General features: G+C 40.6%; 60 protein-coding genes and 2 pseudogenes (1 of these 62 only partly in view). 10 read left to right on the top strand and 52 right to left on the bottom strand.

Going from position 1 to position 56,454, the window contains the following annotated elements; genetic code table 11:
- From FZ952_RS03875 to FZ952_RS03815, 13 genes and pseudogenes are all read right to left on the bottom strand, one after another.
- A protein-coding gene (locus FZ952_RS03875) for an AAA family ATPase (RefSeq protein ID WP_148880706.1) crosses the window boundary here: on the bottom strand, positions 1-1,501 show its 5' portion. 332 nt of this gene lie to the left of the window's left edge; 1,501 of the gene's 1,833 nt are visible here — the first part of the coding sequence; it begins with the start codon at positions 1,499-1,501; the stop codon falls past the left edge of the window.
- A 1-nt stretch (position 1,502) separates the two neighbouring features.
- A complete protein-coding gene (locus FZ952_RS03870) occupies positions 1,503-3,251 on the bottom strand; it encodes a type IA DNA topoisomerase (protein ID WP_148880677.1) in 1,749 nt (582 codons plus the stop codon).
- 172 nt (positions 3,252-3,423) lie between these two features.
- On the bottom strand, positions 3,424-9,837 hold the full coding sequence (locus FZ952_RS03865) for a PBECR4 domain-containing protein (protein WP_148880676.1): 6,414 nt from the start codon (positions 9,835-9,837) through the stop codon (positions 3,424-3,426).
- An 18-nt stretch (positions 9,838-9,855) separates the two neighbouring features.
- Positions 9,856-10,113 (bottom strand): hypothetical protein, encoded by a 258-nt coding sequence (locus FZ952_RS03860; RefSeq protein WP_106386581.1) that lies wholly within the window; start codon positions 10,111-10,113, stop codon positions 9,856-9,858.
- Positions 10,114-10,242: 129 nt separating this feature from the next.
- Positions 10,243-12,609: a MobP2 family relaxase gene (gene mobP2 / locus FZ952_RS03855; protein ID WP_106386619.1), complete on the bottom strand. Its 2,367-nt coding sequence runs from the start codon at positions 12,607-12,609 to the stop codon at positions 10,243-10,245.
- Positions 12,610-12,648: 39 nt separating this feature from the next.
- Positions 12,649-12,930: pseudogene (locus tag FZ952_RS03850) on the bottom strand (hypothetical protein); the annotation flags it as partial.
- 10 nt (positions 12,931-12,940) lie between these two features.
- Positions 12,941-13,396: a hypothetical protein gene (locus tag FZ952_RS03845; protein WP_148880675.1), complete on the bottom strand. Its 456-nt coding sequence runs from the start codon at positions 13,394-13,396 to the stop codon at positions 12,941-12,943.
- 10 nt (positions 13,397-13,406) lie between these two features.
- Positions 13,407-14,198 carry a DNA/RNA non-specific endonuclease gene (locus FZ952_RS03840; RefSeq protein WP_106386577.1) on the bottom strand — a complete coding sequence of 264 codons (792 nt, stop codon included), beginning with the start codon at positions 14,196-14,198 and terminating at the stop codon, positions 13,407-13,409.
- Positions 14,195-14,545 carry a hypothetical protein gene (locus FZ952_RS03835; protein WP_106386576.1) on the bottom strand — a complete coding sequence of 117 codons (351 nt, stop codon included), beginning with the start codon at positions 14,543-14,545 and terminating at the stop codon, positions 14,195-14,197. Before FZ952_RS03835 ends, FZ952_RS03840 begins: the two co-directional genes overlap by 4 nt.
- The gene (locus FZ952_RS03830; protein ID WP_106386574.1) at positions 14,538-14,870 is read right to left on the bottom strand and encodes a hypothetical protein; all 333 of its coding nucleotides are present in this window, start codon (positions 14,868-14,870) and stop codon (positions 14,538-14,540) included. Before FZ952_RS03830 ends, FZ952_RS03835 begins: the two co-directional genes overlap by 8 nt.
- A gap of 418 nt (positions 14,871-15,288) precedes the next feature.
- Positions 15,289-15,558: a hypothetical protein gene (locus FZ952_RS03825; RefSeq protein ID WP_148880674.1), complete on the bottom strand. Its 270-nt coding sequence runs from the start codon at positions 15,556-15,558 to the stop codon at positions 15,289-15,291.
- Between the two features lie 119 nt (positions 15,559-15,677).
- Positions 15,678-16,511 carry a hypothetical protein gene (locus FZ952_RS03820; RefSeq protein WP_148880673.1) on the bottom strand — a complete coding sequence of 278 codons (834 nt, stop codon included), beginning with the start codon at positions 16,509-16,511 and terminating at the stop codon, positions 15,678-15,680.
- 42 nt (positions 16,512-16,553) lie between these two features.
- Positions 16,554-17,558, bottom strand: coding sequence for a hypothetical protein (locus tag FZ952_RS03815; protein WP_148880672.1), 1,005 nt, complete (start codon positions 17,556-17,558; stop codon positions 16,554-16,556).
- Between the two features lie 78 nt (positions 17,559-17,636).
- On the opposite strand from FZ952_RS03815, the gene FZ952_RS03810 reads away from it, so the two are divergent.
- Entirely contained in the window at positions 17,637-18,593 is a 957-nt protein-coding gene (locus tag FZ952_RS03810) for a hypothetical protein (RefSeq protein ID WP_148880671.1), read from the top strand.
- Here the strand turns inward: FZ952_RS03810 and FZ952_RS03805 are convergent.
- The 11 genes from FZ952_RS03805 to FZ952_RS03760 form a co-directional block, all read right to left on the bottom strand.
- Entirely contained in the window at positions 18,579-18,830 is a 252-nt protein-coding gene (locus tag FZ952_RS03805) for a hypothetical protein (protein WP_148880670.1), read from the bottom strand. The genes FZ952_RS03810 and FZ952_RS03805 overlap by 15 nt on opposite strands.
- An 11-nt stretch (positions 18,831-18,841) precedes the next feature.
- Positions 18,842-19,072 carry a hypothetical protein gene (locus FZ952_RS03800; RefSeq protein WP_037616787.1) on the bottom strand — a complete coding sequence of 77 codons (231 nt, stop codon included), beginning with the start codon at positions 19,070-19,072 and terminating at the stop codon, positions 18,842-18,844.
- A complete protein-coding gene (locus FZ952_RS03795) occupies positions 19,047-19,511 on the bottom strand; it encodes a thioredoxin (RefSeq protein ID WP_148880669.1) in 465 nt (154 codons plus the stop codon). Before FZ952_RS03795 ends, FZ952_RS03800 begins: the two co-directional genes overlap by 26 nt.
- Positions 19,511-19,918 (bottom strand): hypothetical protein, encoded by a 408-nt coding sequence (locus FZ952_RS03790; RefSeq protein ID WP_187423863.1) that lies wholly within the window; start codon positions 19,916-19,918, stop codon positions 19,511-19,513. Before FZ952_RS03790 ends, FZ952_RS03795 begins: the two co-directional genes overlap by 1 nt.
- A 13-nt stretch (positions 19,919-19,931) precedes the next feature.
- Complete coding sequence (locus FZ952_RS11735) at positions 19,932-20,135, bottom strand: hypothetical protein (protein ID WP_148880668.1); 204 nt, start codon at positions 20,133-20,135, stop codon at positions 19,932-19,934.
- On the bottom strand, positions 20,132-20,308 hold the full coding sequence (locus FZ952_RS11560; RefSeq protein ID WP_187423864.1) for a hypothetical protein: 177 nt from the start codon (positions 20,306-20,308) through the stop codon (positions 20,132-20,134). The genes FZ952_RS11735 and FZ952_RS11560 overlap by 4 nt, the downstream gene beginning before the upstream one ends.
- A gap of 149 nt (positions 20,309-20,457) precedes the next feature.
- Positions 20,458-21,960, bottom strand: a complete 1,503-nt coding sequence (locus FZ952_RS03780; RefSeq protein WP_148880667.1) for a primase C-terminal domain-containing protein — start codon at positions 21,958-21,960, stop codon at positions 20,458-20,460.
- A gap of 59 nt (positions 21,961-22,019) precedes the next feature.
- Positions 22,020-22,700 carry a DUF2786 domain-containing protein gene (locus FZ952_RS03775; protein WP_148880666.1) on the bottom strand — a complete coding sequence of 227 codons (681 nt, stop codon included), beginning with the start codon at positions 22,698-22,700 and terminating at the stop codon, positions 22,020-22,022.
- 1 nt (position 22,701) lies between these two features.
- Positions 22,702-23,163 carry a hypothetical protein gene (locus FZ952_RS03770; protein WP_148880665.1) on the bottom strand — a complete coding sequence of 154 codons (462 nt, stop codon included), beginning with the start codon at positions 23,161-23,163 and terminating at the stop codon, positions 22,702-22,704.
- Positions 23,164-23,270: 107 nt separating this feature from the next.
- Complete coding sequence (locus FZ952_RS03765) at positions 23,271-23,765, bottom strand: modification methylase Sau96I (RefSeq protein WP_148880664.1); 495 nt, start codon at positions 23,763-23,765, stop codon at positions 23,271-23,273.
- Positions 23,766-23,801: 36 nt separating this feature from the next.
- Complete coding sequence (locus FZ952_RS03760) at positions 23,802-23,990, bottom strand: hypothetical protein (RefSeq protein WP_148880663.1); 189 nt, start codon at positions 23,988-23,990, stop codon at positions 23,802-23,804.
- A 200-nt stretch (positions 23,991-24,190) separates the two neighbouring features.
- On the opposite strand from FZ952_RS03760, the gene FZ952_RS03755 reads away from it, so the two are divergent.
- Positions 24,191-24,601 carry a hypothetical protein gene (locus FZ952_RS03755; protein WP_148880662.1) on the top strand — a complete coding sequence of 137 codons (411 nt, stop codon included), beginning with the start codon at positions 24,191-24,193 and terminating at the stop codon, positions 24,599-24,601.
- A 209-nt stretch (positions 24,602-24,810) separates the two neighbouring features.
- Positions 24,811-25,275, top strand: coding sequence for an IS200/IS605 family transposase (tnpA, locus tag FZ952_RS03745; protein WP_148880660.1), 465 nt, complete (start codon positions 24,811-24,813; stop codon positions 25,273-25,275).
- Positions 25,276-25,440: 165 nt separating this feature from the next.
- Here tnpA and rplA read toward each other — a convergent pair whose 3' ends face one another.
- Positions 25,441-26,130, bottom strand: coding sequence for a 50S ribosomal protein L1 (gene rplA, locus FZ952_RS03735; RefSeq protein WP_037616184.1), 690 nt, complete (start codon positions 26,128-26,130; stop codon positions 25,441-25,443).
- Positions 26,131-26,244: 114 nt separating this feature from the next.
- Positions 26,245-26,670, bottom strand: a complete 426-nt coding sequence (gene rplK, locus FZ952_RS03730) for a 50S ribosomal protein L11 (RefSeq protein ID WP_037616181.1) — start codon at positions 26,668-26,670, stop codon at positions 26,245-26,247.
- Positions 26,671-26,820: 150 nt separating this feature from the next.
- Between rplK and FZ952_RS03725 the strand changes: the two genes are divergently transcribed.
- Positions 26,821-27,174: a DUF3397 domain-containing protein gene (locus tag FZ952_RS03725; protein WP_148880659.1), complete on the top strand. Its 354-nt coding sequence runs from the start codon at positions 26,821-26,823 to the stop codon at positions 27,172-27,174.
- A 21-nt stretch (positions 27,175-27,195) separates the two neighbouring features.
- On the opposite strand, the gene FZ952_RS03720 is transcribed toward FZ952_RS03725, so the two are convergent.
- The 21 genes from FZ952_RS03720 to FZ952_RS03620 form a co-directional block, all read right to left on the bottom strand.
- Positions 27,196-27,582, bottom strand: coding sequence for a VOC family protein (locus FZ952_RS03720; RefSeq protein WP_148880705.1), 387 nt, complete (start codon positions 27,580-27,582; stop codon positions 27,196-27,198).
- A 108-nt stretch (positions 27,583-27,690) separates the two neighbouring features.
- The gene (locus tag FZ952_RS03715) at positions 27,691-29,988 is read right to left on the bottom strand and encodes a DNA translocase FtsK (protein WP_148880658.1); all 2,298 of its coding nucleotides are present in this window, start codon (positions 29,986-29,988) and stop codon (positions 27,691-27,693) included.
- Between the two features lie 191 nt (positions 29,989-30,179).
- Complete coding sequence (locus tag FZ952_RS03710; RefSeq protein ID WP_148880657.1) at positions 30,180-30,638, bottom strand: GNAT family N-acetyltransferase; 459 nt, start codon at positions 30,636-30,638, stop codon at positions 30,180-30,182.
- Between the two features lie 15 nt (positions 30,639-30,653).
- A complete protein-coding gene (locus FZ952_RS03705) occupies positions 30,654-31,079 on the bottom strand; it encodes a GNAT family N-acetyltransferase (protein ID WP_148880656.1) in 426 nt (141 codons plus the stop codon).
- 182 nt (positions 31,080-31,261) lie between these two features.
- The gene (locus tag FZ952_RS03700; protein WP_148880655.1) at positions 31,262-31,525 is read right to left on the bottom strand and encodes a hypothetical protein; all 264 of its coding nucleotides are present in this window, start codon (positions 31,523-31,525) and stop codon (positions 31,262-31,264) included.
- 42 nt (positions 31,526-31,567) lie between these two features.
- On the bottom strand, positions 31,568-32,968 hold the full coding sequence (locus FZ952_RS03695) for an amino acid permease (protein ID WP_148880654.1): 1,401 nt from the start codon (positions 32,966-32,968) through the stop codon (positions 31,568-31,570).
- Positions 32,969-33,100: 132 nt separating this feature from the next.
- Positions 33,101-35,089: an ABC transporter permease gene (locus FZ952_RS03690; protein ID WP_148880653.1), complete on the bottom strand. Its 1,989-nt coding sequence runs from the start codon at positions 35,087-35,089 to the stop codon at positions 33,101-33,103.
- The gene (locus tag FZ952_RS03685; protein WP_148880652.1) at positions 35,082-35,849 is read right to left on the bottom strand and encodes an ABC transporter ATP-binding protein; all 768 of its coding nucleotides are present in this window, start codon (positions 35,847-35,849) and stop codon (positions 35,082-35,084) included. The genes FZ952_RS03690 and FZ952_RS03685 overlap by 8 nt, the downstream gene beginning before the upstream one ends.
- A 444-nt stretch (positions 35,850-36,293) precedes the next feature.
- The gene (locus FZ952_RS11730; RefSeq protein ID WP_262366324.1) at positions 36,294-36,425 is read right to left on the bottom strand and encodes a hypothetical protein; all 132 of its coding nucleotides are present in this window, start codon (positions 36,423-36,425) and stop codon (positions 36,294-36,296) included.
- Between the two features lie 176 nt (positions 36,426-36,601).
- Complete coding sequence (locus FZ952_RS03675; protein ID WP_148880651.1) at positions 36,602-36,967, bottom strand: class Ib ribonucleoside-diphosphate reductase assembly flavoprotein NrdI; 366 nt, start codon at positions 36,965-36,967, stop codon at positions 36,602-36,604.
- Between the two features lie 9 nt (positions 36,968-36,976).
- A complete protein-coding gene (locus FZ952_RS03670) occupies positions 36,977-37,324 on the bottom strand; it encodes a hypothetical protein (RefSeq protein WP_187423862.1) in 348 nt (115 codons plus the stop codon).
- Positions 37,325-37,501: 177 nt separating this feature from the next.
- Entirely contained in the window at positions 37,502-38,068 is a 567-nt protein-coding gene (locus tag FZ952_RS03665; RefSeq protein ID WP_148880650.1) for a TetR/AcrR family transcriptional regulator, read from the bottom strand.
- Positions 38,069-38,254: 186 nt separating this feature from the next.
- Positions 38,255-38,656: a DUF3021 domain-containing protein gene (locus FZ952_RS03660; RefSeq protein WP_148880649.1), complete on the bottom strand. Its 402-nt coding sequence runs from the start codon at positions 38,654-38,656 to the stop codon at positions 38,255-38,257.
- 10 nt (positions 38,657-38,666) lie between these two features.
- Entirely contained in the window at positions 38,667-39,122 is a 456-nt protein-coding gene (locus FZ952_RS03655) for a LytTR family DNA-binding domain-containing protein (RefSeq protein WP_062200560.1), read from the bottom strand.
- A gap of 20 nt (positions 39,123-39,142) precedes the next feature.
- Positions 39,143-40,006 carry an ABC transporter permease gene (locus FZ952_RS03650; RefSeq protein WP_148880648.1) on the bottom strand — a complete coding sequence of 288 codons (864 nt, stop codon included), beginning with the start codon at positions 40,004-40,006 and terminating at the stop codon, positions 39,143-39,145.
- A complete protein-coding gene (locus FZ952_RS03645) occupies positions 40,007-40,873 on the bottom strand; it encodes an ATP-binding cassette domain-containing protein (protein WP_148880647.1) in 867 nt (288 codons plus the stop codon).
- A gap of 149 nt (positions 40,874-41,022) precedes the next feature.
- A complete protein-coding gene (locus tag FZ952_RS03640) occupies positions 41,023-43,023 on the bottom strand; it encodes an ABC transporter permease (protein WP_148880646.1) in 2,001 nt (666 codons plus the stop codon).
- Positions 43,004-43,783 (bottom strand): ABC transporter ATP-binding protein, encoded by a 780-nt coding sequence (locus tag FZ952_RS03635; RefSeq protein ID WP_148880703.1) that lies wholly within the window; start codon positions 43,781-43,783, stop codon positions 43,004-43,006. The genes FZ952_RS03640 and FZ952_RS03635 overlap by 20 nt, the downstream gene beginning before the upstream one ends.
- Positions 43,784-43,866: 83 nt before the next feature.
- Positions 43,867-44,625 (bottom strand): TraX family protein, encoded by a 759-nt coding sequence (locus FZ952_RS03630; protein WP_148880645.1) that lies wholly within the window; start codon positions 44,623-44,625, stop codon positions 43,867-43,869.
- Positions 44,626-44,736: 111 nt separating this feature from the next.
- Positions 44,737-45,717, bottom strand: a complete 981-nt coding sequence (locus tag FZ952_RS03625; RefSeq protein ID WP_148880644.1) for a sensor histidine kinase — start codon at positions 45,715-45,717, stop codon at positions 44,737-44,739.
- Complete coding sequence (locus tag FZ952_RS03620) at positions 45,701-46,387, bottom strand: response regulator transcription factor (RefSeq protein WP_037615348.1); 687 nt, start codon at positions 46,385-46,387, stop codon at positions 45,701-45,703. The genes FZ952_RS03625 and FZ952_RS03620 overlap by 17 nt, the downstream gene beginning before the upstream one ends.
- 205 nt (positions 46,388-46,592) lie before the next feature.
- On the opposite strand from FZ952_RS03620, the gene FZ952_RS03615 reads away from it, so the two are divergent.
- Together FZ952_RS03615 and FZ952_RS03610 are read left to right on the top strand one after the other, a co-directional pair.
- Positions 46,593-47,852 carry an NRAMP family divalent metal transporter gene (locus FZ952_RS03615; RefSeq protein ID WP_148880643.1) on the top strand — a complete coding sequence of 420 codons (1,260 nt, stop codon included), beginning with the start codon at positions 46,593-46,595 and terminating at the stop codon, positions 47,850-47,852.
- A gap of 118 nt (positions 47,853-47,970) precedes the next feature.
- Positions 47,971-49,176: a DUF2974 domain-containing protein gene (locus tag FZ952_RS03610; RefSeq protein WP_148880642.1), complete on the top strand. Its 1,206-nt coding sequence runs from the start codon at positions 47,971-47,973 to the stop codon at positions 49,174-49,176.
- Between the two features lie 112 nt (positions 49,177-49,288).
- Here the strand turns inward: FZ952_RS03610 and FZ952_RS03605 are convergent, their stop codons facing one another.
- The 4 genes and pseudogenes from FZ952_RS03605 to FZ952_RS03595 form a co-directional block, all read right to left on the bottom strand.
- A complete protein-coding gene (locus FZ952_RS03605) occupies positions 49,289-49,945 on the bottom strand; it encodes a DUF4230 domain-containing protein (RefSeq protein ID WP_148880641.1) in 657 nt (218 codons plus the stop codon).
- Positions 49,946-49,949: 4 nt separating this feature from the next.
- Entirely contained in the window at positions 49,950-50,084 is a 135-nt protein-coding gene (locus tag FZ952_RS11725; RefSeq protein ID WP_262366323.1) for a hypothetical protein, read from the bottom strand.
- Positions 50,085-50,253: 169 nt separating this feature from the next.
- Complete coding sequence (gene metG / locus FZ952_RS03600; RefSeq protein WP_148880640.1) at positions 50,254-52,251, bottom strand: methionine--tRNA ligase; 1,998 nt, start codon at positions 52,249-52,251, stop codon at positions 50,254-50,256.
- 90 nt (positions 52,252-52,341) lie between these two features.
- A pseudogene (locus tag FZ952_RS03595) lies at positions 52,342-52,428 on the bottom strand (DUF421 domain-containing protein); the annotation flags it as partial.
- A 259-nt stretch (positions 52,429-52,687) separates the two neighbouring features.
- On the opposite strand from FZ952_RS03595, the gene FZ952_RS03590 reads away from it, so the two are divergent.
- The 4 genes from FZ952_RS03590 to FZ952_RS03565 all read left to right on the top strand — a co-directional run bounded on the left by FZ952_RS03590 (position 52,688) and on the right by FZ952_RS03565 (position 55,433).
- Positions 52,688-53,359: a methyltransferase family protein gene (locus tag FZ952_RS03590; protein ID WP_148880639.1), complete on the top strand. Its 672-nt coding sequence runs from the start codon at positions 52,688-52,690 to the stop codon at positions 53,357-53,359.
- A gap of 84 nt (positions 53,360-53,443) precedes the next feature.
- Positions 53,444-54,271, top strand: a complete 828-nt coding sequence (locus FZ952_RS03585) for an exodeoxyribonuclease III (RefSeq protein ID WP_148880638.1) — start codon at positions 53,444-53,446, stop codon at positions 54,269-54,271.
- An 11-nt stretch (positions 54,272-54,282) separates the two neighbouring features.
- The gene (locus FZ952_RS03580) at positions 54,283-54,669 is read left to right on the top strand and encodes a bleomycin resistance protein (protein ID WP_148880637.1); all 387 of its coding nucleotides are present in this window, start codon (positions 54,283-54,285) and stop codon (positions 54,667-54,669) included.
- Between the two features lie 170 nt (positions 54,670-54,839).
- Positions 54,840-55,433 (top strand): helix-turn-helix domain-containing protein, encoded by a 594-nt coding sequence (locus FZ952_RS03565; RefSeq protein ID WP_148880635.1) that lies wholly within the window; start codon positions 54,840-54,842, stop codon positions 55,431-55,433.
- Positions 55,434-55,458: 25 nt separating this feature from the next.
- Here the strand turns inward: FZ952_RS03565 and nth are convergent, their stop codons facing one another.
- A complete protein-coding gene (gene nth, locus FZ952_RS03560; RefSeq protein WP_148880634.1) occupies positions 55,459-56,088 on the bottom strand; it encodes an endonuclease III in 630 nt (209 codons plus the stop codon).
- Between the last annotated feature and the right edge of the window lie 366 nt (positions 56,089-56,454).

Below are 56,454 nucleotides of genomic sequence, written 5' to 3'. Positions count from 1 at the left end.
TACGTTCTAAAAGATTAAAGATGATTTTATTTTCGATCCGATTGAGAAACTCTGGCCTGAACTCATTTTGAAGCTCACTTCCCATCGACTTCTCAAATTGTTGCCAATCACGATCAGTGAGATTGCGAAAATTACCTTTGAGTTCCCATTTATTAATGATTTTTTCAGCCCCAATGTTAGTGGTCATCATCACAATTGTATTTTTAAAACTAATCAAACGCCCAGAACTATCCGTTAAGCGACCATCATCCAGAACCTGCAAGAAGAGATCCATCACCTCATTGTGTGCCTTTTCAATTTCATCTAGCAACAAGACACAGTAAGGTTTCTGTTTCACACCTTCCGTCAATTGCCCTTTTGTTCTTGTCGCACGATTACCGATTAACTTGACCACATCTTCTTTCTGTTTGAACTCTGACATATCAAAACGAATCATGGCATTTTCGTCGTCAAAAAGTGCTTCTGCGACAGCCTTGGATAACTCAGTCTTTCCAACCCCAGTTGGGCCAAGAAAGAGAAAAGAAGAGATAGGCTTGTTTTCATCTTGCAAGCCAGCTTGAGCAATGGTGACCGCATCGACGATGGCCTCAATCGCATCTTCTTGACCTTTAACACGTGCCATTAGTTTTTCCTTGAAGCCTTCTAACCGTTCCTGATCGCCTTTTAGAATTGTTGTGACAGGAATTCCTGTTTTATTTTTTAAGACTTGAGCAATGTCTTCTTCTGTCACCTTGCTTTTTCCTCCAGCTGAAGCAATAGTTGCGGCTTCATCTATTAAGTCAAAGGCCTTATCTGGTAAGAAACGATCTGTCATATAGCGAACGGATAAACGAATCGCTTGTTGAATCGCTTCTGAAGAAATTTCGACTCCGTGAAAGGATTCATAAATTCTTTTAGCTTGTCCAATAATTGTGATGGCTTGTGGAATAGTTGGTTCCTCTACCATAACAGGCTGCATCCGACGCTCTAGAGCTCGATCAGTTTCGATGTAATCATGAAACTCATCTAGGGTAGTTGCCCCAATCAGCTGAATATCCCCACGAGCCAAAACGGGCTTTATCACATTTCCTGCATCAAGTGCTTGGCCGTCTTGACTACCTGCCCCAACGATGGTATGAAATTCATCGACAAAGAGAAGATTATGACCACGTGTGGCAACCATCTCTTCGATGATTTTTTTAAACTTAGCAATAAAGCCGCCATCATCTTCACTCATCAAGCTGGACAGCTCCAGGGAACGAACCGTTAAACCTTTTAAAGGTTCAGGAACTTGGCCACGCATAATAGCAAGCGTTAAACCTTCCACAATGGCTGTTTTACCAACTCCTGCTTCTCCTACTAAAATAGGATTATTTTTAGTTCGTCTGAGAAGAGAGATGATGACAGCTTGAACTTCCTTGTCTCGTCCATAGACTTGATAATCAGCTGCTTGCTTAGCAACCTTGGTTGATAAATTATCCGTGTATTTATCGAGATAAGGGGTCTTCAATTCATCTTCCACGTCAATCACTCCTTCCTTTAGCAGCTGCAATCTGTTCTGTTAGCTTTTCTTTGATAGCATCGACAAACTCCCGTGGATTAATTTCTCCCTCTCCAATCTGAGAAAGGAATAGCTCCCAACCACCCGTTGTTTCAGGACTGGCAAACTCATTGTCATAAAGGTAATGAGTTAAGAGATAAGCCTTATCAGTTGGAAATAGTTGACCAGACTTCTTATTCTTAGTGATATAGCCACGGTCTTGAATCGTTTTTAGCATCGCTGCCCTCGTTGCCTGTGTTCCCAAACCATACTTTGGTAAAATCTCACTGATCAATTGAGACTCAGTAATCCTCTTAGGTGGTTTTGTAACACCTTCAAGAATCAACGTTTTTGTTTCCAATTGATCTCCTACACGATAATGTGGTAGTGTAACATCACCTTTTAATTTTTGCTTACTGAAGGAGACCCAACCAAAATCGATCATCTGTCTACCTGCTGCCTTAAAAATCAAGCCTTTATTTTCTACTTCAACAGTTGTGGTATTATAGCGACAATCAGCCGCAAACATCAAAAGTGTTCTGCGAACAATAGCTTCATAAATTAGCCGTTCATCTGGTTTTAAAGTCTCTAGGTTAGGTATATTTTCTGTAGGAATAAGGGCGTAGTGACTTGTTTTAGCCACTTTTTCAGGATTAACGTATTTTTCCCTTGGCTCTAAATGAACTGGCTCAAAATGGCAACTAATAGCATCTTGATAACTTTTGATGTACGTCTTAAGATAATCAAATTCCTCTTCTGTAATAAATCGAGTATCTGTCCGAGGATAGGACAAGTATTTTTTCAAATAAAGGCTTTCTACTATCCTTTCTGTTTTGAAAGGTTCAAAGCCCCACCATTTAGCCGCAAGCCCTTGAATATCCGATAGATTAAATAACTCAGGTGCTGCCCTCTGATGCTCTGTCATTTCAACTGAAGAAACCATCGAGGTAGGACTTAATTGTCGTGAAGTGGCCAGAACCACATCACTATCTGAATACTTTTCCTTATTGGAAAATGTCACTCCTGTTTCTTTATCTTCTAGCTGTAATTTCCAGTACGTTTGAGGCCTAAAATTCTGGATAGCTAAATCATTTTCACAAATTAAACGAACCGCTGGAGTTTGCACACGACCAACAGATAAGCTATTACCTTTTCCTCTGGGAAGTCGTCCTTTATTTTGTAAGGCCAGAGTTGCTAGAGGAGATAAATTCATTCCTACTAACCAATCTGATTGTGCACGTGCTTCAGCTTCTAAATAGTAGTTATAGGTTTCCATCGGTTCCCTAAGTGTCTGAAATGCTTTTTGAAGTGATCGAGTAGTAACCGAATTAACCCAAAGACGCTTAGTTACCTTACTTTTTCCTTCAGGAATGTGGGATAAAATTGAGTAAGCAATACGCTCACCTTCTCTATCAGAATCCGTACCAATAATCACCTGATCAGCTGCCATCACTTCCTGATAAATCTGTTTAAAGGTATCTTTGGAAACTTTGTCTTGCTTTAGTGTTTGTTTAAACGATACATCGACCAAAGGCAATTTATCCAAATCCCAATTATCCTTTGGTAAGCCATACTCAAATAAATGCCCTTCAGCAGCAATCACATGAACCTCATCTGAAAAATATGGGGTATGTTTGATAATATGAACTTTTCCTTTTTTACTAGCTGTTCCCAAACTTTCCGCATAAGCAGCAGCTTGTGTTTCTTTTTCAGCTAGAATGACTGTTACCATATAGCTCTTCTCCTTTGTTATTAATAGTTTCAGTTTAAGAGATAATGAAGATTTCTGCATTAAGGGGACAAAGCCGTATAATTAAAACAGTCTTGATACTATTTGTTATATAACTTTTTATATCACTTTTTGCACACAAAAAAGGTACTCTCAATTGAGAATACCTTCTGTCTTAACGACTTGGCCCTTTTGTCGGGGCTTTAGGAAAATTTGGTGTCTGTCCTCGACTTTTTCCTAATTGATAAGGTTTTGTGTGATGATCAATTTGCTTGTGCATCTTAGAAACTGTTTTATGGATTCGTTTCAAAGAGTCAGCTAATTGTTTATCATCTAATCCTTGTAAATTATCTGTCCACTTAGCCATATAATCAATAGCCTTTTCAGATGTATCTAATCCAAAATGTTTTGACAGTAAATGACTAGTCATTTCAGATTCAAGCTCTTTTTGGACTTTTGGAAGCTCTTTATACTGATCTGATAGGCTAGGATTATGAAGGGTTGCGTGAGCTAGTTCATGAATAGTTGTAGCGATTTTTTCTCCAGGCGTATTATCTGGATTAATAAGGATTAACTGTTCTCCTGGGAAAAAGGCACCTTTGGCATTTCCTAGCACATGAGCTTCATCTTTCATAATAGAAACGCCAATGCTTTCAGCATAATCACAAAGACCTTCCAGCACCTCTTTCGTTTTTACCTTATCAACATCAAAGTTATAATGACGGTTTGGCATCGCTTTTGGATAGCTTTCTGGTTTTAAAGTGGTTTGTGACAACTCAAAAACCTTGTAAGTTGTAAACCTTGGTTGGCCAGTTTTAGGATTTCTCTCCTGGAATTGACGAACAGGGAGCTTGCCTGCTTTCACCAATTCCTTTTCCTGTGGCGTTGCATCTGAAAACTTTTTATATTTTGGATTCCCTTTATCATTTTTGACGTGATTTCCATTCTCATCTATGACAGGAATCATCCGAACCATCAACGGTCTAAACAATGTGATCTGAGACTTTTCGCCTGTTTTAACAGATAAACCTCGATGAACTACTTCCTTAGTTTCACCAGTTCTCTTGTTAACGTACGTTGCTTTTGTTTGGATAACGTCCTCTGGTTTAATTCCAAGTGCTTCTCCCATCGATTGCCACTGATCATAAGTAGCGACTGCATTTGCACCTCTCCATTGTTCCTGGATCAAAGCTACGTTACGAGGAGATAGTTGAGGGAACTTACTCATAAATTCCACGTACTCCATTAAGTCTTCAGGGGATTGTGTATACTCACGAATTTTCTGGAAGGCTCTTTCACTAATTTCATAAGCTGAGGCTGACTTATAATCAAATAGTTCCGCTGAAGAGATATTTTCCTGAATCCGCTGACTAGGTTCTTGTCCTCCATTGTTAGTTAAAAAGGCATCTATTTCTTCTTGCTTATAAAGCCCTTCAGGGGAGTTTCCAGTTCCAATTTGTGAAGCTAGTTTCTCTAGCTCCTTCTTAACTTGAAAATCATTTCCCCAATCTCCACCATAAGCTAAATAACCAAGTTTTTGTTCTCCCTGGATAAGTTCTAACGTCCAAGGGGCTTGAATATCCGATAATTGATCAATTTTTACTGGGCTATGCACAGCTAATTCTAATCGATAATCACGGCCAAAATTTTCTTGGTTGGTGTAAAGCATCTGGCCATCTGCTTGAGGGGTTCCAATTAAATCACCTTCCACTGATAAATTCTCTTGAACTTGAGGAATGGAAGCAACTAAAATCTTAGTAGCATCTTCAGCTATGATTTCTTCGACTCGTTGAGCTAATCCTGTTCTTATGCCTTGTTTAGGAGACTGAAAATCTTCACTTGAGATACTTTCTGGTATTTCTTGTGAAACTGCTGTCTGTTCATTGGCTTCAGTTGCAATATCTTGGTTAACTTCTTGATTTTCCAGCTGAGAAAGAACCATCTCATCGATGGCAGCCAATTCTGGTTGTCCTTCTAAACGACGGTAACCTAACCCAAGCAAACGTGAAATAGGTTCTATTTCATCACCAATATCATAGCGAACATCTGATTTAATTAGTGTTCCCCCAGGAGCATAGACATCAAATTTTACCTTAGTGAATGGAATGTAAGCTTCTTGATTCCCTGTTGCGTTTACCTCTGCCATACTGCCATGATGACGCTCATAGAAGGCCTTATTTTCCTTATACAGCGTTTCAGCAAATATTTGGTAGTCTACAAGCTCTGTTTCTTTAAACGGAATCTGAGGACCATCTGGCCACGTTTCTGACCACTGGAGACGTACATGGTAGGTTTCACTAAAAATTCGATCCTGATTCCATTCTTGATAGAAATTAGAATTTTTATCAACGAGACCCAACTGGTCAGCAGCATCTACCACAGCGCTAAAGTTTCCTTCATGACTATCAGAAAGTTCATAGTAACGTTCCCAAGCTCCCTTAGATTCTTCAGGAACTTGTAAACCTAACTTTCTAGGATCTCCTACATTATATGCAGAATCTAATACTTTAGTGAAAAGTTCAGCTGAAAAAGTATCTGTTGGGAGTGCTTTTTCTGGACTAAATTCTTGTTCAGTAATTTCGGATATGACGTTCTGATCAAGAAATAGTGCATCATCACTCAACGCTTCAGAATAACCTAAGCCAGCAACAATATCATACCCATTAACCTGAATGTTACCAAACTCACTCATCACCTCTAATTTTTGTTTAGGGGTGGCAGTTGCGGATTCAAAAATATCTAATAATTCTTGATGATACTCTGGATCTCTAGCCAGCCATTCTTGACCTTCTGTAGTTTGTACATAAGCAGAACCAGCTGCCAACAAACTATCAATATCTGAATAGTCTTGATGATTGAAGCTATAAGAGGAAACATTCATTGATCGATCATCTATATCACGAGATTCTTCATATTGTTTATTCTTTAAAATAGAAAGCATCTCCTCACCGTCGTCTTTTACATAGTTTTTATTTATGTCAATCTGTTCTATCAAGCCACCTCTCTCTCGAAAAATACCTAAAATTTCATTTTTTCTAGCTTCTTGTAGCTCTACCTTCAAAACTTGTCTTGCTTTAAATACCGACACAGGAACTGTTCCATCCTCGGTATTCATACGGAATAAAAGCATCAAATCACTATCGTCTGACTTGATTAGACTATCAAAACGTCTTTGATATCTAGGAATATCTTGTAGATCATCAAAATAAAATGAATCTGTCTGTAAAACAGTCTCTAAATCAGGAAGAACTTTAATTTTATCAAATGGAGATTCTGTATTTTTTAAACGAATATCATCATAACTAAGTTCCCCACCATTAGCAAAATCATGCAATACTTTCTCAGGTGTTGCAGCATCACCAATAATTTTTAGACCAGTTAGATGCAGAAAATTCTCTTCTAAAAAGTTTACCTGTACTAAACTACCATCTGATGTAAAGTAATGGACGGTACTATTTGCCAACTCGTTTAAATAGAATTGAGCCGCTTCTTGAATATCTACCCCTCTTCTATTTAATTTGCCCAAATTATAAGCGTCAATAGACTTTTCATACTTTGTTTTTCTTGACTTAAAGCCATCTTTTATGCTAAAATTTAGATACTGAGAGGATACAGTAGGACGACTGGTAACAGAGCGTTCAAAGGTACTTGTTTCAAGTACGGGTGAGGTGCTACCTTCAGCTTCGGGCTGTAAATAACCCTTGCGTTGATACATCCTCTCGTTTTTTTGTTGCTCTGAAACATCCTGCCCTTGATGAACCTCAAGAGGCTTTTCTGTTTCTTCATCTGAAGAAATGGTCTGTTCTGATGACACAGCGACTTCTTCAGCCGCTTCAGGAGTAATAATAACCTCTTCATTTCTCAACTGCTGGAGAATATGGTCATAGGTTTCTGGAGATATTTCGACCGTTCCAGTTTTACCGTTAAGATAGTCTAATAAGTGGTATGGGACTAGCTGGTAATAATAATCAACATTCCCAGTCACAATCTCATTAGCTGGATAACTGATAATATTCCATGTATCACGGCCCAAGGCTCCAAGTGGATCCACGATGCTCTTACCCCAGTTTTCAGCTGTCAAGCTATCTAACTGACGATTGAGATTATAGGCACTGACAGCGACTTCTGCTGAAAATACTGTAGAAGTATTTGAACGACCTAATTCTTTTTGAATACTCTTCAAAATATCGTACATCTGATTTTGTTCAGGTGTACCTTTTTCTTTAAAACGATCAATATTAGTATCATTGATAGACTCAAAGAAAGTCCGATATTCTTTCAAATTCTCAAGTGCTTTTGGTTTCAACTGCTGCATCGGATGACTCCATCCAGTATAGTTGACCAAGGTATAGAAATAGGCTTCATCTGAAAGTGTAATCCGCAAAGCTCCAGCTTGAATTTGACTTTGAACCGCTTCAGATAATCTTTCTTGATTAGCTTTAAAAGTATCATAAGATACTTGAGCACGATAGTCGTGATCTGCTTTTTGAGCTAACTCCAAATAAGGTGCAGGCAAATCCTGATTCAATTGTTCAGAAAGATCTTCACGTTCACTACCAATATCATAACGAATAGACGATATTAAAGAATTTCCTGACTCATCTTGCAAAGCAAAATAAGTCTTATCATACCCTGAATCTGGAATGATAAGCTGCCAGTCATTCTCTTCATAGAGTTTGGCTATGAAGTCATTATAAGGAATAACCTCTCCTGAAGAATACTGTTTAGATAATTTTGGATTCTCCGAGAAATCAAAAACAACTTGTAGTTCTGGTTCCATTGCATGATCTGAAGATGGAGTAACATCAGCAAGGTTTTCAAACAAAACCCCTTGTTCACCTTCTGTTTGTCCTGGGATTGATTCCTCTTTTTGTTCTGGTTCGACTGAAGAAATCCCTGGAAGATCCACATCATTTTGTTTATTTAACAAGTTATCAAGAACCGCTTTTTCTTCGTCGGTTCTAGGACGATACTTAGTAGATGGAACAAACGTTCCTTCTTCAGTGAGTTCCACCGCTACTCGTCTAAGACTTTTTACAAAGTAAAGATTAGGTTGTTTAGCCCACTGATTGACACTGCCATCATCAATTAAAGATTGGGTGCTCGGTTGGATTGTCACAGAAGACATCTGTTCAGATATACCTTCCAGACGCTTCAGTTCTTCTCGATAACGTTTAATGGTTTCCTTAGTATAATGACTTTCCCCTCGTTCAGCCTTCTCAAGTTCTTCATGGATTCTAGGAATGTTTTGAACACTCATATCTAAACCATTCCCTTTACGGTTTAATCCTTCTTCTTTAAAGCGCTGTTGTTGCTCTAATCTTTCAACTCGTTCTTCTTGTTTTTTAATCTCATCTAACTTATTAAAGACCTTATTTTCCAGTTGTTCTTGTCGTTTAAAGAAGGCAGCACCGTTGCGTTTATCATTCATCGGTTGGCCATTTGCCATTGCAGAATGGCTGTAAACCGCATCGGTAGCATCCATAAATTCATTATTGAGGCGTTCTAACTTACGCTTTGCTTGGCCAAGACGACTATTATCAACTGGAGGATTTTTTAAGGCATCGTTCCAGTCTGTTTTATCTTGTCCTGGTTGTAAATCAGGTAAATCCTCGTTAATAGTAGCCCCCTTTTCTCTCAAGGAGTCAATAAAAGTTCTACCTGCTTCATCATTGTCTACTGCAAGAGTAATCCAGTCTGCATGTTTTCCATCTGTAAAGAAATTATTATCAATAGCTGTCTGTAAGCCTTCAGCTAATTGATCATAACTCCATCGCAGAGGGCGACCAGAGAGTTCTGATTGTAGTTGTGCTAAATGCCTACCAATAACCGCTTCTTTCACCCCATCCATTGATATTAGGCGTACATCTTGAAGAGTGTCTTTATGTAATTCATAGTAAGACATTAAATCAATAGCACTTTCCGCAAAGATAAGACGATTAGGCTGGCCAATATCCACATGCAAACCAGTAATACCATCTGAATTTCGGACAATATTCTTAGCATAACCACGTTCTGGCCACTTTTCCCAGTTCTCCTCAATTCCTTGTAAAGTCGCCCCTACAATCTCACCTGAGAAATCAAAAGATTTAAAGACAACAACAGGTTCAATACTACCATTTACTTTAGCATTAGCCTGGGCAAGCACTCCTTTATCAATAAAGAAATCAATCGTTTCATCTGATAAACCACGTTGTTCTTTTAGATAGGTTCTAGCTGCCTCAAATGGCTGTTCATAAGGCTCAAGATAGTAGGAAAACGGCTCTTGTACTCTCTCAACAGCTGTATATTCCTTAAAACTGCCATCATTTAAGTAATCAATCGCCTGATTAAAATTCACCTCTTTCATCGTTTCAACAAGTGAGATGACATCGCCGCCTTGGTGTCGTGAAAACCAGTTCCACATATTTTTATCAGGTGAAATAACCATAGAATCATGTTCTTTCCAGCGGTAATCTCGTCCTGAACGTACCAATTCCATGTTCAGCTCACTAGCAACGTCTAAAATATCACGAGACCGAGCATATTCTACTCTCTCTCGACGTCCTTTTCCACGTGGCGTAGGCTGTTGTGTGTGTTCTTCTACCATAAAAACTCCTTTCATTCACTAGAAACACTCATATTTTGGCTGATACAGTGTCGTTTCAGGCACAATAAACAGTTCTCTTGGCAATGAAACTAGATCACCTACTGAAAAATGCTCAAATTCTTCTGGATTATTTTGGTAGTCCAATTCCAACTCCAAATCCCCATTTTTGCCTTGACCAGCAAAAAGAATTCGTTTTTGAGTATCATCAATTGCTTTAACCAACCAGTCAGCCTCAAAGTCAAATTCTTCTTCATAAACGCTTGGAAATTGTAGCATTATCACCACCTCCTTCCTGTATCTACAGTTACTTCTAGTCTAAGAGATAATGGCAATTCTTGCGTTAAGGGGACAAATCATAGGAGATTTTTAAACAAAAAAAGCCATTGATAATCCATCAATGACTTATTAACGCTGGGCTTGCCTGCGTTCTTCTTGTTCTTCACGTTCATCACTTCTAGCACGTTCCATAAGTGCTTTTTTATTTGCCAGCTGAGAACCATTCAGGGAGGAAGACAATTGACGCATAAAGTCCGTATTCAACTTTACAGGTCCTTGAGACTGTTGCAACTGTGCTTTTTTGATCACTTTACGCTCTTGTAATTGCTTAGAAACTGTTTGAGCAATCTGACTTTGACTATCATCTGTTGATTGCAGTTTCTTATATAAACGTTTCAACTCAGAGAATCCCTTAGCATTAGCCACTCTCATCTCTTTTATGGCGGCTTCATCCGATAACTGACTCATCTGCTGATTTCTATTGTTGATCTGGTATTTCAACTGAAAAATAGAAATATGGGTCTGAAGCTCTTCAACGTAGTCACGCTTTGTCGTTGGCCTACCTTTTAGAAGCGTTAAAATATTATCATCTTGAATCTGGGCAGCCAATCCCAACTCAGCCCTAAGCTGCCTAATAGGAAGTTGTATAGCTCTAGGAGTAGCCTTTGAAACAGGAAGCGCAACACTATCTTCAAATTGAGTTTTTAAGCGCTCTTTCAAGGCTTTATCATCTTCTGAAAGCTTAAAATTAGGAGTCAATTGTAGTTCAATCGATTTCAATTCTTGCGTTAAGGACTGCTTTTTAAAATCCACAAATGGCTGATCAGAGGCTAAAGGTTGTATCTGTTCCAGAAGCTTTTGACGTACTTGCAATTCTTTCTGACTAGCCTCTAGCATACTGAGTTTTAAAGCGTAGCGGAAAGTCCCTAATTCACGACGTTCTTTTTCAGAAAGTGTTGATTTTGACTTAGCAGCATCTACTAACTCTTTCAACTCACTAGAAGAAAATAGAGAGAGGTCTTTCAAGGTTAAACTTTTCAGCTGAATATTTTCTGTTAGCTGACTAATATCATAAACAGTATCTGGTACAAATTCTGGCCGTCCTATCCCTTTACCATGCTTATCATAAGCTTCATAAATAGGCTTGATAATACTAATTGGCTGTTTTCCAGTTTTAACAGAATAACCCAATTTTTGCCAAGCTTCTAAACTTTTTACAACACTTGCTTCAGGAAGTTGATCTAAAATTTTCTTCTGGTTCAAAACAGAAAAATTCTCCAAATTTTTTTCCAGCTGAACGTCCTGTATTTGTGGAGCAGCCTCTTTAAACGATCGTAAGATATTATTGGCCAATCGTTCTCTTAGATCCATAATACGACGTGCCAAATGATGCTCTAGATCATACCCTTTTGATTCTGCCAGCGTTCTGATGGTTTGGCCATCAACTTTGCGTAGTTTTTCATAGACCTGATTTTTTTCAGCTGAATAGACGCCTTCATAAGCCAATAGAAATTCTCTAGTCTCTTTGAGAAATTCTTGATAGGCAGCACTACCTTCATTGCTTAAGTAGGAATCCAAATAGCGATCAAGAAAAAACTTACTAACCGCAAAATCCCTAGCATTTGATCCATAGCGCCACTTTTTATTAAGGGGTAAGTGATTGTAGGCTTGTTCCAAAAAATTTTTTTCAGCTGAAGAAGTAATCTTTTCTTCTTGGTAAACAGAGGTCATTAAATCTGCTTTGAGATTAGCTAGAATCTGTTCTTTTCTAAGAAGGTTTGATCGTGTTTCCTCTTTTAGCAAACCATGATACACACCGCTTTTGAAGCGATTAATTGTTTTTTGAGAAAAGTTTCCCTTATACTCCATCCGTCCACGGGGCCGATAGAATATTTTTTCACGGTTAGATTCTACTTCGGATAAACCAAAGTGAATATGGACATTGTCTGTATTGAGATGGATATTTCCCCACCAAAACGCAGAATCTGAAAGACCTTCTTTCTGAATTAGGGTTGGCATCATGTCACGCATAGCAGCCTTAATTGCTTTTTGATCCACTTGACCAGTCGCAACATCATATAATCCCTGCTCAGCAAGGAAAGTATTATCAAACGAAATAACACCCTGCCAAAGAAGAGAACCATTTTGATAAGCTGATTCCAACTTATTTTTGAGATCGTTTAATCGACGTTTTTGGAGATAGTCTGCTTCCTGAGTAAAGACGGCGGTTAATTCTTCAGATTGTTTTTCGGTTGCATAGGAACGGTTCATATAATCAATGTATTCCCTAAAATCCAACTGAGTTTCAGGGACAGCTTTCTGAATACGAGTCATCTCGTCTTCAGTCAATCCTTCAATCATTTGCCTGTTCGTTTCCAAGGACAGTTCTTCGTCAATTTTGACAGCTTCATCACGATTTGTATAATCCACATATTGACTATTAGCCTCTGTGTATTGCAGCATAAATGTAATATTAGGACTAGACGATACATTCATCACTTATGCTCCTCTCCTAATCAAAATAGCCCATCTTTCCTTAACATCAATCGTCAAACCATCAAACCAAAAATCATAGACAGGATTATTTTTCTTGAAATATTTATTAGCATCTGTGGCTTCTGGAACATATTTTTGAAAGAGTTCTTCTGCCATTCCTCCCAGTTTAGCTGTCCGAGAACCGTACTGAATTTTATCTTGGATTTTCAAGCAGCCACTCTTTATTAATTTCAAGTGAGCAATATGAGTAGGTAACCCTGATTGCTTCACTGCTTCATGAAAGTCTCCTGTTTCTAAATATATATCAACAATATCAGTCATTTGAATATCCTCAATGCGAATTCTTAATCGTTTGACCACGTGCCACATCTTCCTTAATAATGTCATCAATTCTGGCCATCAATTCATGTTGATCTGGATCAAAACGAGAATGAACAGACTCTAAATCTTGAATATCAAAATCACTACCTTTTGTGATAGCATGAAAATTAGTTAACTCTAAATAGAGCAGCTGATCCATTTGACGACGAATAGATTTTAAAGTCCGTCCATCATCCGAGTTGGCCAAATTTTTTTCCAGCCGAGATAACCTCTCAGAAAAATTCTGTTTATCTTCAGTTGATAAAAAAAGTTTATAAAAAACATCAATCAACTTAACAACAGTCGCCGACTGTTTTTGACCTGGACGTTCCAAACTCTCCCCTACATCTTCTAACAAATAGGCTTTGATTTCAGAAAACTTTTGTAGGGTTTCTTCGTTAAAATAGATATTAATTCTAGTTGCCATTATTTCTCCTTTACTGTGATTTTTTTGAACTCCCTGTTAAATAATGAATCTCATATCCTGGTTGAATGTTAAAAATATAAACATCAAAAGATACAGTATCATCTTCTACACTTTGTGCTTCTAGACGAATACCACGAGCAACTAATTCTACGTTTTTAAAAATAGGTGTTACTCGATAACGGACGTGATGATTTGTTTTCTTAATATAACCTGCGACTAAATTTTCATAGTACACCATTGATGATTTTTCATCTTTAAAGTTAGCATTAAGTGCACGTGTACCTGTAAATAGATTTTTCACATTTGCATTCTCACCACTTAATTGAAAACCAATCAAGTGAGAACGATTATACAAAAAATCTTGTTTACCATTAAACATGATTTTTTTATTTTTCCAGCCAGTCGGTTTGACAGATGAAATATCTTCACGTTCACTTTTTGGCATTAAATCTTTACCCAACATTGCTTCAGCAACCCCAACACGATTCAAAAGATCAAGGTTACTATATTTTTCCCATGAACCATTTTTCAAGCTCAATTCATCTGTCGTAAATTGCGCTTTCTCATTAATGACTATGACTTGATGTTGGCCATCAAATACTTTTGATTTTAGTTCCTCATTTTGTGTCTGATGACTATTTCCTAAGTCACCATTTTTTTCTTCAGATGAATTCGAGATGTTCAACTGACTGGGCAAATCATTTTGAGTAAATGCACTTTTCAAGGTTTGAAAATTTTGTGGCTGCACTAAAAAAATTGCAAGAAATAAAATACTGACTAGGAGAAATTTATTCTTCTTCATGAACGACCTCCTGCTCTTCTTTCAGCAGCCAGCGCATCAACATCATCCATAAATTGTAACCAGTCTGTCGTTAACTCTTCCACAATATCTTGTTTTGCATGATAGGCTAATAACTTAATTTCATTTTTGAGAAGTTGATCCAAAATCTGAGCTTGTTGTTCTTTAATATCTGACAACGTCGCTGCAAATTTATTATCATATAAATCAAGACCATCATTTTCGACAATACGATACAACTGAGACATCAAAAAATCAGCAAGATTAGGATACTGAAATTTTTCAGACATCATCTCTAATTGCACAAATAGTTCATCAGGAACTTTGCGTAATCTAATTTCCTTAGTCATCCCTTTCTACCTCACCTTCGTATTCCAACCATCGTGAAATGTGATCAGCATACCGACCCATTTTCGTTTCAAAGTCCGATAAAATTTCTGTCTGTTTTTGCGTTAATCGTAAAACATGATCGGACGTTAATTTCATATTTTCTAAATGAGCAAGATAGTTCGCTTCAGCAAAATTAAATTGATCCTTTTCAATCTTTTCACGCAAGACACGAACTAAAAAATCATTAAATGATTTCGATTTCGTTCTCTTGGATTGAGCTTTTAAATAATCAATTTCTTTTTCAGTTAAGCCACGTATTTTCAACTCTGTTCTTTTCGTTGCCATAAAAAATGATTATCTCCTTTCAAAAAAACAGCGCCCTTCTTTTTTCTTTTGACGAGGCAAAAGCTAAAAGAAGCAAAAAAGAAAACCTCAACCTCGCAACGTTACGAAAATAAATTTTCTACTTTTGCGGTTTTTCAAGACCTAGCCCACTTAATGTGTTCTAGCCCATGAAAAGAGCATAAGGGAAACTGTCCCATCGTACCGCTGGGAGTTGATAGTATCAACGTTTCCTTTGTCCCCAATTCTCTCGGCTACGCCTACTAAACACACACATATATAGCATACTTAAACACACTAAGTGTCAGTGCATATACGCCGCTTCCCACATCTAAACACACAACTAAGCCACACAGACACACACCCTGTTGCGTGTCTCAATTAGGTGTTTATTCAGCTGAAAATTGAAGCCTATTTAACATCACTGTTCTACATTCTCACGTTCTTTTTTGACTGCCTCACGTTTTGATTTTTCCTCTTCCTTGATGATCGCTAGCTCTGTTTTGAGATCATCTAGAATCGTTTCATAAGACTGATTTTTATCTTTTTTCAATTGAAGCTGAACGTAAAATTTGCCAATTTGTTGTTGAAGATTTTCTTCTGCAAGCTTCCGTTCATTTTCCAAAGAAGCAACTTTTTTCTTTGCTTCTTCCAGTTCCAAATCAATTTTATTGAGATTTTTCTTAGCCATATAATAGCCTCCTTTATTTGATAAATTTAGTATAAGGGATAATCAAATTCTCTGCATTAAGAGGACAAGTCATGAGTAAAATAAAAACTCCCCAATCTAATATTAGGGAGCATCATATTTTAAAAATCTTTCTTCAGTAAACCTTCACCGTTTTTTGTAAAAGCATCTCTTCGACTAAGTTTGAATTCAATTAATGGATGATCAAAATCTCCTATTATTCCAAATGGATAAACCCTAAAAACAGGATAATAAATCGTGTCTACATCTATAAAAGCCCGTTCCTTTTCTTCAAATGGCACTGCTTTATAACTGATACCTGTAAATACTTCTTCTCTATTTAGAAAACTTAATTCGACAACTCCCTGATACGGTTTTTTGATCACATGCTGGTTCATCATTTTCATCCGTTTGTCCGTATCTTTTTCATCCGCATCTGTGTAAAAATTGCACTCTGGAGGTAGCTCATCTGTTGTTTTTCGGATTCCTAAATAAGTTTTATTGAGCACATTTTTGAAGAGATAGACCTTAAATAATCTCGGTTGGATGAGAATTACCAGAGTTGCCAAAACAAGACTAATGAGCCAAAACGTAAAGAGACGATTGACCAAAAATTCTGTCAAAGCATGTTTCTTAATATAGACATTACCAGCTAGAAAGAATAAGTACATCACTCCTAACAAAAGAGGTTTTTTCATCCGTTTAACTTCTTTTGAGAGAAGCGTATGGATAACATCTGTTGTTATTTTAAACATAACTATCAATTCTAAAACTTTCACCGTAAAAGATTGAATATCTTGTGGCATGTAATAGGTCAGCAATCCTAAAAAGACAGCTGAGAAAAGATAAAATTGTCCCTTAAACAAGAATTTTATAAGCCAATTCAAGACACAAATCAATGATAATTTGATTCCATTCTTATTTAGTTCTTTCCATTTTTGAGTGTAATTTTTCATGATTTTTTTCCTTTCAATTTAGCTCTTTACTTCCGCATTTTGTTATTTCATCTCTACAGTCTCTATCGGACTTGAAAATTCAAATGTACCATCTTTGACAGCTGCTTCTTTTTTCTCTAGACTAGCAATTTTAGCCTGAACTTTTTCAATATTTTGAGTCGCTGTGCCAATAGACCTATTCTTAGTTTCAATGTTGCTTTCAATCGTTGCAATGTCCTTTTGATTAGATTCCAAATCATCACCTGAGAGATATTCTGCTTCTTTAAGTAAACCAGCTTTTCGTGCTTCATCATCCTCAATAGATGTTTTTAATTGCTTAATAGAATTATTTAATTTTTTAATCTGACTCTCTTGGAAAGATCTCTCTTCTGTGATTTCTGATAAGGCAAATTCCTCACGAGAAACCGTCCTTATTTTTCCCTTCTTAAGCTGACTGTTTTGAGTCGTCACATAGAATTGAACAACATTATCATCTCCCTTATCTTTTGTTTTAGATGGCTTCTCTTGATCATCTGAAGGACTGGAAACATCAATATCAATTGAGCTAGTAGAAACCGTCTTGTTCGTAATATCAATCGCATAGGCACCAAAATCCTTAGGCACGTTGCGAATAATGACAGAGATTTTATTGTCTACGATAGGGACAATTTCCATTGTGGTTTGATCTGTTTTCTTTTTAGCATAAAGGTTCCATTTGAGACGTTTGGTATCAATCCCACGATCAACTGGGGAGGTGGAATCTTTCGTTTCAAACTGGAGAACAATAATCCCTGTTTCAGGAGAATATGTTTGACTAGAGAGCCTGATTTCACCTGTGCCGTTCTCAAATGTTCTCTTTGTTTTTAGTTGATCATCCGTATAAGTTTGTCTTTGTGGGGAGTAGATAGCTCCCAACAATAAACTGATCCAAGCCGTAAACAGTATGGAGAAAATAACTAACTTTCGTTTAATCACATTTTCTTGAAACCATTTCTTAGTTACTATAAATGGTTTAGCGATTGAACTAGACTTCACTCTTTCAATCCATCGTTTAATTGTATCTATCATAAGTGACACATCCTTTCTGATTTGAGGTAATAAGTGTTAAAATAAAGATAATGAATTATCATTGAGAGGTATAGATTTATGAGTTTTCCATCTGCTTATAGCCTTGAGTTAAAAACTGATTTAACCGCTAAGGAGGCCTATGATTTTTCTCGTACTCCAATTGGTTCATCTCATCATTTGACTGATGCCAAAAAGTTTCAATGTGGTGAAAAATGTCCCTTCAAATTGACGTTAGCGAACTTCAATAATCCAGACTTTAACAAAACACCTTATTTTACTCCTGGAGCAAGAAATCAAGAGCATGACCCTGATAATTGTCAACGCATGATTGAACATTATCAACAAAGAGAACAAGAGGTGACATCAGAAAACCATGGTTCTTTTTCTCGAGAGAAAAACAAACTCATCATTGATCTAGATCTTGTTAAAGGATCACTAGCTATTGTCACTGAACCTAGACAAAAGAATGAAAGCACTCCATCATCTGAAATTAGTAATACTCAGATGACACATCAACGCTCTCGTTCATCTTCTACCGAAGATAACAAAACTTTTCGGAGTCATATCAAGCAACTTACTGCCCTTATACGCTATTTTTTAGAATACCAATCAGGCGAAAAATACACGTTCTACTCTAAAAATAAACAAGAAATTCAACTGGAAAGGTACTTTGTCAATCTAGCAGAAGCTGACCAAAAAGGAATCAACTTAGAGGTCGTTCATATCTATTACGACACTGCTACAGTAAAGTATTTTGATAACAAACTTCAGCCTGAAAAGAGCTATTTTTTAGTTAGATTTAACAGTAAATGCACAATAGATGGTGTTACTAATTACCCATCTATTACGATTAACAAAAGCCTCGCTGACCATCATGGAGTCAAAGGAAAGCTCAAAACGTTAGAAAAAGCAGCAAAAGATAAACAACTACTAAAGCTGTTTTACTTTGGTAAGTTTCGTAAACACAGCTCCAAAAAGTACATCAATCCCGACGTGGGGTATGAAGATATTTTGGACTATTTAGTTATCAGTTAAAATTTCAAAATCCAACAGTTCTTGGTGAGTGAACTCAATGATTTTATACGAACCAATAAAGCCAAAATCTTCTAGGAAATGACTTTCAACAGTTTGCTTGGCCTCTTCATAACTAGAAAAAACTCTTGTCCCACTAATTTCATCTGACCAAGCTACTTTCCCACTTTTTTGCGGAACTAACCAGACACTTTTCCCGATATTGATTTGAATCAGCACAGCATAATATTTTTGTTCCATTTTGAAACCTCCTAAATACAATTCATCTTTTCTGGAGCGAGATCCAACGTTAACCATAAGGCTTCACTTTCTGAAATATGCGTAAGCTTTCCACCTTCATCATTAAATCGGTGCAAGGTAAAAGTTCCATCAGGAAGTTTCCCTAGGACAACCATTCCTTCAGTTGTTTTCGTACGCCACAATTCACTATCGAATTGGAAGGCAGTTTCTGCCCACTTACTGATCTTTGTTTTTCGAGTCATTTAAAGCCTCCTTAATAGCTATCTTATCAGCCTTAATATCCTCTTCTCTGTCCTTAGCGGCATAGAAATAAAGCTGTGGTTTACCGTTTCTTAGCGTGACAAGTGTCGCTGCTTTTTTTACCTGATATTTTTTTACTAAAACTTGGCCAGATTCTGATTCTACATTGATGTAAAATGACGGATAAATACTCTTTTTAGCAGCAGTAATAACAGCTGTCTTACCTTTCTCACAGTAAGGACAGCCCTTTTTATAAAAGATCAGGTTCACATTCTGATTCACCGCAGTATCCACATAAACTTGCTCTGTGAGGTGTTTGTCATAATCCCTAGCCACATAATCAGTCCAAGTAGTTTGTATGCCAACAATCGTAAAAGATAACATTACAATAGCAGCTAGCGTACCACAAACTAGTTTTAAAATTTTAAATCGATTATCCATTATTCTTCTCCTTCCATAAACTCGAACAAATCTCCCTGAACGTAACTCACTTTTGCCAAACGTTTTATCTCCGATTTTAGACAATCAAAGGTTGTCATCATTAGATTGAATCGCAATGGGTCAAATTGTTCAAAGACACTCACCAGTGGTAACATTGGGAAATGATCCTTCTTCTCACTTTGAAGAAACTCAAGGACTTGTTTTTCTGCCTCAATCAGACCGTCCACTCTAATCAGCGCTGGGATGCTTGTAATCGCTTCTCCATTCTGATAAAAGGTCAAAGCAATATCTCCAGGCTTAATTGTCTCAAATTCAGGAAAATCAGCTGTTATCTTAAAATAGTAGGCGAGTGGTTCCTGACCTAATCCTGTTAAATAGTACCCACGTACAATCTTAATATCATCCATTATCTTCCTCCTTTCAGCAAACTTTTTCCACCTTAAAGGGAGCCTGATAACATTTCGGATAATGCATAATTCTCTTCGTTCGTTGGATAGGCATTGGTTTTTGATAGTTCTCTTGCATGTATTGACTGGCCAACCCTCTACTCTCAAATACTAAAAGACAATTATTTTCGTCACAGAGGTAGTCTCCTTCTTCAAAACTAAAAATAATGTATTTCATTTCTCTTTTCCGCCTTTCTCTTTAATTTGAGAAATTATTGCATGATAGTCGTTTTCTAATTCACTATCATATCCATTATCGTATCTAATAGCGTGGTTGCCCGTTAGGATTTCTGCTATTAGAACAACAAATAGAACTACTACAATACTAATAACTAATAATAAAGTTTTCATTTCCTCTCGTCCTCCTTTATGATTCCTACACTATAACTTAGTATTTCAATACTAATGATAATGACTATTTTAGTTACTGCTATTTCTGCCTCTCAGTATCAGAGATATAAATGTAAGGCAGTTTGCGGGTTTAAAATTTCTTCTGCCTATCAACCAATATCTGCTTCAAATAAAGACACTTGTGTCACTCGTTTAAGCCCATTTTTAACTCCTTCTAGCACCCGTTTGGTAAACCCTAAGCTTTCTTCAAAAAAAGCTGCAATACTAGCAAAATAAGCCTCCTGGCGTTCTTTTTTCACTTGAATCAGGGACAAGACAATGGCTTTCACAGAAGCTAATTTAATCCCTCCATAACGACCAGATTTAATTGTATAGAAGACCTTTTGATCCTGTTTCAAAGCTTTTAAAACCTTATCCAAGCTTCTTTCAGGAATACTGAGTGTTTCTCTAAGTGCCTTCTTTGTCGTCTGGATAAACGGGTCTCCAGCTTCATGTGTTGTCCGTTCTAAATAAGCCATGATGTCTGCTTTCCACTCTGACAGATGACTATATTTGCGATCTGCACGTTTCTTTTTGAATTTGTACCAGCGTTGTTTAACGAATAGATCAGTATGTTTGAGATTCTTATTCACCCACGCTTTACATAATAGTGTGATGTACTCACGGCTAGCAGCTTCGTATTTGCCAGAATAGGCACTCGCAATGAGCTTCAGGAGTTCCCCTGAATGGACTGGTTCATCCAATCCTAAGTTGAAATCATTCAAAATGACCTCACAATCGCCCTGAGAGACACCAGATGAGAAGTTAGCAAGAGCTAATGTAAAAAGTACGCTGTTTCTTCCCATCAAGGCTTTCGCTCCCTTAATGTTCGACTCATTCAGAAGCATCTGATACCAGGGCTCATCAATCTGCTTTACCCCAGCAGTTCCTGATATTACACTTAGATTCGGTTTCTTGCTTGGAAAGGGGAGATTAGATTGCTTCATAGACCAGTCTAACCACTCCTGAAAGGAATAGGTGTATTCCTTGTGGAAAAACTCAATATTGTCTGTTCGTGGCATCCGTGCAATCCCAAAATGGTTGCAGGTCATATCAACTGGTAAATTTTGAGCAAAATAGTTTCTCAAATTTTGCGAGATAGCCTTAGCCACTTTGACCACTCGAAATTGTGAATGAGTGGTCACATAAGCTGCTTGTCTCAGGACAAAATAAGCCTGGTAGCCTTTATCTGATTTTAGAATCAAGGTTGGCATAAATCCTAGATCAATAGCAGCTGTTAGGATGTCTCCAGAAGTCATCTCTTCAGCAGAAGGAGTAATATCAAAATCTATGTAAAAAGTATTAATCTGTCTCAGATTATCTTCAGCATGTCCACGTGTAATTTGTCGTTTCTCGTCGCTATAAGAGCCATAGCGATAGACATTCGGTGTCCAATGCGTAAAGCCATCTTGATTCTCAAAAATAGCTTCCATCGATGTCAGAACAACCCCACGTGCCTTTACCATATTAGCCTTAGAACGATAGGCAAATATAGCCCCACGTTTTCCTTCTTCAGCTGAAGAGACTAATTTCAGGTGGCTATTCTTAAATTTGGTTTGTCTTAACCCATCTTTGAGGATTAAGTTACAGATTGTCTCTATCTGTTTTACCATTTAGGTCTCCTTATTTCTTTTGAAAATAGCTTCTTCATTTTTTCAATGCCTCTCAATAATTAAATTTGTTCCTTAAGAAGTTCTTCCGGCATCAATTTCGTTTCTTTTGCATGGTCAAGACCATCTACATATGCCTCAAAATCAACATTCTCAATCTTTACTTTAGTTTCGCAACTTTTCAATTCTCCCATACGCCGTTTTTGTTCTTCCGTTACTTCTGCTGGGACTTGCACCATCAACGCAAATTCTTCTGAGGTTTGTGCCTGTTTTCTAAATCGCTCGTCTAGTCCTGCAAGAAATCCTAACAAGTATGACTTTTTATAATCTTTCCAACGTGCCTTGGGAATTATAGAAAAGAACCGTTTTAATCGATATTTCAGATATAAGATAGCTCCTTCATAAACCTTAGTACACAATTCAGCATCGGACTGATAGCCAAAGAAGATAATCTGAGTAATTCCTTCATCCACAACCCTTCTTCTTATCACTTTACATCTAAAATTTTCACCTAGAATAGCTGCTAATTTCTCTTGCCACCAAGGCATTCTATACTCCCAGGTGCCTACTGTTTCTCCAATCTTGTTTTTAGTTTGAGTAGTTATTACATCATTCATAGATAGATTGTGCTTTACCATGAGTTTTTGAGCCATTAGAAGTGCTGTTTGTCCTTCCTCATCATTTGGCGCATCATAAGCTAATTCAAGAAGGTTCTGTATCTTAAAAATAACCTTGTTATTCATATCAATCCTCACTTCTATACTTTCTAGGCAGGCAGCTAGCGTAATGTTCTGATTCATTCACCGCTGCATTGTGAAAAATCATGTTATTAGCAATAATTTCCTGCCATTTAGGAATTTCATCACGATAAATACGGTCAAGTCCATAAAATTCTCTTACAATGAATCGAACTGCTCCAATGTGGTCTCCCAAACCAACTACACACAATACATCATGTTCCATATCATAGACCCAGTGACTTTTTGAATTTGTCAAGGTTTCCCAAGCGAATTCTCTATCTCTCTCAAGAAAGTCATAACCTGGTCTATAGTAAACCTTCGTCTGATAAGGTTCATCATTAAAACCATAAAAACAATGACTACACAGCGTTCTATTTTTATCTACCCACCAGCAAGGACCATACTTTTCATCGATACAAGGGGTAATCCAATTACATCCGCATCGTCTACAAATTCCTGTTTCCATGTTTTTTCTCCTAATCAGGTAACAATCGTTTTAACTCGGTTGGGAAGCCATTTTCTACCCAATTTTCAATCATCTTATCTATTTCTTCTTGAGTCATAACTTCTCCTTTAGTTAGCTTTCATACTCTGTGGAAGAGTTGAGTTTGGCAAACAATAACCATCCTGTAAATCTCTCTTCAAATAAAATTCAGGACTTGTAGTTGTTACATAGTCGCTTCTCTTCCAGTTTCGTCGAAGACGTGTATTAAACAGGGAAATTCTTGCTTCAATCTCTTTGAACTTGAATCCTAGCTTCAAATACGTTGTAACAATTTCATGAACATGTTCTTTAGATTCTTTATTTCTAACTCTATTATGGATAGCTTGTTCTTGGTCTTCCATTATCAAACTTTTCTGATATTGGACATAGAGTACTCTCATATTTTCGATTTTCCTCTGCCAGCTCAAGTTATAAGGTTTACCAGAGTACTTATTTACCAAGTTTCTAACAGGATCTTTGAATTTCATCTGAATAGAATCAAACTCCCCTAAATCAGTTAGAGGATCAATGAAACCCATTGGCTCGCTACTGATCAACTGATCATAAAATTTATTTCTAATCATTCTAGCCTCCTAGTTATACCTTGTTGTAAGCACTTTTTAAGACGTATTTACCAAGTTCATTTCCTCAAATAAATTAATTTGACGAAACATAGTTTGTGACTCCTTTTGACTAGAAATAGAATCTCCATTTTCTTCAGTTACATCTGAATTCGTTTCCTGATCGTGGTCAATGACTTCATAGATTTCTAAAGTGTTAATATTCATCACAATTTCCAATTCCTTCATGGTAAGACTCCCTTCTTTATGAGATTTTAAGCGAACAAAAAGGAGAACAGATTTCTCCGTTCTCCCCATAAATACAGGATTATTTCTTATTCTAAAAACTCTTACCACTTACGGGTCAAACCTGATTTTCATAAAAAGATTCATCCTTTCTCAATAATATGGTAGAATAATATAAAAGGGATTACACAAGGAGGTTTCCAATGAAAAAATCCATAGTATTCGTTTTTACTATATTTATCCTTATCTGTCTGAGCGCTTGTAGTATTTTAGGCATCGGCCGAGGTGAAACGTACCGCGGAAAATGGAAAGCACAGGGTTCCTCGGGAGAAAATATTGACCTAGTTTTCGAGGAAAACACTGGAAAATTAGGAGACAAGGAATTTCATTATGTTCTTGATAAGTCTGGATATGAAGACAATACAAAATATTATTCCATCACTGTCAACGATACTTATCACTACACTATTGCTTTTCCTGACAATGACCTCAAAATTGCTGTTCTTTTAGAACCCGACGACCCTAGAGATCCCTTATATGGGGAAATGCTTTATGCAATGAATCGTCAAAAATATCCTGATTTCCAAAAATATATAGATAATTATTTGAATTAGCCCTATTCTTTGAAAGCTTGTTAAACAAAAGAAAACCATTCTAAATCTAGAATGGTTTTTATTATTGACTTTTAGTCCGTCTCGCTCCGTTAGGTGCGAGACAAATAAACCACCCGCTATGCGGGTGCGCATCGAAGGTTATACCCAAAAAACTCCCAACGCGATACAATAAAGGTGTTCAAGCCAATTGTGAAGCGAAAGGAGAAAAAATGGTGCAAAAGGCACATAGTTTATCACACACAAAGTGGATGTGTAAATATCACATTGTGTTTACACCTAAGTATAGACGAAAAGTTATCTATAATCAATATCGAAACAGTTTGGGTGAAATATTCCACCGATTATGTGGTTATAAAGGAGTTGAAATTATTGAGGGACACTTAATGCCAGATCATGTACATATGTTAGTAAGCATTCCACCAAGGATAAGTGTTTCTAGTTTCATGGGATATTTAAAAAGTAAAAGTGCTCTCATGATGTTTGATAAGCACGCCAATCTCAAATATAAGTTTGGGAACCGACATTTCTGGGCAGAAGGCTATTACGTGAGTACAGTTGGCCTTAATGAAGCCACCATCAAGAAATATATCCAAGAGCAGGAAAAGCATGATATAGCGTTGGATAAATTGAGTGTAAAAGAATATGAGGATCCCTTTAGGGATAGTGGTAAGTAATGCAACCACCTCTTTGAGAGGTTTGTGACGAGTCAAGAGCAATGAGGCTTGAACAAAGTGAAAGCCAGCGTCTTTAGGCGCTGGCTGGTGATGTGGGCTTATAGCCCCGGAACAAACCACCCGTTAGACAGGTGGTTATGATTTATCTGTATTTCAAAACTTTAATTAAAGTGAATTAACATCAACCTTGATACCAACACCTTGTGTAGTAGTGATAGTCAAGTTAGTTACATAAGTACCTTTAGCAGTAGCTGGTTTTGCTTTTTGGATGGTATCGTTGAATGCTTTGAAGTTTTCAACCAACTTGTCAGCTTCAAATGAAACTTTACCAATAATAGCCTGTACGTTACCTGCACGGTCTGCACGGTAAGTGATTTTCCCGCCTTTAGACTCTTCAACTGCTTTAGCAACATCCATTGTTACAGTACCAGTTTTAGGGTTTGGCATGAGGTTACGTGGGCCAAGGATACGTCCAAGACGTCCAACAAGCGCCATCATATCTGGTGTAGCAATAACTACATCAAAATCAAGCCAGCCACCGTTAATTTTTGCAACGAGGTCATCTTCACCCACGAAGTCTGCACCAGCAGCTTTCGCTTCTTCAGCTTTTGCACCACGTGCAAAAACAAGAACGCGTGAAGTTTTACCAGTTCCGTTTGGCAATACCATTGCACCACGGATTTGTTGATCTGCTTTTTTAACGTCGATGTTCAAGTTGTAAGCAACTTCTACAGTTGCATCAAATTTTGCAAAGTTAGTTTCTTTTGCAAGAGCTACAGCTTCTTCTACGCTGTATGCTTTTGTGCTGTCGATTTTCTCAAGAGCAGCACGAAGTTGTTTGCTTTTTTTAGCCATTTTTTATTCTCCTTGTAAGTGGTTCAATCGATTTTCATCTCCCACGTCACTTCTCGAAATGATGAAGTCTTGCGGGTCTCCAGCGATTTATATCGCATGTTTGGGGGTCATTGATTAGTCAACAACTTTGAATCCCATAGAACGAGCAGTACCTTCGATCATACGCATTGCAGCTTCAATGTTTGCAGCGTTCAAATCTGGCATCTTAGTTTCAGCAATTTCTTGTACTTGCGCACGAGTAACTGTTGCAACTTTCTTCTTATTTGGTTCGCCTGATCCTTTTTCAGTACCGGCAGCTTTTTTCAAAAGAACAGCAGCTGGTGGAGTCTTTGTAACGAAAGTAAATGATTTGTCTTCGTATACAGAGATAACAACTGGAATGATCATGCCTGCTTGATCAGCTGTACGAGCGTTGAACTCTTTAGTGAATCCCATAATGTTGATACCGGCTTGACCAAGCGCAGGACCAACTGGTGGAGCTGGAGTAGCTTTACCAGCAGGGATTTGCAATTTTACAAGTTTTTCGACTTTTTTAGCCATTTTTAAATCCTCCTTTGTGGTTTTGGCGGTAAATAAAGATTTTTACCTCCCACAAGTATGCTTTTCGCATACCTTTCCATTATACACTAATCTTTCTAAAATGCAAGAAAAAATTCTTATCTTTTCGCATTTTTATGGTAAAATAGTTGTATGGTATTATTAAAAATTGCTTCAGTATTATTTATCTTTTTAACCCTCATTTTGACTATTATCACGGTGAAAGTCTTTAAATTAAAGAAATATGGTTTGAATTTTGCAGACTTGGCTTTCCCTTTCTTTATTGTGGAGTTTTATATCATCTCAGACAAGGCTTTCTATCACAGTCTTTTGCCTCAGCTGGTTTTAGCGCTCTCTGGTCTGGCTATTGCTATCACAGTTTATTTCCTAAAAAAGAAACAAACTTTTTACTATCCCAAATTTTTCAAATTCTTCTGGCGGGCCGGTTTTCTCTTGACATTCTTCATGTATCTAGCTATGGTCATCAGTATATTTATTTTGCAGTGAAAAAGAGCCAAGGCTCTTTTTTTATTCATGAAGCTCCAGAGGCAAGCCATCGGGATCAAAAAAGAAGGCCATCTTACGCCCGTCAAAGTCATCATAACGCAGCTCAGTATGGGGAATTTCTAAACGATCAAATTCCGCTAGAGTAGCCTCTACATCTGTTACTCGAAAGGCTAGATGCCGCAAACCGGTATGTTCTGGATGAGGTAGAAATGGCCGTTTGGGAGCTTTTTCTTTGATGAAAATTTCCAGAGTCAGATTCCCCTTGCGAACATTAAAGAGAATGTCCTCCTTATCTGGCCGGTGGTGCTCATCCAGCATCTCAAAGCCAAGCTTATCCACATAAAAGGTCTTGGTCCTAGCATAATCATGACAGATAATAGCAATATGGTGAATAGTGTCTAGTTTCATAACTTCTTTTCCCTTCGTTCTTAAGTAGAGAAAATCTGCCGGCTGACTGCTGGCAGATTTGTGTTTCATTGAATTATTTTCTTCCTGGCAAACTAATCAAATGAAAGATTAATTGGTCTGCAAGACCTTTCTCGGTTTTGTGCCTTCAGCTGGTCCAATAACGCCGGCTGCTTCCAGCTCTTCCATGAGGCGAGTAGCCCGATTAAAACCGACCGATAGTCGCCGCTGAATCATAGACGCACTGGCCTTCTGCGTCTCGATAACCAAGGCTTTAGCTTCCTCAAAGAGTGGATCGCCCTCATCGTCACCTCCGCCAGACTCCATATCGCTTTCAGATACTTCACCAGGATCAAAGCTGTCGTCATAGTCAGCTTCAGCTTGATTCTTGACAAAGGCAACGATGCGCTCCACATCTTCATCTGAGATAAAGGAGCCCTGCAGACGAACCGGATGATTTTCATCAATAGGCTTAAAGAGCATGTCCCCACGACCCAAGAGTTTTTCTGCACCATTTTCGTCCAGAATGGTCCGACTGTCTGTTCCGCTAGACACAGCAAAGGCAATCCGAGAAGGCACATTAGCCTTAATAAGACCCGAGATAACATCTACAGATGGCCGCTGGGTAGCCAGAATCATGTGAATCCCAGCCGCACGCGCTTTTTGTCCCAGACGAATAATGGCGTCTTCCACTTCCTTGCTGGCCACCATCATAAGGTCAGCCAGCTCGTCCACGATGACGACGATTAAAGGCAGGGGAACCTGCTTGTATTCTGACTGAGCATTGTACTCGGCTACTTTAGCATTGTAGCCGGCAATGTTACGGGCACCAACCTTGGAGAAGAGTTCATAGCGGTTTTCCATCTCGTCTACAACCTTCTGGAGGGCACGGCTGGCCTTGCGAGGATTGGTTACGACTGGGATAAGCAAGTGGGGAATGTCATTATAAACAGACAGCTCCACCATCTTAGGATCCACCATCATAAACTTAACTTCATCCGGTCTGGCCTTCATGAGAATGCTGGCTATAATGCCATTGACTGCCACAGATTTACCAGAGCCAGTAGAGCCCGCTACCAAGAGATGGGGCATCTTAGCCAAGTCAAAGGAGCGAACAGAGCCGTTGACGGCCTTACCGAGCGGAATTTCTAAGAGCTTGCTAGCATCCGTCTTCGACTGGTCCCAGAGTTCTCGGAAGGTCACGGTCGCAACTTCAGAGTTGGGCACCTCAATCCCAACTAGGGATTTCCCAGGAATTGGTGCCTCAATCCGCACATCCTTGGCAGCTAGAGCTAGAGCCAGGTCATCCGCCAGATTGGAAATCCGATTGACCCGAACACCAACAGCTGGCTTGACCTCGTACTTAGTGACGGAAGGTCCGATTTCAGCCCGCTCAACAGCAGCCTTTATCCCAAAGCTAGCAAAGGTCTCTTCCAAAATCTTGATATTCTCGCGAACAATCCGTTTTTCTTTAGTCTGGTTCTTAGGCTTGTCAGGCGCAAAGAGATTGATGGTCGGTAGTTTATAGTCCAGACTTTCCTTGGCTGTAAAATCTACTTCGACATCTGCGTCAGCTTCTTCTATCTCCTCTTCGTGGCCAAAATCTAGCGGCTCATGAGGATTATAGTCGCCCGGTTCATCATAGTCTACATCATCAAAATCAACCGGTGTATGAGCCAGATCCTCATCATCTAAAATCTCACCCGCCTCAGGATCCACTCCAAGTCCTTCTTGTTCCACCTCAATAGCTTTCAGAGCTTCTTGAGCAGCCCTCTCTTCTCGCTCAAGGAATCTTTGCTGCCGCTTTTCTTCCCTCTTTTCACTCCACTGTTGGAAAGCTATGCTTAATTTCTCAGCAATATCATAAATCGACCATGGACTCATGAGCAGGACTCCAAGCGCAATCAGAAGCAAACCGATAAAATAGGAGCCGATATTTGAAAAAAGAAAAGAAATCGGCGCATAAAGAGCCGCCCCAAGCAAGCCCCCACCAGCAAATGAGGTCACTTTAAAAGCCAGCAAATCTGTCAGGACTCGCGTGAAAGTTGTGGATAAAATCTGCCCTTTCAAATGCAAAACGTGAACAAAGTAAGCTTGAAAAATCAAGCTCAAACCCAGAAAAAAGCTGATAAAGCCTGAAATTATCCCTTCATGCTTATGCAGCCATTTGAAGAAAAAGAGATAGCCCAAACTGGCCAAGATAGCCACATAGGCCATACTGCCCACCAGAACTCGAATTAAATTATAAATGGTGACCCCGAAGGCACCTAGTTTTAGAGCAGCAAACAACAAAACGATAGCCAAAACAAAAGTGGCAATCATCCGTTGAATCGCTTTCTGCCTTTCTAATTCTGCTTTTGTCGGCCGTCTAGTAGTCCGACCTTTTTTCGTATTTTTCTTATTTGCCATAATTTTCATTATAACACAATCTAGCTAGTTTTAGATAATCAAACTCAAGTTGTTTCAATTACTAGAAAATCTTATGATTTTTTTATTGTGCACTTATATTGTATACTCAAGACATAAGAAAAGCCCAGAAAATTCCTTCTCAGCTTTCCTTTCTCTATTCTAGATTCACCATAAAAGAGGCCCATTTTTTCTCAAAACTCCTTTTGCATTTTAACAAAGAGGTGAATATCGCCATTGCTTTCCTGTGGGATGCGCCTCACCATTTCAAATCCCATGTTGAGATAGAGCTGCTGGGCTCGATGATTGAAGTCAGCCACGGATAGCCTTAGGACTTGGGGCGCAAAATTTTCCATGATAAAGCCCAAAATTTCCTGCAGAAATGCAGCGCCTTGACCTTTTCCGCAGTGCTCCGGCTTCATCCCCAAACCAAGTTCCAAAGTTCGCTCTCCTTTCTGATCCAAGCAGAAAAATCCATAGAGCTTCCCCTCTCGCAGAACTTGATAATAACGGTCCCCACGCGCTTCTGAGGAGACCATTTCTTCATAATCCTCTAGGTCATTTTTCATGTCATAAAAATCATAAGGTGCCTCATAATGCCAGTCCTTAGCAATTTCCAAAGCATGTTGCTGGTTTAGTGGTTCAATCATCATCTACTCCTCTTTTCTCTAAAATTTCCAATAAAATTGTTTCTGGTCTGCTTTTTCGCTGCAGCCGAGGCTGCGGTAAAATTCATGGGCTGCGGAGCGGGAAATACCTGAATTAATCCGAATCCCTGTGTAGCCTGCGGCTTTTGCCTCTTCACGCAAAGCTTGCATCAGTGCTCTGCCATGTCCCTGCCCTTGAAAATCCTGAGCGACGGCCAAAGCCAAGAGATTGAGCAAGGACGGGAAATAGAGACAGTCGTAGCTAACCGCATGGGCGTAGCCTATGACCTGTCCATCTGCTTCAGCGACCAAAATCAAATGCTGGTCATTCTCTAGCAGCCTCTTCAGTTGAGCCTCCGTCGCTTTCCTATCGAAATCATAGCCCAGGCACTCTGCATTAAGCCGCTGAATAGCTGCAGCATCTCTTAGTTTTACTTTACGAATCATCTGTCACCTCGTTCTATTCTTTATTATAGCAGAAAAGCAGTCTTTTTGACTGCTTTCAATAAACTATTCTCCCAACTGTTTCCTCAACCAAGACTCAGCCTCCTCTAAATGCTGGTCTGTTAGGACATAAGGGCGAATTGCCTTATGTTCATAGGCCACACCATATCTACAAAAGCTTATTTCTATCTCTCACCCTTGGAAAATACAATCATCAATCCAGAACCAGCTATACCTGCTAAAATAACGAGACAGATATTTTTCAGAGGATAGAGCCAATCTTTATTTTCCTCATGCCACCTTGACTTCCAAAGCCCAACATAGTCAGCGTTCATATGTTCGGGTTGATTCAGCTGGATATTGATCACAATGGCTAGTAGGAGCAGGGCAATTAAGAGCAGGATAAACAGCCAAACTTTCTTCTTTTTCGTTAGGTTGAACTTCTTCATTCTTTTCTCCGTATATTTCCTATCTAGTATAACTTCTTTATTTTATTTTTCTCTCGCTTCTATTTCCGAATGGCGATAACCGTAACCGAAGTAAATCAGAATTCCCAAGAACAGGGCAATGCCAAAGGCCAGCCAAGTGTCCCAAGTGTACTGAGTCATAAAGGAAAGGCAGATGACAATGGACAAAATCGGTGTCAGAGGTACAAGCGGAGTTTTAAATTCTCCTGCCTTGGGCTGTCCCTTTTCCTTCCGCAACTTCAAAATGGCAAAGGCCAGCATAATCAGGTAAGCTAATGTACAGATATTGAGGAAGGAGGCGATGCTAGCCAGAGGGAAGATTCCGGCACAGATAGCCGCCACCACTCCCACCAAGATGGTTGCGTTTTGGGGCACTCTGCTCGTTGCAGTTAATTTTTTAAAGGACTTAGGTAACAAACCATCACGCGCCACACTGTAAATCATCCGAGACAAGGCATAAGTCATGGTAATGCAGACAGTTATCAGGGTCAAAATAGCCACGATGGAAACATAATTGGCCGCCCAATCCAGCCCAATACTACGAAGTGAAAAGGCTACTGCATCTGGAACATTAAGCTTGGTGTAATGTACCAGTCCAGTCAAGACCAAGGTTACCAAAATATAGAGAATGGTGACGATACTAAGGGACAGGACGATTCCACGCGGTACATTTTTTTGTGGCTCTTTAATCTCGTCCACGGACATAGAAATCGACTCAAAGCCCAGAAAAGCAAAGAACATCAGAGAAGCTCCTGCCATAATCCCCGTCTGCCCGCCATAGATCTGGCCAAAGCCGAACGGAGCAAAGTCGGACCAATTCTCAGGTCGTAGATGAAAGAGCCCAACGAGGATAAATAGGGCCAAAGCTGAGAATTTGAGGACTACCAAGGCAGAGTTGAAGCGCAGGGCTGCTTTTGAGTTTAAAAGTACAACTCCTGTAACAAAAAACACAACCAAAATAGGTAAAATATCAATGTATGTTCCCATCTGTGGATCAAAAGTTCCATTTAAGGCTGTTGGCAACTGAAGACCAAAACTACTAAGCAGTCCCTTTAGATAGGAGGCCCAGCCAGAAGCGACACCAGATACAGCTGTCATAAATTCCATGATAGTCAGCCAGCCGGCCATCCAAGCCGGAAATTCTCCTAAAACAGCGTAGATATAGCTATAGGCTCCGCCATTAGCCGGAACCCGCGAAGCAAACTCCGCATAAAATAGAGCACAAATACTGACACACAGGGCAGAAATCACGATAGATACAATCAAAGCTGGACCCGCATACGTCGCTGCGCCGATTCCCGTAACAGTGAAAATGCCTGTACCGACCATGGCACCAATTCCCAAAAGAATTAAATCTACCAGCTTCAGATGCTGCCGCATACCTGTCCGGTCTTTACTGGCATCTTTTTTTCGAAAAATATTCATTTTAATCCTCGCAAAAGTATAGATGGTTTATTATATCATAGATTGCTGGATTTAGAAAAGCCCGTTTTCTATCCAGCCTTGCTGCCACCTAGAAAAAAACAGCAAAATAAGAAGCTGGGAAAACCCAACTTCTTATATAGAAACAATAGTGTGATAACTGCGGGAAGTAATCATAAAGACAATCACATAGCTGATAAAGAAGACCGCACAAACGCCTAGCGTGACCGTCAGCATGAGTGTTGCATTAAGCACTCCTAGGGCGGACAAGATTAAGCTCAGCATGTGATAAGCAAAAGTCAGATGGATAAAGGCAAAGGCCAGCGGCAGGAAGAAAACAATCAAAATCTGCTTCCGAATGGTTTGTCTGATTTGCTTTTCATCCAGACCGACTTTTTGTAAAATCACAAAGCGATCCCGATCCTCGTAACCTTCTGAAATCTGCTTGTAGTAGATGATGAGAATGGTTCCCAGCATGAAGACGATTGAAAGGAAAATCCCGATAAAGAACATACCACCCAGCATTCCTTTGATTTCTTGTTTCTCAAAGGCTGTCACCGAACCATAAACCGCTTGATTTTCCGTCAAGGTCAGATTAAACTGATGCAACTTTTCTTGATAGGCATCCTTCAGCTTGCGCTGTTCTTCTGCTGGTAAATCTAGATTGAGACCACCATAATAATCAAGGTTCACAGCATATTTGTCCATCAGTGTAGAGAATACTTGACTTGGATTTTTAAGGACCATGTAGATTTTCTCTGGGATAATCATGTTCATCTGATCTGGCAAATGACCAAAGATAAAGTCTTCTTTGAGCTCTTCTTTGATTTTAAAGGTCTGGCCAGCAAGCTGCAAGTCTTGCTGGGAATCCAGTTTCACGCCTTGCTGGAAGAGCGCCGCTTCGTCATCCCCAAGATTCAGATTTTTCCCCGTCATACTCTGATAATCCGCTTCTGAAACAGCTAGAATGTAAGTATTCGGCGTGACAAATCTCTGATCGGCAGCAAAAATATCAAGCTGGTTTCCGACGCGACTTTTCACTCCCATCGTATAATATTGATAGACGACTTTCTTCGTGACTGGCAACTGCTGCTCATTCGCAAACTCTGTCAGCACTTGCTCCATCTGCTCACCCGTGACTCCTTTTCCTTGAATACTCATATCATGAGGAAACAAGGCTTTTTGCATGTAGTCCCCACCAGCATAGATATTGGCTCCACCAGATAAGGTCACCAAGACCATGGTTGATAGGATCGCAATCGTTGCCAGCCCCACCGCATTTTTCTTCATGCGGAAAATCAGGTTGGAAACGGAAATCATGTTATTAGGTTGATAGTAATAGGACTTCCTTTTTTTCAAAAACTGCAGAAAGACTGTAATTCCCGCATTAAAGAGCAGATAGGTCCCCAGAATCACAAAGAGTACCGCGACAAAGAATGTAAAAATCGCTGATAAAGGATTGGTAACTCCTAGCGCAAGAAAGTAGCCAAATGCCAATGTTGCGAGTCCAAGCACAGTTTGCAAGAATAAAAAGCGACTTTTCTTTTCTCCGCTATTCTTTTCTTTGATCAATTGAAGAGCATCTAGTTTTCTCAGTCTCAAACCATTGCTAATCATCAAGCAGAAAAAGACAAAGGCATAAAAAACAGCAACGGAAACGACTACAGAGGGCTGGAAAGTCGAAACCAGCACAACTTTAACCCCCATGATTTTCAGCAAAAGGGCATAAATTAGCTTGTCAAATAAGAGCCCAAGTCCCAAACCAAGGAGAAGGGTAACCAAACCAAATACCAGTAATTCAATTACCACCATGACAAAGAGGTGGAATTTATTGAGCCCTAGCACACTGTAAAGGCCCAGTTCTTTGGAGCGATTCTTGAAAACAAAGCTATTGGCATAAAAAACGATAATGCTAGTCGTGATACTGACAATAACCATCCCTAGAGAAAGAACCATGGAAATAGCACTTGCTCCGGTCATTTTTACTAAATTGGGATTAAAAGTCAGGGAGAAAAAGATATAGGAGATGGCGATGGATAGACAGGTCGCCAGTGCGAAAGGATAATAAAGCTTACGATTTTTGACTAAGTTAGAAAGCGCAAGCTTACTGGTTAATCTAAGCATGAGCTGCCACCTCACTTGCCATGACCGTCAGCGTATCGGAAATTTCTTGGAACATCTGCCGCTCGGTCTTGTCACCGCGGAAGATTTGATTATAAAGAATCCCATCCTTGATAAAGAGCACCCGCTTGGCCCGACTGGCAGCTGAAGTCGAGTGGGTTACCATGAGAATGGTCTGGCCGCGGTCATTGATATCGTCAAAGACATCCAAAAGAGCAGCCGAAGACTTGGAATCCAAGGCTCCTGTTGGTTCATCCGCCAGCAGAATCTCAGGCTCAGTGATAATGGCGCGGGCTACTGCCACCCGTTGCTTCTGACCACCAGAAATTTCATAAGGGAACTTCTCTTGGAGTTTGTTAATCCCCAGCTCGTTGCAGGTCGTAACCAGCTTTTGCATCATCTCGGTAATGGGACGACGAGAGAGGACCAGAGGCAGGAGAATATTATCCTTGACCGACAGGGTATCCAGCAGGTTGAAATCCTGAAAGACAAAGCCTAATTTCTCCCGGCGGAAGCTGGAAGCCTGGCTGTTTCTGATGGTTGCTGTGTCAGTTCCGTTGAGAAAGACGCGGCCCTCAGTTGGCTTGTCCAGCATGGCTAGGATATTGAGCAGGGTGGATTTCCCAGAGCCCGACTCCCCCATGATGGCGACATATTCGCCTTTTTCTACCGTAAAGTGAATGTCTTTCAGCGCTTCTACTTGGCTGCCCTGAAAGCGGGTTTTATAAATCTTTTTCACGTGCTGTACATCTAATAATGTCATTACTTGAACCTCTTTTTCATTACTTGATACTATTATCATACCGAAAAGATCGACAAGTTTCCATAAGCTAATCTTTCATTTTAAACTCTTATCTTACATTTTTGTCACTTAGCTATCTTCAAGTTATGTAAAAACTTGATTTTCACTAAGGGAAGATGGCTGTATGACTTGAGCTACTTTGCAAGTTTGCCTCTCTTTCCCCTAAACTTTCAGTTCCATTTGGGCAAAAAGGTGGTGGGACGAGGCTGGGACAAAAGTCCTAGCCTCTCAATCGTCTTTGGATTGTCGAGCAAGACGCAGTGGTTGAGTGGGCTCTACTACGCTGATTTCATAAGCTTTTACAGCCCTACTCAACTGTGCGGAGGTGGGACGACGAAATCGAATTCTAACGAATTACCGATTTCTGTCCCACTCTCATCCCAGCCCCTTCACTGCATCTACTTCTTAATGACTATATTGCAACCAGAAATAATACTGGCTTGATGCACAGCCCAGTCTAGTTTTTTCGATTTCCTCCTTGGAAATCTTCTGAGCCTTTGGAGTGTGTTGTTTGTGGCTAAAGAGATTTGTTTTCATAGTGTGCCTCCTTTGATTTGGATATTGATTTTTGATTTGTTTTTCCTTACACCTATATGATATAAAATTCCCCGTCCCACTACCATCGAATAACCTTTCATTTCGGGATTTAAACTTACATTTTTGTCATCTTAAAAGGATGAGTGATCACCACCCATCCTTTTCCTATAGATTTATCATATAAATAATCGCTCTTGGAGTTTAGCCAGATATTCCTGCACAAGTTTGATGTCCGCTTCCTTACCACCTCGGTCAAGATCGCAGATGTGCGACAGCCCATATTTTTCGATAATCAAAGCTGTCGCCCCGCAGAAGGTCCGACCATGCTTAACCGAATCTCCATTATTGACAAAACCTTTAATCAGGCTTGAATGTTTCTTGATGAAGCGTTTGCTTGACCAAGGAATTTTCCCAGCACCAGCATTTCGCGTAATGAGAATACAGGGTTCTTCCAACTTTTCCTTGATGGTTTGTGTCGGATAGCCCAGCGATTCGGCAAAGTGCTTCCCAACACCCGTTACTGAATCGTAAACTACAATCATTTCCTCTACCTACTTTCTCAAAAAAATCAATGCCAGAAAAGTAGCAAAGCCTATAACAGCCACATCCGACATCAGTTGCAAGAGAAATTCCAAATCAGACATACTGTGAATATCGAGCAAGATATTAATCACCGTCAAAGCCAAGACCACCAGCTTGATAGCTACCGCCACACCTGGCATCACAAGCAATCCAACCAAGATACAAATAAGACCACCAATCAAAAAAGACTGAAAGCCCAAACTTAGACCAAAGCCAAATTTCACCCCACCATAACCAAGGGTCAACAGACCAATCACAACTAGGCAAAGCCCCAAAATAGCCCTTCCACTCAACAGCATTCCACCTTGTTTCATCATTATTTCCTCACTTTCTCATTTGAATGAATGGATTATGATATTCATTCACAACTTCTCAAAAAAATATTTTTTCCAATTCACTTCCACCCAAGACTCTATATCACACAAATCCACCTCCTTTATTGAATGAATGTTTTTATATATTCATTCATATCGTCTTCCAAGAAAAGGAAATTCTTATTTAGCAAAAATTCCCTTTAAAAAATATTTCACCAAGGTCTCGATACTCTCAAAATAGCCTGGAAAATCCTGCTCTGTCACATGCATGTCAATGTAGTAGATCAAATCGTAAGCCTTCATGATTTGGGCGACTCCCTCCTGTGAAAAGCCCTTCTCTTGCAAGCGCTGGCTGAAAGTCTGAATCAGAAACTGATGAAAGGCATTGGCTGCACGGCCAGCATCTTGATTATAGTAGTCGTGCAAGATCTGAGAAATGCCCGGCTTGCTCCACTCCGCCAAAATTTTGTTAGGTGAAATCAACTCAAAAGTGACTGCAAAGAGCTGTTCAACGACTGCCTCTGGCTCACCCTGCCAATCCACACGCTGCATGGTTTCCTCACGTATGCGGTTATTCTCCGCTACATAAACCTCTAAAAAAATAGCTTCCTTGGACTCATAGTACTTATAAAAGGAGCCAACAGCCATGCCGGCACGCTTGGTAATATCTGAAATATTCGTCTTTTTATAGCCTTTCTCAGCAAACACCTGCCTAGCCTCAGCCAATAATTCAGCTTTTTTGTCCATGACCTTCTCCTTTTGTGAATGAATTAAATTTTATATTCATTCAAATTATAACACTTTAAAAATCTTTGTCAAGAACGGTCAAAATCGTACTTTGAAAGGAAAACGGCAGTTTGATATAATAGCTCCTTTGTTAAATAAAAAAAAACAAACAAGTTCTTGATAAAACTTGCTTGCGTCTTGGATACATTAGTGTTTTCTACGATTTTTCAAGGCTTCGTTGATTTTCTTGGTTTTGATCATCGAATCGACGGAGATAAGAAACCAAACCAAGAGGTAAATCAAAACAAAGTTTAGCCAGAAGAACCAGCCGAAAAGCATATTTCCCCAGCCATTGCAGATCACAGCCAGACAAACGATGGTCGCTGTCACTACAAAGTGGCAGAAAAGTAGGAAAAGGAAGGGAAAGCGATCTGTCGCATCAAGGATATAGCTCGCTACTCCAATCAAGGCGCTGACAAGGAGGACACTGAGAATAGAGCTGGGAGTCAGCAAAAATGTTTTTCCTGAGAGCAGGCCTACCAGCAGAAAGACCAAGCTACCTGTTCTCAGACCATCCTGCATACCGATAAGAATTTTTTTAAAGGTCATAATTTTTCTCCTAAATTCCCAAATAGTCCATAAGCAGCTTGACATAGCGGCGACTGACATCGGTTTTGAGCTGATTGGTTAGCTTGGCAGTCATATTGCCCGAAAAGCTATCCGACAAGGATTCCAGATGATCGATGTTAATGACTGCATGACGCGATACTTGGATGAAATTGCGACTATTGAGACGATTTTGAAAACGAGTCAGCGTTTCTGTCGTTGTATAAACGCCCTCGGTACTGTAAATCATCAGGGTTGTCTGATTAATATCGGCCAGGATAATGTCCTCCGTCTTGAGCATGACCAGCTTATCATCCGACTTAATAGGCAGGACACCACTTGGACCAGCCTTATAGTGTTCCAGATAGTCTAGGACGGTCTTGGCCTCGCCAGCTAGCTGATCCGCTCTCACGACCACCAGCGGGTCTTGGGAGGAAATCTGAGCATCTTCTTCAAATCTTGTCTGCAAACCTAAGCCTCCTACTTTATTTACTTGAAGCTCATCCGTCGATTCAGCAGCCAATTTTGACCTAGCCATAACAGGACTGCTGCCGTGAGCACTACTCCAACTATATAGTATGTTTCTTGGCTTGTCAAGAGCTTTTGCCATTCGATACGGATACCTAGGAGCTTCTCAAATTCTTGCTGGAGCTGACTCTGGTCCGCAAAAACTTCAGTCAGAGAATCCTTCATCAGGACTTGTCTGAAGAGAGAAGCCATGTAGGTTGAGGGAGTCAGTTTCATGAGATTTTGAGCCAGGCTGGGCAGAGTCCCAATCGGAATATAGGTTCCCACTAGAAAACCAGAGGCAGCACCGATGACCGTTGCGTATTGCCCCAAGGAATTCATCGATTTGAAACAAGGAACAACCAGCGCATTGAGGAGACTAGCCAGCAAGCTATTGAGCAGCATGAGGCAGACCAGCTGAGGAAGAAGCGCCCTGTCAAAGGAAATCTTGTCCGCTAGGATAAAGTAGGTCAGCATGACAGCAAACATGAAGACTTGCATGACAAAGCCAATCACAAAGGCACTGATTAAGTAGCTAAACTGCAAACCCCATTGCCCCAAATCTGTGATAAAGAGGTCGGCAGTCACCTTTCTTTCTTGGTCTTCGGTCTGTTGCGAAAAAGCTGCTAGGGTAGTTGTCAAGGCGGTGACAGCTAGTGTTCCGCTAATCAACCAGAAGTCGAGCAACTCTTTAGCATGGCTACTTTCTGACCAAGAGCCTTTCATGTTGTCCTTTAGAAAGACCAGATATAAAACAAAGGGAATAATGGCTCCAAAGAGAGATAAGATTACCCCGCTGTGATTGCGGAAATAAAGTAAAAAATTTCGTTTGATCAACATTAACATTTAACGTACCTCTCTTCCTGTCAGAGCCATAAAGGCATCATCCATCGTTCCGGGTTGGAATTCAAATTGTTCGATATAGGAGCCAATCTGGCTCAGCAAAGCCAATGCTTCCTTCGTCGTCTCAGGATAAAAGAAAAACTCATTTTCCTTGCCTTGCTCCCATTCACAGCTAGTCGGCAAAGCAGCCTTCAAGTCCTCTGAATCTGGGACCAGAATTCGTAAAACATTGCGGGCATAGCGCTCCTTGATCTGGTCGGCAGAGCCTTGAGCGATGACTTGACCATGATCTACGATATAAATCTTGTCTGCGTCATCGGCTTCATTGAGATAGTGGGTAGTCAAGACTACGGTCATCTTTTCCTTCTGCTGCAAGTCTTTGAGCAGCTTCCAGATGCTTTCTCTAGTCTGGATATCCAAGCCTGTCGTCGGCTCATCCAGAAAAAGCAAGTCGGGGCTATTGAGCAGCGCACGTGCAATGTCTACCCGTCGCTTTTGTCCGCTAGAGAGTGTCCCATAGCGCTGTTTGGCAAAACTAGTCAGCCCCAGTTGCTTGATCAACTGCTCAATCTTACCTGCTTCCACCTGTTTGTACTGCTTGGCACGGATTTGTAGATTTTCAATCACCGTCAAATTGGCATCCAGTACACTGTTTTGAAAAACCACACCCAGCTTGGTTTGTTCTGCATAAATGATTTGTCCTGATGTCGGATGCAAGAGCCCTATCAGCATCTGAATGATTGTGGATTTTCCTGCGCCATTTGGTCCTAGAATAGCCGTAAAGCTGCCTCTCTCAATCTGAATATCGAGACCATTGACAGCCACCTTGTCTCCATAAACCTTGCTTAGATTTTTCGTTTCTACTAACATAATCTTTTCTCCTATCTTAACTTCTGAGACTATGATAGCAAGTCTTTTTTGAAAAATCTCATCTTTTTGGATAAGCGGTAAAATGAGGGAGATGAGAGGTAAAAATCCAGCCACCAAAAAATCCCCGACCAAGGGTCAGGGATTTGCTCTTAGCGGGCGACAATCTTGCGGTAACTGCGGGAAGTTAGTAAGAATACTAAAATATAAGTCAGGAGGAAGACGCCGCAAGTTGCAAGTGTTGTCTGGATTAAGAGATGAAGATTGGTCACACCCAATAGGGCAACAATCAAGCGCAGCATATGAAAAACTGCTGCTATATGTAGAAAAGCAAAGATGAGAGGTAGGAAGAAAACAGTCAAAATCTGCTTGCGAATGGTACTTCTAGTCTGCTTTTCATCTAAACCAACTTTTTGTAAGATAATAAAGCCATCACGGTCTTCATAGCCCTCAGAGATTTGCTTATAGTAAATCACAAGAACAGCTCCTAGGAGGAAGATAACGGAGAGGAAGACACCGATGAAGAGCAAGGTTCCAGTAAGTTCCTGATAGCTCTTTTCTGCGCTATGACGGTCACTGGCCATTGCGTAGCTACCATCTTGAGCTTGGTCCTGATCCAAAGTATCTCTCAACGCCAGCTGGACTTGCTCGACAAACTTTTTACTTCCTTTAGTCTCTGAAGCAACTCCAATGTAGTAGTAATGATCCACATCAAGATTAACCTCTTTGCTATCATTGACCACCATATAGAGCCCCTGCTCCATGGCCACATCGTTTGGATTAGGGATTTTCCCATGCGTGAAATTTGACGGTAAAAGCTGCTTAATCTTCCAGTCCTTACCATTCACTCGGAGAGGCTGGTCCTTATTTAAGGAAACATTTTTGCCATAGACAAGAGTTTCATCGTCTGCCAAGTCTATCTTTTCCCCAGTCATTTTTTCATAATCCTCACGATTGATGACCGTAATCGTACCAGCAGACTTGGTCAAGATACTTGAATCCGACTCCAGCTCGCTTTGCATTGGAACAGTGATATCATTTCCAGCCAGTTTCATGATGAAGGATGATTGGTAAAGATAGGCAGTATAGTTTGGCTTCTTCAGACCTGTTTCCTGAGCGACTTGCTGGACCTTGTCCAACAGTGCTTCCTTCTGATCAGTCGATTTCGGCAAGACGACGCTGACATTATAATCCTTTGGATGCAAGGTGGTAATATAATCCTGACCTCCAACATAGATATTGATTGTGCCAACCAGAGTCACTAGCAGCATGGTGGACAAGATGGAAATAGTTGCCAATCCTACTGCATTTTTACGCATCCGCGAGATGAGATTGGAAACAGAAATGAAATTCTGCGTTTTGTAGTAGTAGCCTTTGCGCTTTTTGAGAAATTGCAATAGTGTAATCGAACCTGCATTAAAAAGCAGATAGGTTGCTAGGATAACCATGATTACAGCTATAAAGAAATTGCCGATAGCAGCGACAGGTTTGGTAACGGTCAAAGCCATATAATAAGCCACACCCATGAGCAGGAGCCCCAGCAAGGTTTGCACCCAAAGGAAGCGTCCCTTCTTCTCGCCTGCTTTCTTTTCTTTCATTAGGTTAAGAGAGCTATAGCGTAGAAGACGCGTAGAGTTAAGCAACAAAATCACCGCAAAAGCAATACCTAGACTGATTAGAGTCATCCAAACATTCTGCCATTGGAAAGTCGAGGCAATAACGGCAGGCATTCCCATCAATTTCAAAAGGACTGCGTAGAGCATCTTGTCCAAAGCTAAGCCAGACAAGACCCCCAGACCGACCGTACCCAGATAAAAGACACAGAGTTCAAAGAAGGTCATGAGTAGTAGATGGCGCTTTTCCATCCCCAGCACGCTATAAACACCGAGCTCCCGTGAGCGGTTCTTCATGACAAAGCTATTAGCATAAGTAATGAGAATGAGCACTGCAATCTGAATGACTCGGATGCCAAACTGCAGGGTCATGCGAGCTGCTGTACCACCATAAGAGGTCTCCATATTTGGACTGTGAGCCAGTGAGACAAAACTATACAAAATCGCTGTTGCCAGTACCGTCGCCAAAGCAAATGGATAATACAAACTGCGATTTTTAACCAGATTTGACAAAGCTAGTTTACTCGTTAGTTTGAACATAATTGCCCACCTCACTTGCCATAACTGTCAGAGTATCGGAAATCTCTTGGAACATCTGCCGCTCGGTCTTGTCGCCACGGAAAATTTGATTATAGAGAATCCCATCCTTGATAAAGAGCACCCGCTTGGCGCGGCTAGCCGCTGCCGTCGAGTGGGTTACCATGAGAATGGTCTGACCGCGGGCATTGATGTCGTCAAAGACATCCAAGAGAGCAGCCGAAGACTTAGAATCCAAGGCTCCCGTCGGCTCGTCCGCCAGCAAAATCTCAGGCTCAGTGATAATGGCGCGGGCTACTGCCACCCGCTGCTTCTGGCCACCGGAAATCTCATAAGGAAACTTCTCTTGCAGCTTGTTAATCCCCAGCTCATTGCAGGTTGTAACCAGCTTTTGCATCATCTCGGTAATGGGACGACGAGAGAGTACCAGAGGCAGGAGGATATTATCCTTGACCGATAGGGTGTCCAGCAGGTTGAAATCCTGAAAGACAAAGCCTAATTTCTCCCGGCGGAAGCTGGAAGCCTGGCTGTTTTTGATGGTTGCCGTGTCAGTTCCATTAAGGAAAACACGGCCTTCGGTCGGCTTGTCCAGCATGGCTAGGATGTTGAGCAAGGTGGATTTCCCAGAGCCTGACTCCCCCATGATGGCGACATATTCGCCTTTCTCCACTGTAAAGTGAATGTCCTTTAGCGCCTCTACTTGACTACCCTGAAAGCGGGTTTTATAAATCTTTTTCACGTGTTGTACGTCTAATAATGTCATCATGATCTCCTTTTTCTATTATTATTTTAATACAGATACTTGTCTATTGCCATATTTTATCCCTTTGTGACTAAGCTGCCTGTCTATCTCTGCACCAGATAAGCAATCAGTGCGATGAGCCAGAGATGGGCTGGGTAAAAGATATAGAAGAAGTACTTGCCCCACTTGCCATTATAGCCTCGCTCGCCATTGTAGAGATGGAGGAAGGGCAAGACGGTAATAAAGGCCCAGTCTGAATTGTATAGCATCATCGAAATGGTGGCTCCCATGGTTGGGTAGATTTCAATGCTCAGACAAAAGAGCAGAAAGGCCAAGACAATGTAAGAAAGAGTTCTGAGTACAGGCTGATTGCGGAAGATATAGCTAAGCAGCATAAAGGGAATGATGGTCATCCCACCTTCTGTCAAAACGACTCCTGCTAAACCAACCAATACCGCCCCACCAAGCCGCAAATAGCGCTTCTCATCCCTAGGAGCTTGCCTATTTTTTGAAAAGCCAAATACAAGATTGAGCACCAGAAGGCCACAGGCCAGAGTAAGAAAAATATTGTTGCCAAGATAAATTCCCTTGCCTTGGAACAACAGCGTCAAGATGGTATTGCCCAGCTGCATGATAGCCGCCCAGATAAACAGGCGTGCATTATAAGCAACACGGTTGCGCGTATGTAGAAATCCTTCTACTGCGCTAAAAGCAAACCAAGCGCCTACGCAACGGGTCAGCAGGTGGAAAATTCCATCCCAGCCTGTCGGCAAGAGTCCTGGAATCTTGTAAATATGATCAAAAACCATGAGAAAGGCCATGAAGAGCTTGAGTTGGAAAGCATTTAATCCTCTTGTTTTCATTTCGTATCTCCTTGTCTTCTTTATACATCTATCTTACAAAAAAAGAAAGGTCGGTACCATAACCTAACCTTTCAATTTCACTTGCCAATCTTACAAACTTGTAAGAATGCCCTATTCAAATATCATTTTCTTTTCTGAAAAGCGAATCATGACAGTCGTTCCCTGTCCGACCTGCGAAGCGATGCTAATCTGGTGCCCCAGCTCATCTGCGATTTTCTTGGACAGATAAAGTCCTAAGCCAGACGACTGCTGGGTCAGGCGACCATTATAGCCCGAAAAACCTCGCTCGAAAACGCGTAGTAAATCCGCATCTTGAATGCCCAGACCGCTGTCTTTGATATAAAGCGTATCCTCCTGAAAATAAATCTCAATCCCGCCTTGACTGGTGTATTTCAGACTGTTCGACAGCACTTGCTCCAAAATAACGACGAACCACTTCCTATCTGTGATGATGGTTCGGTCCAGATCACGCAGATTGAGGCTCAAGCCCTTTTGGATAAAGAAAATCGCATACTTCTTGACAATCTCCTTGACCAAGTCTTCAATATTTTCCTTTTTCAAGACCAAATCCTCGTGGAAACTCTCCAAACGAAGATACTGCAAGACGATATTGACATAGGACTCGATCTTGAAAAGCTCTTGCTCCAGCTGGTTCTTGACCTTCTTGTCCTCAATCTCTCCGACCAGCAATGAACTAGCCGCAATAGGCGTCTTGATCTGATGAGCCCAGAGCGTATAATAGTCCATCAAGTCATTTAACTTCTCCCTCTCCTCAATCGCACGGTTCTTCTTATCCATTTCCAAAAGAGCCAGTTTCTCAAAAAGGAGAGCCTCTAAGGCTGTCTGAGGCCGACCTGAGGCATAAAAGAGCTGGTTGCGGTATTCCTTATAGGCGCTAGCTATATCCATTCCCAAGAAAAAGCTAGCGAGGAGAACAGCTAAGAGCAACTGATACTCTAGCAGACTGCGTCCGTCTTCGAAAATAAAGGCAAACATCCCCATAATCGAAAATACAATCAGCAAGAGCGACAAAATGAAGCGACGGGAGTAGAGATGATGCTTCAAAAAGAAAATTTTATCCTGCATGTCCATTGGTTAAACCATACCCTATTCCTTTTTTCGTCTCAATAAAATGCTTCAGGCCGTGCTCCTCCAGCTTCTTGCGCAGGCGGGCAACATTGACGGACAAGGTATTGTCATCGATAAAGAAATCGCTGTTCCAGAGCTCCTTCATCAAATCATCACGCGCCACAATGCTGCCAGAATGCTCAAAAAGCACCCGCAAGATCTGAAATTCATTCTTGGTCAGCGTCACAAGCTCGCCCTCATAGACCAAATCCATGGATTTAAGATTTAAAATCACGCCCTGATATTCCAAAAGGCTTTGATCCGTTCCAAACTCATACGAACGTCGCAGCAGCCCTTGAACCTTGGCCAGAAAAACATTATTATCAAAAGGCTTGGTCACATAGTCATCTGCCCCCATATTGATGGCCATGACGATATCCATAGACTGGTCGCGCGAAGACAGAAACATAATCGGCACCGTCGAAATCTTCCGAATTTCCTGGCACCAATGGTAGCCGTTAAAGAGGGGCAGGCCAATATCCATCAGCACCAGCTGGGGCTCCTCCTTGACAAAGGTCGTCAAAACCTGCATGAAGTCTTCAATCGCCACAACCTGATAGCCCCACTGCTCCAGCATTTTTTTGATCATTTGACGGATGACCGCATCATCCTCGACCAGTAAAATCTTGTGCATTCCATTTCCTCACTCATTTTTCTTACTGCTATTATATCAAATTCTCCCTTAAATCACAGAGACTTTTTTAGTTTGAAATTCATTTTGTTTTCAGAAAATTTCAAGAAATCATTCAAGAAGTGTTGACAAAAGTAGAGTAAAAAGATAAAATAACACTACATTCAGAATTGTCTGAAAATTCATTTTTTATAATAAGGAGATTATTATGCTAGAACAAACTCAGACATCTACCTGGCAGTCTAAACTAAAAGCCCTAGGTCCTGGGATCCTCATGGCCTCTGCTGCTGTTGGTGGCTCTCACATTGTTTCCTCTGCCCAAGCAGGCGCCAAGTATGGCTGGGCTTTGATGGGACTGGTCATCTTGGCCAACCTCTTCAAATATCCCTTCTTTCGCTTCGGTGCTGAGTATACCTTAGAAACTGGTCACAGCTTGGTTGAAGGCTATGCCCAAAAAGGAAAAGTCTACTTAGGCATCTTCTTCGTTTTAAATGTATTCTCCGCCTTGGTCAATACAGCAGGGGTCGGGATTCTCTGTGCTGCCATTATCGCCAGCGCCTTTCCAAATGCCCTTGGACTCAGTATTACTCAATGGTCTCTGATCCTTATCATCCTGATCTGGGCAATGCTACTCTTTGGTGGCTACAAGTTCCTAGATGGCCTTGCTAAATGGATCATGTCCGCTCTAACCTTTGCAACCGTAATTGCGGTCATCGTTGCTATTATCAAGCATCCTGAGTACGGAGTAGACTTCGTTGAAAAGACACCTTGGCAGATGGCTGCCTTACCTTTCATCGTTTCTCTGATGGGCTGGATGCCAGCTCCAATCGAGATTTCAGCAATCAACTCCCTCTGGACTGCTGAGAAAGGAAAATCTGTCAATATCTCTGTCACGGACGGACTTTTTGACTTTAACGTTGGCTATATCGGTACGGCCATTCTGGCCATCTTCTTCGTCGCTATGGGAGCTCTCGTCCAGTATCCAACTGGTCAACCAGTTCAAGATGCTGGCGCTGCCTACATCCAGCAATTCGTTGGGATGTACGCATCTGTCCTTGGTGATTGGACACGGATTCTGATTACTTTCATTGCCTTTCTCTGTATCTTCGGTACCGTTATTACCGTTATTGATGGCTATTCTCGTGTAAACGCTGAATCCCTACGCCTCCTTCTCAATGAAGAGAAGACTTCTCAGAAAACTCTACATATCTGGATGACAGCTACAGCCATTATCGGTGGCATTATCATCTACTTCTTCCAAGGTAGTGTGGCCCTCATGCTTCGTTTTGCCATGATTGCTTCCTTCCTGACGACTCCATTTTTTGCCCTCCTAAACTATCTCCTCGTTACGAGCGAGAATAAACATCTGGGTAAATGGCTAAAAGGTCTTTCCATCCTTGGTTTGATCTTCCTCTTTGGCTTCGCTTTATTCTTTATCTACGCCATCCTCATCGGTAAAGCTTACTAGATCAAAAGAGCTGGAAATACTGAAGAATATCTTCAGGTTTCCGCTCTTTTCTTTTTCCCTTTCTGACAACTAGCCCCACTTATGCTATACTGTAAGAAGATAGAATATGGAGAACGATATGGGAATAATTTTTGATTACCTAGACCAAGTAGCTTACGACAGTATCTACGACATCCCCTTTAATGAACTGGATATGCTGATGCTGACGGAAATAACTTATCTGCCTTTTGACCAGATTGTATCTGATCAGATATCCCCTGATTGTACTTACCGCTTGTTTGAAGCTGCTGAAAAGATGCCCCAAGATTTGTCCATGTTAGTGACTAAAAATCGGCTGAAACTTTTAGAAAAGGTAGCTAGCTCAACCCGCTTCAAAAATATCAAGCTCATGGGCTATGTCAATGATATTGATCCTGATGTTCAAAAGCAGTTTGCAGCTATGATTTTCAAAATCAAGCCTGATAGCTATGTTCTAACCTTCCGCGGAACCGACGATTCCATTATTGGCTGGAAAGAGGACTTCCACATGACCTATATGGATCAGGTCCCAGCTCAAAAAACGGCGGTCAACTATCTAAGAAAGGCCATGGATGCTCTAGCTGGTCAGTTCATTCTGACGGGCCACTCGAAAGGAGGCAATCTAGCTTCCTACGCTGCTAGTCAGATCGAGCCAGAATATCAAGAGCGAATTCAGAGTATTTACAGCTATGATGCTCCCGGACTGAATCACTCGGTCATCACCAGTCAAGGCTACCAGACTATTTCAGACAAGATAAAGCGCTACATTCCGCAGGGCTCTATCGTCGGAATGATGCTCGAAACGCCCAAGCAGGCTCAGATTGTCAAAAGTACAGCTATCGGCGGTCTGGCCCAGCACGATACCTTCACTTGGCAGATTAGTGACCAGACTTTTGTCCTACTGGACAACCTCAATCCAGATAGCCTTCAAGTAGATAAAACTCTGAAAAACTGGGTTGACAGCGTTTCTGATGAGGAATTAAAAGACTTTTTCGATCTCTTTTTTGGCCTAATCCTAGATGCTGGCATCACCTCCATCAATGATCTAGCCAAACTTGAAAATGTCAACAAAATCCTGACTGTTTTTGAAAATGCCAATGCCCTCACAGACCCTGAGCGGGAAATGCTGACGCGGCTTGCCAAACTACTGGTAGACATGCGCTACCAGTCTTGGAAGGACGACATGAACCTGCTGAATCCTAGCAAACTTGTTCAAGAGGTCAAGGAAAATCTATCCGAATTCACTAAGAATCTTCCTTTCACAAGTAATGATCCCGCTCAAACAGGTGAACCCAATGATCAATAAGCTATATGTACAGCACTTGGCAACTCTCTAATCTAAAAGAAAATCAGGAATAGTATTCATACTGTTCCTGATTTTTATATATTAGAAATAATTATAAAATTATGAGATTGATTTATTCATTCACATTTTTAAATGTTACTTTAGCTTCTGGGTCAATACCAGTCACAATCGCTCTATAATATTGCTCGGCTGATTCTGTGATGAGATTTTTATATTGTTTAAGATATTCTTCTTGTTCTTTATTGCTGAGCTCTTTACTAACATGCTCTCCCGTATCAATATTTTCTGTTGAACCGCTCAACAACTGTCCACTCGTATCATATAGTTTATATCGATCTTTGGGATTATCTGGAACCTTAACTCCTATGACTTGATATTTAGGTATCGTTAGCTCATATTCATGCTCAGCGATTTTCCTAACCTTGACTCCTTCTTTAATTCCAAATTTAGCCGTATAATTGAGAATGATAATTGCTTTCTTAACAGAGAGTGGAATACTGATATTGGTACCAGGTATTTTTTTATCTTTCTCAATCGTTTCAACTTTTTGAATTCCAACATTTAAAAAGACACTTTCGTTAACTTGTTCCAAGTGAGTGATTCGAGTATAGACTTGGGTCTGTTCATTTGAAGCATTTTTCCCTTGGAAGTACCCAATAATATTATACGTTTTTGCAACAACAAAAAAGATAGCGAGAATGGCTACCACAATCCAAACGTAAATCTTAGCTCCCAAAACTTTTCTTATGAAATTCTTAACTATTTTCATTATCCTATTTCCTCCGAATTAAAAATGCTGCACCAAGACTAGCCAGAGCCAGAAAAGCGGCTAAATAAGGATTCAGCGGAAAAAGAAGGACAATTAAAAGCAACAACAAAACAAGTGATGCAATTTTTACTATTTTCATAATATAACTCCTAAAATCTTTTCATTAGGTATTATATATATATGAATTGTCAAGTGTTTTTAAAAAATTATTCACAAAAAATCCCAGCATCTTGCCGGGATTCATTACTTATTAGGTTGGTTTGTTAATCGACATTTCCTATTATAGAAATTGTTCTAAATAACATTCGTTACCCAATCAAACTTCCATTTGGCACTTTCTCGTCCACGGTAAGGAGAGTCAGTTGGTCGCCGTGCTCGGCTGATAGAATCATACCTTGGCTAATGCGGCCCATCATTTTGCGCGGTTTGAGATTGGCTACGATTTGGACTTTTTTACCGACCAGTTCTTGCTCATTTGGATAGTATTTGGCAATACCAGAGAGGATTTGGCGGTCTTCGCCGTCTCCTGCATCCAAGCGGAACTGAAGCAGCTTGTCAGAGCCTTCAATCTTAGAAACTTCTTTGACCTCTGCGACACGGATTTCTACCTTATCAAAGTCGTCAAACTTGATTTCCTTGCGGTTAAGTTTAAGCTCGACTTCTTCTGGATTCCATTCTTTTTCAACCGCAGGTTTGTTGCCTTCCATTTGTTCTTTGATATAGGCAATTTCTTCCTCCATATCCAGACGTGGGAAGATTGGCGTTCCTTTTTCTACCACTGTCAGACCTGCTGGGAGATGGTCAATTGCTAGGTTTTCCAACGAAACTGCTTGAGGCAAGCCCAGTTGACTGAGGACAGCCTTGCTGGTTTCCATCATGAAAGGCTCAATCAAGTGCGCCACAACACGAAGGCTAGCTGCCAAGTGACTCATGACTGCAGCTAGTTCTTTGACCTTGGTTTCATCCTTGGCCAGAACCCAAGGAGCGGTTTCATCAATGTATTTATTAGTTCGGGAGATGAGCGTCCAGACTGCTTCCAGCGCGCGTGGGTAGTCCACTGCATCCATGTGTTTGTAGTAGTCAGTGATTGATTCAGCTGCCACCTGAGCCAGAGCTCCATCGAATTCTGTCACATTTTCTTCATAAGCTGGGACTTGCCCATCAAAGTACTTGTTAATCATGGAAACAGTACGGTTGAGGAGGTTTCCTAGGTCATTAGCTAACTCATAGTTGATGCGGCCAACATAGTCCTCAGGTGTGAATGTTCCGTCTGAGCCGACTGGAAGACTGCGCATGAGGTAATAGCGCAGGGCATCCAAGCCATAGCGTTTGACCAGCATTTCAGGATAGACCACATTGCCCTTAGACTTAGACATCTTGCCATCTTTCATGACAAACCAACCGTGAGCAATCAAGCGGTCGGGCAGCTTAATATCCAGCATCATGAGCAGGATTGGCCAGTAGATAGAGTGGAAACGCAGAATGTCCTTGCCCACCATGTGGAAGACTGTGCCATTCCAGAATTTATCGTAGTTAGCATGGTCTTCCTGACCATAGCCAAGGGCTGTCGCATAGTTGAGCAGGGCATCAATCCAAACATAGACAACGTGTTTAGGATTTGATGGCACTGGAACGCCCCAGGTAAAGGTCGTCCGAGATACGGCCAAGTCTTCCAAGCCTGGCTCAATGAAGTTTCTCAGCATTTCATTGAGACGACCGTCAGGAGTGATGAAGTCGGGCTGTGATTTGAAGAATTCTACCAAGCGGTCTTGGTACTTGCTCAGACGAAGGAAGTAAGACTCCTCTGATACCCATTCCACTTCATGTCCAGACGGCGCAATTCCGCCGGTTACTTTCCCATTTTCATCACGAAAGACTTCTGCCAGCTGGCTTTCAGTAAAGAATTCCTCATCAGATACAGAATACCAGCCTGAATATTCACCCAAGTAGATATCATCTTGGGCCAAGAGTTTTTCAAAGACATCGGCTACAACCTTTTCGTGGTAGTCATCAGTTGTCCGGATAAATTTATCATAGGAAATAGCCAAGAGCTGCCAGAGTTCCTTGACCCCAACTGCCATACCATCGACATAAGCTTGCGGACTGATACCAGCTTCCTCTGCCTTAGCCTGAATCTTCTGTCCATGCTCATCCAGACCGGTCAGATAGAAAACATCGTAGCCCATGAGACGCTTGTAGCGAGCTAGAACGTCGCAGGCGATGGTCGTATAGGCAGACCCGATGTGGAGTTTACCGCTCGGATAGTAGATAGGGGTTGTAATATAAAACGATTGTTTTTCAGTCATTTTTTAATCCTTTCACGGCTAATGAAACCTTTTTTGATAACACCTCATTATATCATATTTCACGGGGTTTGCGAAAAGATAGTCACCTATAGTAAACATAAATAAAATGCCGCTTTCGTATTCTGCGATAAAGATATTAGAAATGTCAGGATAACCGCTTTTAGTCAGTCTCTCGACGGACTTTTTTACAATAATTTATGGGAAGTCACGCCTTTCGACGTCCTTTTTATCTATAAATCTTTTGAATTATTACCATTCTACAAATCGTTCACAAGTAAACCTATGGAACTTGTGCCTTTCTAACTAATTTTTACAAATAAATTTTTGTATTTGATGCTCTTCGAGTGAATTTTTGCAAATAATTTTTAGCAATCGATGCCTTCCGAGTGAATTTTTACACAGATTTTTAGTATAATGGAGCAAAGGAGGGCTAAAAATGAAAACACATCTTATTAGCCAAGTTATTCTAAAATACCTGTCTGGTCTTATGTTTTTGATTTTGCTCATTTTTATACCAGCAGGAAGTTTAGACTTTTGGAAGGGCTGGCTTCTCGTGGGATTGGTCTTTCTACCAATGCTCTTGATTGGAATCCTTCTGTTCCTTTATAAACCTGACCTCCTCAGAAAAAGACTGGAAATGAAAGAGAAAGAAAAGGAACAAAAGCAGATCATTTTTTTGAGTGCTTTACTCTTTCTTGCTACCTTTATCTTAGCTGGTTTAGACTATCGTTTCTCTTGGTTTCAAGTCCCCAGCCTAATCACATGGTGTGCAAGTTTCATTTTTCTAGCATCCTATCTCCTCTATGCTGAAGTTCTGCGAGAAAATAACCATTTATTTAGAATTATTGATGTTCAAGACCAGCAAAACGTCATTTCAACTGGGCTTTACGGAATTGTCAGACATCCTATGTATCTAGCGACCCTTGGCCTGTTTCTGAGCATTCCGCTCATTTTAGGTTCACTTTTAGCTTTCCTTGTCATGCTTCTTTATCTTCCTATTATCAACCAGCGCATAAAAGGAGAAGAGGCTTTCTTAGAAAAGAATCTAGAAGGCTATCAAGAATACAAAAATCAAGTCACTACAAAAATCATTCCCTTCCTATGGTAACAAAGAAAATGACAAACCCAAAACTCGCCTGCTTAGGCTTTTTTTGGTAAAATAGAAAAAAATAAGTCTAGAAAAGGTACCCTTATGAAACTCATCTCTTGGAATATTGACTCCCTCAACGCTGCCCTGACCAGTGATTCTGCACGCGCTCAGCTCTCTCAGGCTGTTCTTCAGACGCTTCAGGCAGAAAAGGCGGATATTATCGCCATTCAGGAAACAAAGTTATCTGCTAAAGGTCCGACTAAAAAGCACTTGGAAATCTTGACAGACCTCTTCCCAGATTACGAAAATACTTGGCGTTCGTCCAAAGAGCCAGCCCGCAAAGGCTATGCAGGAACCATGTTCCTTTACAAAAATGAACTGACTCCAATCGTAACCTTCCCAGAAATCGGTGCTCCGTCGACTATGGATGTCGAAGGTCGCATTATTACACTGGAGTTTGACAGCTTCTTCGTCACTCAGGTCTATACGCCTAATGCTGGCGATGGCCTCAAACGCTTGGATGACCGTCAAGTCTGGGATGCCAAATACGCTGAATACTTGGCAACACTAGATGAACAAAAACCAGTACTTGCAACTGGTGACTATAATGTGGCCCATAAGGAAATCGACTTGGCCAATCCAGCCAGCAACCGCCGTTCACCAGGATTTACCGATGAAGAGCGCGCTGGCTTCACCAACCTGCTAGCCAAAGGCTTTACCGACACCTTCCGTCACTTGCACGGCGATATTCCTAACCAATACACTTGGTGGGCGCAGCGCAGCAAGACTTCTAAAATCAACAACACAGGCTGGAGAATCGACTACTGGCTGACCAGCAACCGTGTAGCTGACAAGGTAACCAAGTCTAATATGATTGATTCCGGTGCACGTCAAGACCACACACCCATTGTCATGGAGATTGAGCTCTAAGGAGAAAACGAATGGACTATCAAGCTGTCATTCCTGAATTTATGGTATCTGACATCGAACAGTCGCGCTGCTTCTACTGCGACTTGTTGGGATTCTCTGTCGAATATGAGCGTCCAGAGGAGAAATTTCTCTTCCTCTCACTTGAAGACTGCCAGCTCATGTTAGAAGAAGGCAGCGCAGAAGCATTGGCTCAGCTGACCTATCCTTTCGGGCGCGGCGTCAATATTTCCTTTGGTATCGAGAATGTCCCACAGCTCCACCAAAAACTGCTGGAAGCTGACTATCCCATCCATCGTCCGCTAACGAAAAGAGAATTTCGCGTAGGGAATAGCTTTATCTATCCTCATGAATTTGCGATTTTGGATCCAGATGGTTATTTTTTAAGATTTAGTGAATAAGAAAAAGGAGGCTGCTGGCCCCTTTTTCAATAGGTAAATATGAATTGACAGACCCGTAAATCCAGCGACAAAAACCTTTGCTAAAGCCCATGAAATCAGCATGTCAAAGAACTTTGATAGCCATTTTTAGTAAAATTGAGTAGAATGAAATCAGAAAGCGAGGAAATCCTATGCAAGTCGGAAAACAAATCCAGCACTATCGTAAAGAGAAAAATTTATCTCAAGATGATTTAGTTGAAATAATCTTTGTCAGCCGTCAATCCATTTCCAACTGGGAACGCGGCGCGACCTACCCTGATATTCAAAATCTGCTCTTACTGAGCAAGGTCTTTGAAGTGTCGTTGGACAAACTAGTAAAAGGAGATCTGGAAACTATGAAACAAATTATTCACGACCAAGAATTTATGCGCTATCAAAAAGATGGAGTGGTCTTTAGCTTGCTGCTAATTGGCAGTCCTATCATCAGCATTCCCCTAATTCTTTATTTGGATTGGTACGGCATCGCTATTAGTTGCTTGATTTTTGCTATCGCGATGTTCTACGCTCTACGCATTGAGAAATTCAAGAAAACGCATAATCTTCGTACCTATCGCCAGATTGTCGCCTATGATCAAGGACGCAGTCTGAGCGAGATTGAAGAAGCCGAAGAAAGGGGTAAAGCTCCCTACCAAAGAATCATCCTTCCTGTTCTATTTGGCCTTGGAATTGGCACTATTGCTCTGCTGTTTTACTGGGGCTTATTTACTTTCTTCCCTATCAAATAAAAGCGAAGTCATCAGACCTCGCTTTTTAACTATCTTTAAAGTTATAGAGTTGCGGATAGTGTTCGCACTCGGGATTTTTAGGATGGCAGATGGCACGGCCAAAGTAAATCATGGCCTGATGAGCCGGCAGCCAGCGCTCGGGCGGAAGCACCTCCATGACTCGTTTTTCGACCTCTAGCGGCGTTGCTGACTTTTTGACAATATCATGGTGCTTACAGATGCGCTCCACATGGGTATCGACAGCAAAGGCTGGGATGCCAAAGCCAACACTCATGACCACATTAGCCGTCTTGCGACCGACACCTACCAGACTTTCCAACTCAGCTCGCGTTTGCGGCACTCGGCCATCAAAATCATCCAAAAGCTGCTGGGCACATTTCTTCAAAAACTTGGCCTTGTTGCGATAGAGCCCAAGACGGGAGATGTATTTAGCAATGTCTGCTTCACCCGCCACAGCCATATCCTGCGGGGTCGGATAAGCCTCAAACAGAGCTGGCGTCGCCTTATTGACCGCAGCATCCGTCGTCTGAGCCGATAGCATGACCGCTACCAAAAGCTCAAAGTGATTACGAAAATCCAGACTGGGCTTGGCATCAGGGAAAAGAGCAATAATTTCCTCAATCACATGGCGAGCCCGTTTTTTTGATAAAACCATAGTATTACTTTCTAAGATTAGGATACTAACAGTATATCATGAAAGCCGATGCGACCCAAGCCAGACAACTCAAAAAACCGAGCTACCTCGGTTTTCTTTACAATTTGGCTCTATAATTTCTGTAGTGGGTAAATCCACCGCAGGGATTATGGAGCCTATTTTGTTGTAGAAAAAAAGTCCCATAAGACCTATAATGAAAAGCAACGAAACCATCATTAGAAAGACTCATATGAAACAAGAAATTTTATCACAAACCTACTCGAAATTAAAGACAAAAATATCATCATTCTAGATTACAAGGACTCGGGGACTCATAAAGAAATCCTCGCTAAGCTAGATTATCCCGCACCTAAATGCCCTCACTGC

The sequence above is a fragment of the Streptococcus sp. Marseille-P7376 genome (assembly GCF_902460385.1).
Taxonomy (GTDB): domain Bacteria; phylum Bacillota; class Bacilli; order Lactobacillales; family Streptococcaceae; genus Streptococcus; species Streptococcus sinensis.
The sequence above is the reverse complement of the archived record's forward strand: the minus strand, read 5'-3'. Positions and strand labels throughout refer to the sequence as shown.

What these genes read in the sequence shown, in the direction of transcription:
- FZ952_RS03685 (WP_148880652.1), bottom strand. Translation starts at nt 35,849, where the DNA reads ATGACATTATTAGATGTACAGCACGTGAAAAAGATTTATAAAACCCGC.
- FZ952_RS11735 (WP_148880668.1), bottom strand. Translation starts at nt 20,135, where the DNA reads ATGAAATACATTATTTTTAGTTTTGAAGAAGGAGACTACCTCTGTGAC.
- FZ952_RS03670 (WP_187423862.1), bottom strand. Translation starts at nt 37,324, where the DNA reads ATGATGAAACAAGGTGGAATGCTGTTGAGTGGAAGGGCTATTTTGGGG.
- rplA (WP_037616184.1), bottom strand. Translation starts at nt 26,130, where the DNA reads ATGGCTAAAAAAAGCAAACAACTTCGTGCTGCTCTTGAGAAAATCGAC.
- FZ952_RS03610 (WP_148880642.1), top strand. Translation starts at nt 47,971, where the DNA reads ATGGGAATAATTTTTGATTACCTAGACCAAGTAGCTTACGACAGTATC.
- FZ952_RS11560 (WP_187423864.1), bottom strand. Translation starts at nt 20,308, where the DNA reads ATGAAAACTTTATTATTAGTTATTAGTATTGTAGTAGTTCTATTTGTT.
- FZ952_RS03700 (WP_148880655.1), bottom strand. Translation starts at nt 31,525, where the DNA reads ATGAAGAAGTTCAACCTAACGAAAAAGAAGAAAGTTTGGCTGTTTATC.
- FZ952_RS03820 (WP_148880673.1), bottom strand. Translation starts at nt 16,511, where the DNA reads ATGAAAAATTACACTCAAAAATGGAAAGAACTAAATAAGAATGGAATC.
- metG (WP_148880640.1), bottom strand. Translation starts at nt 52,251, where the DNA reads ATGACTGAAAAACAATCGTTTTATATTACAACCCCTATCTACTATCCG.
- FZ952_RS11730 (WP_262366324.1), bottom strand. Translation starts at nt 36,425, where the DNA reads ATGAAAACAAATCTCTTTAGCCACAAACAACACACTCCAAAGGCTCAG.
- FZ952_RS03790 (WP_187423863.1), bottom strand. Translation starts at nt 19,918, where the DNA reads ATGGATGATATTAAGATTGTACGTGGGTACTATTTAACAGGATTAGGT.
- FZ952_RS03590 (WP_148880639.1), top strand. Translation starts at nt 52,688, where the DNA reads ATGAAAACACATCTTATTAGCCAAGTTATTCTAAAATACCTGTCTGGT.
- FZ952_RS03690 (WP_148880653.1), bottom strand. Translation starts at nt 35,089, where the DNA reads ATGCTTAGATTAACCAGTAAGCTTGCGCTTTCTAACTTAGTCAAAAAT.
- FZ952_RS03830 (WP_106386574.1), bottom strand. Translation starts at nt 14,870, where the DNA reads ATGGCAACGAAAAGAACAGAGTTGAAAATACGTGGCTTAACTGAAAAA.
- nth (WP_148880634.1), bottom strand. Translation starts at nt 56,088, where the DNA reads ATGGTTTTATCAAAAAAACGGGCTCGCCATGTGATTGAGGAAATTATT.
- FZ952_RS03840 (WP_106386577.1), bottom strand. Translation starts at nt 14,198, where the DNA reads ATGAAGAAGAATAAATTTCTCCTAGTCAGTATTTTATTTCTTGCAATT.
- FZ952_RS03605 (WP_148880641.1), bottom strand. Translation starts at nt 49,945, where the DNA reads ATGAAAATAGTTAAGAATTTCATAAGAAAAGTTTTGGGAGCTAAGATT.
- FZ952_RS03665 (WP_148880650.1), bottom strand. Translation starts at nt 38,068, where the DNA reads ATGGACAAAAAAGCTGAATTATTGGCTGAGGCTAGGCAGGTGTTTGCT.
- FZ952_RS03625 (WP_148880644.1), bottom strand. Translation starts at nt 45,717, where the DNA reads ATGGACATGCAGGATAAAATTTTCTTTTTGAAGCATCATCTCTACTCC.
- FZ952_RS03715 (WP_148880658.1), bottom strand. Translation starts at nt 29,988, where the DNA reads ATGGCAAATAAGAAAAATACGAAAAAAGGTCGGACTACTAGACGGCCG.
- FZ952_RS03710 (WP_148880657.1), bottom strand. Translation starts at nt 30,638, where the DNA reads ATGATGATTGAACCACTAAACCAGCAACATGCTTTGGAAATTGCTAAG.
- FZ952_RS03780 (WP_148880667.1), bottom strand. Translation starts at nt 21,960, where the DNA reads ATGGTAAAACAGATAGAGACAATCTGTAACTTAATCCTCAAAGATGGG.
- FZ952_RS03660 (WP_148880649.1), bottom strand. Translation starts at nt 38,656, where the DNA reads ATGACCTTTAAAAAAATTCTTATCGGTATGCAGGATGGTCTGAGAACA.
- FZ952_RS03705 (WP_148880656.1), bottom strand. Translation starts at nt 31,079, where the DNA reads ATGATTCGTAAAGTAAAACTAAGAGATGCTGCAGCTATTCAGCGGCTT.
- FZ952_RS03695 (WP_148880654.1), bottom strand. Translation starts at nt 32,968, where the DNA reads ATGAATATTTTTCGAAAAAAAGATGCCAGTAAAGACCGGACAGGTATG.
- FZ952_RS03815 (WP_148880672.1), bottom strand. Translation starts at nt 17,558, where the DNA reads ATGATAGATACAATTAAACGATGGATTGAAAGAGTGAAGTCTAGTTCA.
- tnpA (WP_148880660.1), top strand. Translation starts at nt 24,811, where the DNA reads ATGGTGCAAAAGGCACATAGTTTATCACACACAAAGTGGATGTGTAAA.
- FZ952_RS03640 (WP_148880646.1), bottom strand. Translation starts at nt 43,023, where the DNA reads ATGTTCAAACTAACGAGTAAACTAGCTTTGTCAAATCTGGTTAAAAAT.
- FZ952_RS03720 (WP_148880705.1), bottom strand. Translation starts at nt 27,582, where the DNA reads ATGAAACTAGACACTATTCACCATATTGCTATTATCTGTCATGATTAT.
- FZ952_RS03615 (WP_148880643.1), top strand. Translation starts at nt 46,593, where the DNA reads ATGCTAGAACAAACTCAGACATCTACCTGGCAGTCTAAACTAAAAGCC.
- FZ952_RS03620 (WP_037615348.1), bottom strand. Translation starts at nt 46,387, where the DNA reads ATGCACAAGATTTTACTGGTCGAGGATGATGCGGTCATCCGTCAAATG.
- FZ952_RS03760 (WP_148880663.1), bottom strand. Translation starts at nt 23,990, where the DNA reads ATGAAGGAATTGGAAATTGTGATGAATATTAACACTTTAGAAATCTAT.
- FZ952_RS03755 (WP_148880662.1), top strand. Translation starts at nt 24,191, where the DNA reads ATGAAAAAATCCATAGTATTCGTTTTTACTATATTTATCCTTATCTGT.
- FZ952_RS11725 (WP_262366323.1), bottom strand. Translation starts at nt 50,084, where the DNA reads ATGAAAATAGTAAAAATTGCATCACTTGTTTTGTTGTTGCTTTTAATT.
- FZ952_RS03630 (WP_148880645.1), bottom strand. Translation starts at nt 44,625, where the DNA reads ATGAAAACAAGAGGATTAAATGCTTTCCAACTCAAGCTCTTCATGGCC.
- FZ952_RS03565 (WP_148880635.1), top strand. Translation starts at nt 54,840, where the DNA reads ATGCAAGTCGGAAAACAAATCCAGCACTATCGTAAAGAGAAAAATTTA.
- mobP2 (WP_106386619.1), bottom strand. Translation starts at nt 12,609, where the DNA reads ATGAATGTATCGTCTAGTCCTAATATTACATTTATGCTGCAATACACA.
- FZ952_RS03825 (WP_148880674.1), bottom strand. Translation starts at nt 15,558, where the DNA reads ATGGCTAAGAAAAATCTCAATAAAATTGATTTGGAACTGGAAGAAGCA.
- FZ952_RS03800 (WP_037616787.1), bottom strand. Translation starts at nt 19,072, where the DNA reads ATGACTCGAAAAACAAAGATCAGTAAGTGGGCAGAAACTGCCTTCCAA.
- FZ952_RS03810 (WP_148880671.1), top strand. Translation starts at nt 17,637, where the DNA reads ATGAGTTTTCCATCTGCTTATAGCCTTGAGTTAAAAACTGATTTAACC.
- FZ952_RS03835 (WP_106386576.1), bottom strand. Translation starts at nt 14,545, where the DNA reads ATGACTAAGGAAATTAGATTACGCAAAGTTCCTGATGAACTATTTGTG.
- FZ952_RS03725 (WP_148880659.1), top strand. Translation starts at nt 26,821, where the DNA reads ATGGTATTATTAAAAATTGCTTCAGTATTATTTATCTTTTTAACCCTC.
- rplK (WP_037616181.1), bottom strand. Translation starts at nt 26,670, where the DNA reads ATGGCTAAAAAAGTCGAAAAACTTGTAAAATTGCAAATCCCTGCTGGT.
- FZ952_RS03635 (WP_148880703.1), bottom strand. Translation starts at nt 43,783, where the DNA reads ATGACATTATTAGACGTACAACACGTGAAAAAGATTTATAAAACCCGC.
- FZ952_RS03870 (WP_148880677.1), bottom strand. Translation starts at nt 3,251, where the DNA reads ATGGTAACAGTCATTCTAGCTGAAAAAGAAACACAAGCTGCTGCTTAT.
- FZ952_RS03650 (WP_148880648.1), bottom strand. Translation starts at nt 40,006, where the DNA reads ATGTTAATGTTGATCAAACGAAATTTTTTACTTTATTTCCGCAATCAC.
- FZ952_RS03860 (WP_106386581.1), bottom strand. Translation starts at nt 10,113, where the DNA reads ATGCTACAATTTCCAAGCGTTTATGAAGAAGAATTTGACTTTGAGGCT.
- FZ952_RS03675 (WP_148880651.1), bottom strand. Translation starts at nt 36,967, where the DNA reads ATGATTGTAGTTTACGATTCAGTAACGGGTGTTGGGAAGCACTTTGCC.
- FZ952_RS03765 (WP_148880664.1), bottom strand. Translation starts at nt 23,765, where the DNA reads ATGATTAGAAATAAATTTTATGATCAGTTGATCAGTAGCGAGCCAATG.
- FZ952_RS03580 (WP_148880637.1), top strand. Translation starts at nt 54,283, where the DNA reads ATGGACTATCAAGCTGTCATTCCTGAATTTATGGTATCTGACATCGAA.
- FZ952_RS03845 (WP_148880675.1), bottom strand. Translation starts at nt 13,396, where the DNA reads ATGGCAACTAGAATTAATATCTATTTTAACGAAGAAACCCTACAAAAG.
- FZ952_RS03805 (WP_148880670.1), bottom strand. Translation starts at nt 18,830, where the DNA reads ATGGAACAAAAATATTATGCTGTGCTGATTCAAATCAATATCGGGAAA.
- FZ952_RS03795 (WP_148880669.1), bottom strand. Translation starts at nt 19,511, where the DNA reads ATGGATAATCGATTTAAAATTTTAAAACTAGTTTGTGGTACGCTAGCT.
- FZ952_RS03770 (WP_148880665.1), bottom strand. Translation starts at nt 23,163, where the DNA reads ATGGAAACAGGAATTTGTAGACGATGCGGATGTAATTGGATTACCCCT.
- FZ952_RS03585 (WP_148880638.1), top strand. Translation starts at nt 53,444, where the DNA reads ATGAAACTCATCTCTTGGAATATTGACTCCCTCAACGCTGCCCTGACC.
- FZ952_RS03645 (WP_148880647.1), bottom strand. Translation starts at nt 40,873, where the DNA reads ATGTTAGTAGAAACGAAAAATCTAAGCAAGGTTTATGGAGACAAGGTG.
- FZ952_RS03865 (WP_148880676.1), bottom strand. Translation starts at nt 9,837, where the DNA reads ATGGTAGAAGAACACACACAACAGCCTACGCCACGTGGAAAAGGACGT.
- FZ952_RS03775 (WP_148880666.1), bottom strand. Translation starts at nt 22,700, where the DNA reads ATGAATAACAAGGTTATTTTTAAGATACAGAACCTTCTTGAATTAGCT.